General features: G+C 41.7%; 26 protein-coding genes, 1 tRNA gene and 12 pseudogenes (1 of these 39 running past the window's edge). 27 read left to right on the top strand and 12 right to left on the bottom strand.

Going from position 1 to position 57671, the window contains the following annotated elements; genetic code table 11:
- The 5 genes in view from DXA05_RS16930 to DXA05_RS16910 are tightly spaced (at most 57 nt apart) and all read left to right on the top strand, a layout consistent with a single transcriptional unit that may run on beyond the window.
- Window positions 1–1218 carry the 3' portion of a RagB/SusD family nutrient uptake outer membrane protein gene (locus DXA05_RS16930; RefSeq protein ID WP_004314613.1) on the top strand. 51 nt of this gene lie to the left of the window's left edge, so only the last 1218 of its 1269 coding nucleotides appear in the window; the start codon falls outside the window, past its left edge; the stop codon is at window positions 1216–1218.
- Between the two features lie 37 nt (window positions 1219–1255).
- Window positions 1256–2188: a phosphodiester glycosidase family protein gene (locus tag DXA05_RS16925; RefSeq protein WP_229097046.1), complete on the top strand. Its 933-nt coding sequence runs from the start codon at window positions 1256–1258 to the stop codon at window positions 2186–2188.
- Between the two features lie 28 nt (window positions 2189–2216).
- On the top strand, window positions 2217–3644 hold the full coding sequence (locus DXA05_RS16920) for a BACON domain-containing carbohydrate-binding protein (protein WP_004314610.1): 1428 nt from the start codon (window positions 2217–2219) through the stop codon (window positions 3642–3644).
- Window positions 3645–3693: 49 nt separating this feature from the next.
- The gene (locus DXA05_RS16915; RefSeq protein WP_004314609.1) at window positions 3694–4548 is read left to right on the top strand and encodes a phosphodiester glycosidase family protein; all 855 of its coding nucleotides are present in this window, start codon (window positions 3694–3696) and stop codon (window positions 4546–4548) included.
- 57 nt (window positions 4549–4605) lie between these two features.
- Window positions 4606–6009, top strand: a complete 1404-nt coding sequence (locus tag DXA05_RS16910) for an alkaline phosphatase (RefSeq protein WP_009038999.1) — start codon at window positions 4606–4608, stop codon at window positions 6007–6009.
- Window positions 6010–6670: 661 nt separating this feature from the next.
- On the opposite strand, the pseudogene DXA05_RS16900 reads toward DXA05_RS16910, so the two are convergent.
- Window positions 6671–7101 (bottom strand): annotated as a pseudogene (locus DXA05_RS16900) (acyl-CoA thioesterase).
- Window positions 7102–7415: 314 nt separating this feature from the next.
- On the opposite strand from DXA05_RS16900, the pseudogene DXA05_RS16895 reads away from it, so the two are divergent.
- The 17 genes and pseudogenes from DXA05_RS16895 to DXA05_RS16815 all read left to right on the top strand — a co-directional run bounded on the left by DXA05_RS16895 (window position 7416) and on the right by DXA05_RS16815 (window position 37593).
- Window positions 7416–7977 (top strand): annotated as a pseudogene (locus DXA05_RS16895) (L-threonylcarbamoyladenylate synthase).
- Window positions 7978–9771 (top strand): chloride channel protein, encoded by a 1794-nt coding sequence (locus DXA05_RS16890; protein ID WP_004313072.1) that lies wholly within the window; start codon window positions 7978–7980, stop codon window positions 9769–9771. It begins immediately after the preceding pseudogene.
- 66 nt (window positions 9772–9837) lie between these two features.
- Window positions 9838–10835, top strand: a pseudogene (gene fmt, locus DXA05_RS16885) (methionyl-tRNA formyltransferase).
- A gap of 67 nt (window positions 10836–10902) precedes the next feature.
- A pseudogene (gene rpe / locus DXA05_RS16880) lies at window positions 10903–11552 on the top strand (ribulose-phosphate 3-epimerase).
- 76 nt (window positions 11553–11628) lie between these two features.
- Window positions 11629–11871, top strand: coding sequence for a hypothetical protein (locus tag DXA05_RS16875; RefSeq protein WP_008020549.1), 243 nt, complete (start codon window positions 11629–11631; stop codon window positions 11869–11871).
- Between the two features lie 119 nt (window positions 11872–11990).
- A complete protein-coding gene (locus DXA05_RS16870) occupies window positions 11991–14138 on the top strand; it encodes a ComEC/Rec2 family competence protein (protein WP_128859409.1) in 2148 nt (715 codons plus the stop codon).
- A 46-nt stretch (window positions 14139–14184) separates the two neighbouring features.
- Window positions 14185–15222 carry a bifunctional oligoribonuclease/PAP phosphatase NrnA gene (locus tag DXA05_RS16865; RefSeq protein ID WP_120144516.1) on the top strand — a complete coding sequence of 346 codons (1038 nt, stop codon included), beginning with the start codon at window positions 14185–14187 and terminating at the stop codon, window positions 15220–15222.
- Between the two features lie 118 nt (window positions 15223–15340).
- Window positions 15341–16030: a DUF4827 domain-containing protein gene (locus tag DXA05_RS16860; protein ID WP_009039003.1), complete on the top strand. Its 690-nt coding sequence runs from the start codon at window positions 15341–15343 to the stop codon at window positions 16028–16030.
- Window positions 16031–16067: 37 nt separating this feature from the next.
- The gene (glmM, locus tag DXA05_RS16855) at window positions 16068–17456 is read left to right on the top strand and encodes a phosphoglucosamine mutase (RefSeq protein ID WP_008020557.1); all 1389 of its coding nucleotides are present in this window, start codon (window positions 16068–16070) and stop codon (window positions 17454–17456) included.
- Between the two features lie 814 nt (window positions 17457–18270).
- A pseudogene (locus tag DXA05_RS16850) lies at window positions 18271–22229 on the top strand (helix-turn-helix domain-containing protein).
- 469 nt (window positions 22230–22698) lie between these two features.
- Window positions 22699–25836 carry a TonB-dependent receptor gene (locus tag DXA05_RS16845; protein WP_055235515.1) on the top strand — a complete coding sequence of 1046 codons (3138 nt, stop codon included), beginning with the start codon at window positions 22699–22701 and terminating at the stop codon, window positions 25834–25836.
- A gap of 27 nt (window positions 25837–25863) precedes the next feature.
- Entirely contained in the window at window positions 25864–27489 is a 1626-nt protein-coding gene (locus DXA05_RS16840; protein ID WP_087318128.1) for a RagB/SusD family nutrient uptake outer membrane protein, read from the top strand.
- Window positions 27490–27738: 249 nt separating this feature from the next.
- Window positions 27739–30021 (top strand): annotated as a pseudogene (locus DXA05_RS16835) (GH92 family glycosyl hydrolase).
- Window positions 30022–30027: 6 nt separating this feature from the next.
- A pseudogene (locus DXA05_RS16830) lies at window positions 30028–32369 on the top strand (GH92 family glycosyl hydrolase).
- 13 nt (window positions 32370–32382) lie between these two features.
- On the top strand, window positions 32383–33177 hold the full coding sequence (locus tag DXA05_RS16825) for a basic secretory family protein (protein WP_008020566.1): 795 nt from the start codon (window positions 32383–32385) through the stop codon (window positions 33175–33177).
- Window positions 33178–33187: 10 nt separating this feature from the next.
- Window positions 33188–35543, top strand: a pseudogene (locus DXA05_RS16820) (GH92 family glycosyl hydrolase).
- Between the two features lie 103 nt (window positions 35544–35646).
- On the top strand, window positions 35647–37593 hold the full coding sequence (locus DXA05_RS16815; RefSeq protein ID WP_128859408.1) for a glycoside hydrolase family 97 protein: 1947 nt from the start codon (window positions 35647–35649) through the stop codon (window positions 37591–37593).
- Window positions 37594–38000: 407 nt separating this feature from the next.
- Here the strand turns inward: DXA05_RS16815 and DXA05_RS16810 are convergent, their stop codons facing one another.
- From DXA05_RS16810 to DXA05_RS16795, 4 genes and pseudogenes are all read right to left on the bottom strand, one after another.
- Window positions 38001–38795: a LytTR family DNA-binding domain-containing protein gene (locus DXA05_RS16810; RefSeq protein WP_004311025.1), complete on the bottom strand. Its 795-nt coding sequence runs from the start codon at window positions 38793–38795 to the stop codon at window positions 38001–38003.
- A 5-nt stretch (window positions 38796–38800) separates the two neighbouring features.
- The gene (locus tag DXA05_RS16805; protein WP_004311024.1) at window positions 38801–39868 is read right to left on the bottom strand and encodes a histidine kinase; all 1068 of its coding nucleotides are present in this window, start codon (window positions 39866–39868) and stop codon (window positions 38801–38803) included.
- A gap of 70 nt (window positions 39869–39938) precedes the next feature.
- The gene (locus tag DXA05_RS16800) at window positions 39939–40832 is read right to left on the bottom strand and encodes an efflux RND transporter periplasmic adaptor subunit (protein ID WP_128859407.1); all 894 of its coding nucleotides are present in this window, start codon (window positions 40830–40832) and stop codon (window positions 39939–39941) included.
- Between the two features lie 62 nt (window positions 40833–40894).
- Window positions 40895–45218 (bottom strand): annotated as a pseudogene (locus DXA05_RS16795) (CusA/CzcA family heavy metal efflux RND transporter).
- Window positions 45219–45428: 210 nt separating this feature from the next.
- Between DXA05_RS16795 and DXA05_RS16790 the strand changes: the two are divergent.
- A complete protein-coding gene (locus DXA05_RS16790; RefSeq protein WP_128859406.1) occupies window positions 45429–45971 on the top strand; it encodes a glutathione peroxidase in 543 nt (180 codons plus the stop codon).
- On the opposite strand, the gene DXA05_RS16785 is transcribed toward DXA05_RS16790, so the two are convergent.
- From DXA05_RS16785 to DXA05_RS16775, 3 genes are all read right to left on the bottom strand, one after another.
- Complete coding sequence (locus tag DXA05_RS16785) at window positions 45949–46467, bottom strand: NUDIX domain-containing protein (RefSeq protein WP_004323622.1); 519 nt, start codon at window positions 46465–46467, stop codon at window positions 45949–45951. The two genes, DXA05_RS16790 and DXA05_RS16785, sit on opposite strands and share 23 nt — an antisense overlap.
- A 44-nt stretch (window positions 46468–46511) precedes the next feature.
- Window positions 46512–47732, bottom strand: coding sequence for an S-adenosylmethionine:tRNA ribosyltransferase-isomerase (locus DXA05_RS16780; protein ID WP_128859405.1), 1221 nt, complete (start codon window positions 47730–47732; stop codon window positions 46512–46514).
- 57 nt (window positions 47733–47789) lie between these two features.
- Window positions 47790–47864, bottom strand: a tRNA-Pro gene (locus tag DXA05_RS16775).
- Between the two features lie 463 nt (window positions 47865–48327).
- On the opposite strand from DXA05_RS16775, the gene DXA05_RS16770 reads away from it, so the two are divergent.
- On the top strand, window positions 48328–49197 hold the full coding sequence (locus DXA05_RS16770; RefSeq protein ID WP_004314597.1) for a helix-turn-helix domain-containing protein: 870 nt from the start codon (window positions 48328–48330) through the stop codon (window positions 49195–49197).
- Window positions 49198–49309: 112 nt separating this feature from the next.
- On the opposite strand, the pseudogene aroB reads toward DXA05_RS16770, so the two are convergent.
- A pseudogene (aroB, locus tag DXA05_RS16765) lies at window positions 49310–50370 on the bottom strand (3-dehydroquinate synthase).
- Between the two features lie 80 nt (window positions 50371–50450).
- Here aroB and DXA05_RS16760 point away from each other — a divergent pair.
- The 3 genes and pseudogenes from DXA05_RS16760 (at window position 50451) to cls (ending at window position 55431) form a co-directional block, all read left to right on the top strand.
- Window positions 50451–50855, top strand: coding sequence for a hypothetical protein (locus DXA05_RS16760; protein WP_004305412.1), 405 nt, complete (start codon window positions 50451–50453; stop codon window positions 50853–50855).
- 83 nt (window positions 50856–50938) lie between these two features.
- Window positions 50939–53859: pseudogene (locus DXA05_RS16755) on the top strand (TonB-dependent receptor).
- Window positions 53860–53991: 132 nt separating this feature from the next.
- Window positions 53992–55431, top strand: coding sequence for a cardiolipin synthase (gene cls, locus DXA05_RS16750; RefSeq protein ID WP_061447537.1), 1440 nt, complete (start codon window positions 53992–53994; stop codon window positions 55429–55431).
- Between the two features lie 24 nt (window positions 55432–55455).
- On the opposite strand, the gene DXA05_RS16745 is transcribed toward cls, so the two are convergent.
- From DXA05_RS16745 to DXA05_RS16735, 3 genes and pseudogenes are all read right to left on the bottom strand, one after another.
- Window positions 55456–55989 carry an RsmD family RNA methyltransferase gene (locus tag DXA05_RS16745; RefSeq protein ID WP_004314595.1) on the bottom strand — a complete coding sequence of 178 codons (534 nt, stop codon included), beginning with the start codon at window positions 55987–55989 and terminating at the stop codon, window positions 55456–55458.
- On the bottom strand, window positions 55980–56750 hold the full coding sequence (locus DXA05_RS16740) for a DUF3822 family protein (RefSeq protein WP_004323629.1): 771 nt from the start codon (window positions 56748–56750) through the stop codon (window positions 55980–55982). The genes DXA05_RS16745 and DXA05_RS16740 overlap by 10 nt, the downstream gene beginning before the upstream one ends.
- Window positions 56750–57435 (bottom strand): annotated as a pseudogene (locus DXA05_RS16735) (hypothetical protein). The gene DXA05_RS16740 and the pseudogene DXA05_RS16735 overlap by 1 nt, the downstream one beginning before the upstream one ends.
- Between the last annotated feature and the right edge of the window lie 236 nt (window positions 57436–57671).

Genomic DNA, 57671 nt, shown 5'->3' with positions numbered 1-57671 from the left:
TGCAGTGGCATGCTTGATATCGAATCCCACTCCGCCGTATCGCCGGGAAGTGTGACGCCCAAAGACTTATCGGCTTTACGCATGGGAATGTACAATAAGGTACAGAACTCTCCGGCGCGTGAGTCATATATTACATTCGATATATTGGGCGGAGACTTGACTCAAAGTACAGGGAATGCAAGGGACTTGATAAACTCTGTACTTTCCTCACTGAATTCGATCGTAGCCAACAGTTGGAACGGCTATTACAATGCTTTATATCAAGTAAATAATGTTATCTCCATTGTAGAAGACCTTCCCGAATCCGACCTGCGGAATCTGATTATCGGAGAAGCGCATTATTTCAGGGCATATATCTATCATTCACTGGTGACACGCTGGGGTGGTGTGCCTATCCAAAGAGTGAATACGATGGACAAGCCTTTCCGTGATTCGGAAGAAGCAGTGTGGGCATTTATTGAGGAAGAACTCGAAACAGCCCTTGCTTTCTTGGGGACTTCTTCCAGTTGTTACTATGTATCCCGCGATGCCGCCCTTGCACTGAAAGCCCGTGTGATGCTCGAACGTGGCAAAAAGACGGAAGCGGCTGCACTGGCGGAAGGTCTGATAAAGGATGGAAAATACAAACTGGATAGCTTCGACAAGATATTCCGTGGAAAGACCAACACGGAAGTTATCTTTTCCTTCCAATGTCTGGCGGAAGAATCGAATATCACCATTTCCACCTTATTCTATACATATGCTCATCCCAATCACGGCAGCTATGTGTATCGTCCCACGAACGACGTGATGAATATGTATGACGACAAGGATAAACGGAAAGAAGTTTCCATTATCAATGTAGGTGCCGAACCTTGTATCAATAAATATCCGAGCGGACAAACCGGTACCGACCCGGTAGTGATGAGCCGTCTGGCTGAAATGTACCTGATAAGTGCGGAAGCGCAAGGACTCTCCAAAGGTCTGGGACGGCTGAACGACTTGCGGAAAGAACGCGGGCTGGATGCCGTAAATCCGAAGGATGAAGACGAATTTATAGAATATATCCTGGACGAACGCCGGAAGGAACTGCTCGCCGAAGGTTTCAGATATTATGACCTCATACGTACGAATAAGGCAAAGACAATGCTTGGACTGAAAGATTACCAGTTGGTATTGCCTATACCGGGCAAGGAAATGATTTCGAATCCGAACCTGGAGCCGAATCCCGGATATTGATAATGATTGTATTTATACTTATTAAAGAGACAAAATGATGAAAAAACTGATATATGATTCCGCTCTTCTTCTTTTAGGGTGTCTGCTATGGACGGGATGCAATAATGATGAAGACCTGACCGTCTATTCCACCGAGGGCGCGAAAACGGAGTTGGGACAGAAGATAATTGTCGGAAGTGACGGATACGTCGGACAATATTTCTCGGACACTACTTACACGTTGGCTCCGGGTGTAAAGGCTTTGGAGATGGAAATCCTTTCTGCCACAGGTATGGCGGTAAAGATGTTTGTCCTGGAAGTCGATTTGAAAGACACGCATCTGACGATGAAGGCTTCGTCTCCCAAAGACGAAGGCAAGCTCAAGACGAAACAACAAATGACGTTGCAGGCATTGGCACACGACAAACAGGGCAGCCGTGTTCTGGCTGCCGTGAATGGTGATTTCTTTGCTACGGACGGAACACCGCAAGGCATTTACTACCGGAACGGGGTATGCTTGAAGAATACGATGACCGATAATGTATGTACTTTCTTTGCCGTCACGAAGGGTAAGAAGGCGGTGATTGGCTCGTATGACGAATATGATACTTATAAGGATGAGATTCAGGAAGCGGTGGGCGGTCGCGTGCGTTTGATGACGAACGGGAATGTGCTTCCTCAGACATCGACAGCACTGGAACCCCGGACGGCTATCGGCGTGACGGACAATAATGTCGTTTATATTTTGGTTGCCGACGGACGTAACTTTTGGTACTCCAATGGCATGAGGTATGCTGAAATGGGAGCTGTCATGAAAGCGTTGGGAGCGAAGGATGCTATCAATCTGGATGGCGGTGGTTCGTCTACGTTCATTATCCGCTCGAAGGCGGGATTTGAAGAGAACCGTTTTGCTATCCGCAATTGGCCTTATGATAATGGCGGTGTCGAAAGAGCAGTTGCCAACGGACTGTTGGTGGTGACCGATAATTAATAGTTTGAATCTTAATAGTTGAATCATTATGATACGAAATAATAGAATGTATAGTTGCTGGCAAGGTCTATGGGGAATCATCTGTTGTCTGTCCTTGCTGCTGGGTATGGCAAGCTGTCAGGACTTTACGGATGATACGGGACGCACAATGCCCGAACCGGATTTGAAGTTTGCGGACGGAACGCTGAATCTTCCGTTGGAAGAAAAGGAATATACGGTGGATATCGAATCCAATCTGCCTTGGCGTGTGAAGACTTCCGCCACTTGGATTGACTTGCTTTCATCGAACGGGATGGGTACGGGAAGTTTCAGAATATCGGTATCCAAGAATGCGAATGTAGCTCCCCGCGAAGCGGAAATTGCAGGCTGGATTATCGAAGGTGCCGAAACAAAGCTGAAAGTGGTACAGGAAGGAGTGGGCATCGCTTTAAAAAAACGTGCGGTGAAAGTAGGTGCGGAAGGCAGTGCGGAAGAGGTGATACCTTTTTCGACAATGGTTACTTACACATACGAACTATCCGAAGGATGCGACTGGATACACGTTACCGACGGGGCGGCAATTACTCCGGGCGTCATCAATGAATCGGAACTGAAATTGGCGATTGACCCTTATACGGATATAGACGAGGGACGTACCGCCTCATTGTACCTGAAAGGTTCGAATGGGATTACCGACGTACTGACAATAACGCAGGATAAGAAACCTTTGGGAGACATCGATTACCTGAGAATGTTCTACGAAAGTGCGAACGGAGATAACTGGACGAAGAAATGGAACTTTGACGCTCCACTGGAAACTAACCCGACAAACTGGTTCGGATTGAAGTTTGAGAATAAGAGGGTGGTTGAGATTGATATTCAGTCCCCGAATAATATCGAAGGAGATATTATCCCCTTATGCAACTTGTCGGAACTGAGAAGCATAAAGTTCAAACATCAGAAGTTAGCAGGTATTCCCGAGGAAATAGGACAACTGTCCCAATTGACCACTTTATGGATAATAGAATCTGCTGCAAGCGGAAACTTGCCGGAATCTTTGGGAGAATGTGAATTATTGACTAGCTTTAACATCTCAAATCATCCAACTTCCACTCCGGCCGGATTTAACAACACGTTTACTGGTAATCTGGATATGTTGATAAATATCCCCGGTATGGTGACAATAAAGGCATATTGTAATAATTTGAGCGGGCCGCTTCCGGTTATTCCGTTAGACGGAAACAATAAACCGACCACTTGGAAGAGCCTGAAAGAGTTTATGATTTATACCAACGGATTCAGTGGAAGTATCCCTTACGGATATGGAACGGTAATCGAGAAGAGTGGTTCGAGTGGTATATTCAGAGTGAATGATAATCAGTTGAGTGGACAGATACCTGCGGATATCAAGGCATGGTCGCAATATGCAACCCGGAAAGCTGCGTGGATATTGCAAGGGAATAGTCTTACTGAATAAGATAACTTAATTAATTTATTAACTTAACACATTTATCTGTCTGTTTACAATGAGAAAATACTTCGTTATCCTTGTCTTAGCTCTCTGTTCCGTCGGAACATTGAAAGGGCAGACCGCATCAGATTCTTTGGCAATCGTTTCTGCACAATGGGAGATAATACATGCTCAAAAGGGAATTATCCACAAGAGTGCGTCTATACCTCAGCTTTATCAGTGCCCCCAAGTTATCAACCTGATAGAGATTGACCCCGGCAAAGGGATGAAAGCGGGTATTGCCATATCGGACGGTATGAAAAAGACAAGCCGGATAGCTTCCGAACATCATGCGCTTGCGGCAATCAATGGTTCTTATTTTGATATGAAGCATGGGAATTCTGTCTGTTTCCTGAAAACAGACAGGCAAGTGATTGATACGACAACGATAAACGAGTTTAAACTACGTGTCACGGGAGCCGTTTACGAACGGAAAGGAAAGATGAAGCTGATTCCCTGGAACAGACAGATAGAAAAAAAATATAAGCGAAAGGTGGGTACAATATTGGCATCCGGACCGTTATTATTAAAAGACGGTCGGGTATGCGACTGGAGCTTGTGTGGAAAGGACTTTGTCCAGAATAAGCATCCCCGTAGTGCTGTTTGCATGACGAAGGATGGAAAAATACTGCTTGTCACGGTGAACGGACGTTTTCCGGGGCGTGCCGAAGGGGTGAATATCCCCGAACTGGCACACTTGCTTCGGATATTAGGCGGTAAGGATGCGTTGAACCTGGACGGTGGCGGTTCCACAACATTATGGCTGTCGGGGGCACCGGAGAATGGTGTCGTCAATTATCCTTGTGATAATAAACGTTTCGACCATGCCGGAGAACGCGGAGTGCCCAACATCATTTATGTTTATGAATAACCTTATTGTTTATCAGCTATCGCACGACTTGAAGTTGCGAATAAAATGGAAAATGAAATGAAGAAACTTTTAAGATGCTCCCTGTTGGGGCTATTATTATTGTGCAGTGTCGTTGTAAACGGAGCGCAAGTCCCCAAATATATCTTCTTGTTTATCGGTGACGGCATGGGATTCAACCATGTGGAAGCAACCCAAATTTATGCGGAGAAAGTAGGAACAGATACGGGCGAATGTTCACTGTTATTCCCCACTTTCCCTGTGATGACTCAAGTATGCACGCGCTCGGCTTCTCACTTGATTACGTGTTCATCCGCCGCAGCTACCGCTTTGGCTACCGGAGAAAAAACGACGAACTATGTAATCGGAATGGATGCGGAAAAGAATCACGGGTTAAAATCCCTGGCACGCCAACTGAAAGATAAAGGTTATAAAATAGGAATAATCACTTCTGCTTCTATCGACCACGCTACCCCCGGTGGATTTTATGCTTCACAACCCGACCGTTCTATGTATTACGAAATAGGAGTGGATGCCGCCAATTCCGGTTTCGATTTCTTCGGTGGGGCGGGATTGCTCGAACCTCGCAGCAAGCGTAACCTTTCGGCGCCTTGCCTTTATGACCTGTTCAATCAGAAAGGCTATACGATGTTTCGTGGAATGGACGCTTATAACCGTGCTGCTGCAAAGGATAAAATTCTCCTCTTCCCAACCGATACAGTGAGCAAAAGCCTGAAATATGCGATGGACCGTTCCGCCAAAGACTTGAGTTTGCCTGACTTGACAAAAGCCTGCCTTGCTAATTTTCAGGAAACCGCGAAGAAGGGTTTCTTTATGATGGTAGAAGGCGGAAAAATAGATTGGGCGGCCCATGCCCACGACGGTGGCGCTGTTGTGAAAGAAACCATTGACTTCGACCAATGTATCCGCTTGGCTTATGATTTCTACAAAAAGCATCCGAACGAGACATTGATATTAGTGACTGCCGACCACGAAACGGGCGGTCTTGGACTGGGCAACTCCGATATGAACCTGAATATCGACTTGCTTCAATATCAGAAGTGTTCACAAGAAGCCTTGACTGCTGCTATGCGTGAAATGAAAAGCGGAAAGATGATTCCTTCGTGGGAAGACATGAAAGCGTTTCTGAAAAAGAACCTGGGCTTTTGGGAACAAATTAAGATTACTCCGCGTGAAGAACTTGAATTATTGGTTTGCTACGAAGAGTCTTTCTTGAAGAAGAAGTCGAAAGATGTGGTCAGCCTTTACGCGAAAGATGAACCTTTAGCGGTGGCTGCTATTGCCTTGTTGGATAAGAAGGCGTCATTGGGATGGACAACTAAAACGCATACGGGAGCACCCGTGCCATTGTATGCGATAGGCAAGCAGGCTGTTCTTTATTCGGGCAGGAGAGACAATACGGATATGGCTAATGTTTTGCGGAAATTATTCCTTATCAAATAGGGAGAGGTTTATCAATCAAGAATGTGAGTCAGTATTTGAGTTAGAGGAATCCCGTATGAAAATGAACTAAGCCAATACTGAACATAAATATATGGCTGGATACTACATAATGTCGGCTCTATATGGCGATTTTGACGTTGATTTATTAATCGACAACTGGAGTCGGCCACTTAGCTGACTGAAGTCGGCTGCTTAGTCAACTGGAGTCGGCTATATAGCGACTTTAGTCGACTGATACGATGTCGGCTGTTTCAATCCGGTATCCGGTCATATTCTTCTTACGTTCTTCCACATAAGAAAACACCTGAGTTTTTGTTTGAACTAGAGCTTCTTTTCTTAAAAGTGTGAACAGTGTGAAGGATGTGAGGAGTTTAAAATGGGGTTGTGAAATCACAGCAAACATCTGTTATTCTACAGTTTATGAGACTGTGAAAAGCGTGAAAGATAAAAGATGAACTTTTATTATAAAGGGTATCTAAATTTATACTTTTGTCAGCTATCATTTTCTGTACTAGATATTTTATGCCTTATTAATTAAGGTACAAAAATAGGCAATTTCTGTTATATAGCGGACATGAATCAGAATAAAACTTTTTCCGGAGAATTGGTTTTGCTTGTTTTGTTTCTCATTCGTGAGGGGGCTTTTTCAAAAAAAAACTATCTATGCTTTTTGCAAGTCCCGTTCTTCATATTTGCAGATCGCCTCTATCCATTCTTCTGTCAGTGGCATGGATTCATGTCTTTCAAGATCGAAAGTAACCATAACAGACTTGCAGATACATTTTACTTCATTCGTTTCTGTGTCGATAACCCGCTGGATCAGGTGAAAGCTTTTGGTGCCTATCTTAGAAACAGCAGTCTGTACGGCGATATGATCGGATGCGAATATCTGTTTGACGAAATCCGCTTCGATGTGGACAACGACAATCCCGATCTTTTCCCAATCTACTCCGGGGCATACTGAAGCGAAGTATTCAGTCTTTCCTAAGTCGTAAAAGGAGAAGTAACTGTGTTGTTGACGTGACCAAATTTGTCTACATCATTGAATCGCAATTGGATAGGTAATGTGTGATGAAATACGATTTCTTCCATTGTTTTCTCTTAAACGTTTTAAATTCGACACAAAAATGGCACTTTTGCTTTCTTGCTTGAAATTGAGGCAAAGATAGAGATTTCTAATGATTCTGCTTTCGGAGATAAGGAAGATTTTCGTTAATAATCGTTTAAAACGAAGTTTTGGGATGTTTGTTCTGTTAGGGAAACACGCTTGTAATAATGTAATAGTTAAATTGTTGTCTGCCAATAGTTGATTTTAAAGGGTGATTTAAAAACGTCAGGATAGATTTCACTAAATGGAATAAATGTGTTATTTTTGCGTCTTGTTCTTAACGGAAATTAATCAAGAAATGATAGAAGATATTAAAAAAGCCTGTCAGGTGATGAATGAAGGAGGAGTGATCCTTTATCCCACTGATACCGTATGGGGTATAGGCTGTGACGCGACTAATGAGGAGCTGTACGCCGGGTGTATGAGATTAAGAAACGTGCTGATAGCAAAGCTATGTTGGTGTTGGTGGATTCTCCGGTTAAAGTGGATTTTTATGTACAGGATGTACCTGATGTAGCATGGGATTTGATTGAAGTTGCCGACAAGCCGTTGACGATTATTTATTCCGGGGCACGTAATTTAGCACCTAATTTGCTGGCCGAAGATGGTAGTGTAGGGATTCGTGTGACGAATGAAGATTTTTCCAGAAGGCTCTGTCAACAGTTCCGTAAAGCAATTGTTTCTACTTCGGCTAATGTCAGCGGACAGCCGGGGGCTGCTAATTTTAGTGAAATCAGTGATGAAATCAAATCGGCGGTAGATTATATTGTTGGCTTTCGCAGGATGATATGAATAAGCCGAAACCCTCAAGTATTATTAAGTTGGAAAAAGGTGGAGTGATAAAGATAATTCGCGAATAAATGAAAGGAGAAAAACTTAGTTTATTGCAGCGTTGTATCAAATGGCGGGAAGCGAACATAAAGGAAAAGCAATTTATCCTGATATTAAGTTTTCTGGTCGGAATCTTCACTGCGTTTGCTGCGTTAATATTGAAATTCTTTATCCATCAGATACAGAATTTCCTGACTAATAATTTCAATGCAACAGAAGCTAACTACCTGTATTTGGTATATCCGGTAGTCGGTATTTTTCTTGCAGGTTGGTTTGTGCGTAATATTGTAAAGGATGACATCAGTCATGGGGTCACCAAAATTCTATATGCCATCTCCCGTAGGCAGGGACGTATCAAGCGACACAATATCTGGTCGTCTACTATCGCCAGTGCCATAACCATCGGATTTGGTGGATCGGTCGGAGCAGAGGCGCCAATTGTACTGACAGGTTCGGCAATCGGTTCCAATCTCGGGAGCGTGTTTAAGATGGAGCATCGCACGTTGATGCTGCTCGTAGGTTGTGGTGCGGCAGGTGCCATTGCCGGTATTTTTAAAGCTCCGATTGCGGGACTGGTATTTACCTTGGAAGTGCTGATGATTGACTTAACCATGTCTTCTTTGCTTCCCCTGTTGATTTCTGCCGTGACAGCAGCAACTGTTTCGTACATAGTCACCGGTACGGAGGCTATGTTTAAGTTCCACCTCGATCAGGCATTCGAACTGGAGCGTATTCCTTTCGTTATCTTGCTGGGAATTTTTTGCGGACTGATTTCGTTGTACTTCACACGTGCCATGAATTCGGTAGAAGGTGTATTTGGCAAACTCAATAACCCTTACAAGAAACTGGCTTTTGGTGGTGTGATGTTGAGTGTATTGATTTTCCTTTTCCCGCCTCTTTATGGTGAAGGATATGATACGATTAATCTTTTGTTGAATGGAACGTCTGCCGAAGAGTGGGATACGGTCATGAACAACTCTATGTTTTATGGCTATGGCAATTTGTTGCTGGTTTATCTGATGCTGATTATCTTATTGAAAGTGTTTGCTTCCAGTGCAACAAACGGTGGCGGTGGTTGTGGTGGTATCTTTGCTCCTTCGCTTTATTTGGGGTGTATTGCCGGTTTTGTTTTCTCTCATTTTAGCAATGACTTTGCTTTCTCCGCTTATTTGCCGGAGAAGAATTTCGCATTGATGGGAATGGCGGGAGTAATGAGTGGTGTCATGCATGCTCCATTGACAGGGGTGTTCCTGATAGCCGAGCTGACAGGTGGATATGATTTATTTCTTCCGTTGATGATTGTATCTGTAAGTTCATATCTGACAATTATTGCTTTCGAACCTCATAGTATCTATTCGATGCGTTTGGCTAAGAAGGGACAATTGCTGACACATCACAAGGATAAAGCTGTGTTGACGCTGATGAAAATGGAAAACGTGGTGGAGAAAGATTTCGTTGTCGTACACCCGGAAATGGACTTGGGCGAACTGGTGAAAGCAATTGCAGCTTCCCATCGAAATGTCTTTCCGGTGACAGATAAGAAAACGGGTGAATTGTTGGGAATTGTATTGCTCGACGATATTCGCAACATCATGTTCCGGCAAGAACTTTATCATCGTTTCACTGTTAATAAATTGATGATATCTGCTCCTGCCAAAATCTTCGATACGGATGGAATGGAGCAGGTTATGCAAACATTTGACGATACGAAAGCCTGGAATCTTCCGGTTGTAGATGAGGAAGGCCGCTATCAGGGATTTGTCTCTAAATCAAAGATATTTAATTCGTATCGGCAAGTGCTGGTACATTTTTCAGAAGACTAACCGGCAAGGTGCCGGACCCAGGTTTCTATGCAGATAACAGGTTTCTATGTAGATTATAAGACAATTATGAAGAAAGAGGACTTAAGAATAGTATATATGGGGACTCCCGATTTTGCGGTAGAGGCCCTGCGTCAATTGGTAGAAGGCGGTTATAATGTAGTGGGTGTGATTACGATGCCCGATAAACCTGCCGGACGCGGACATAAGATTCAATATTCTCCTGTCAAACAATATGCGCTCGAACAGAATTTACCGTTGCTTCAACCGGAAAAGTTGAAAGATGAAGCTTTTGTGGAAGCGTTGCGTGAATGGAAAGCCGATTTGCAGATTGTAGTTGCTTTTCGTATGTTGCCGGAAGTGGTATGGAATATGCCGCGACTGGGTACATTTAATCTTCATGCTTCTTTACTTCCTCAATACCGTGGAGCTGCTCCTATCAACTGGGCGGTTATCAACGGTGATACGGAAACCGGGATTACGACTTTCTTTTTGAAGCATGAGATAGATACCGGAGAGGTCATCAACAGGTACGTGTGCCTATTGCAGATACGGATAATGTAGAAGTGGTACATGATAAATTGATGATGTTGGGAGGAAAACTGGTTCTTGAAACAGTAGATGCTATACTGAATGGAACGGTCAAACCAATTCCTCAAGAAGAAATGGCAGTTGTCGGTGAACTCCGTCCTGCTCCGAAGATATTTAAAGAAACTTGCCGGATTGACTGGAACCAGCCGGTGAAGAAGATCTACGATTTTATCCGTGGACTATCACCTTACCCCGCTGCCTGGAGTGAACTGATTGCTTCCGAAAAAGAATCTGTAGTAGTAAAAATCTTCGAAGTGGAAAAGATTGTAAAGAAGAATGATAAACGTTGTCGTAACTCACGTGGACGTTTTTGTAAGGTAGGATCCATCGAAACTGATGGGAAGAAGTATATAAAGGTATCTGTACCGGGTGGATTTGTGTCTATTCTTTCTTTACAACTACCCGGTAAGAAACGACTGAAAATCGATGAGTTACTTCGTGGTTATCACCTGGAAGATGGGTGTAAGATGAAGTGATCTGACAATAAGATAGAATAAAAACCGTCCCGAACACGAGACAATTAGAACCTAAAATAAAAGAATTATGAAACCGATTATCGCTCCTTCTATTCTTTCTGCCGATTTTGGATATTTGGCAAAGGATATTGAATGGTAAACCGCAGTGAAGCGGAGTGGGTACATATTGATATTATGGACGGAGTATTTGTTCCGAATATTTCATTTGGCTTTCCGGTACTGAAATATGTAGCGAAGTTAAGTAAGAAGCCGTTGGATGTGCATTTGATGATTGTGAATCCGGAGAAATTCATTCCGGAAGTAAAAGCATTGGGTGCTCATACGATGAATGTGCATTATGAAGCTTGTCCACATCTGCATCGGGTGATTCAACAAATCAGAGAAGCCGGGATGCAGCCTGCTGTAACGATCAATCCGGCTACTCCTGTAGCTCTTCTGCAAGATATTATTCAGGACGTGTATATGGTGCTTATTATGAGCGTGAATCCAGGATTTGGCGGGCAGAAGTTTATCGAACATTCGGTAGAAAAAGTTCGTGAACTGCGTGCCCTGATTGAACGGACAGGTTCGAAAGCCCTGATTGAAGTAGACGGTGGCGTGAACCTGGAAACAGGGGCCCGTCTGGTTGAGGCGGGAGCCGATGCGCTGGTGGCTGGAAATGCTGTCTTTGGTGCACAGGATCCGGAAGGAATGATTCGTCAGTTGCACGAACTGTAGTGGATGAATTATAAATATTGGTAAATTAGCTTAGATATAAAATATAAAAGTTACCTTTGTTGGAAAATAAACAAAAATGGGAACTTGGAGTCAACAGCAGGAGGTTAGAAAAGAAACCAAAGAAAGAGATAAGACTAGAAAAGAAAAATTGGCTGGTTATTTTTTTGATCTTTCGAAGCTTTCATTTGCTGGACTTGTGATTGGTATAATTATACCTCTATACGCCAACTTTTTGGATGAAAATAATTGGTACATAGCTGTAACGGGTATTGTTTTGACAACTTTGTCTGCATTATTAGCTAATAAAATATTAAAATGATATGGAAATGTTAGGTTTTGTTTTTACAGTAGGATGTGTGATTGTTGGAGGTATTTATCTGTGGACATTCACTAAGTCGGGAAAGAAGTGGCTGAAGAATCTGTGAAATAACTGCGACATTGTTTCTTTATAACGTCCATCGATATCCATTTATACGCCTGCTTATCCCCTGGATAGCAGGCATTTTTTGTGGAGATCATTTTTTTGACCGTTCATGGGCCCCCCTTTGTGGTATTCTCTTCTTTGGCTTTTTTGCTGCATTGTCTTTTGCTCTTTATTTTCTGAAGCGCTATTCGCTGCGATGGTGTTTTGGGATAGCTATCTCCGCTCTTTGTTTTACGGGAGGATGGCTTGGGATGACTGGACAATTGCAACAGGCTGTCTGCTCTTTTCCGAAAGAAGAAACAGTGTACCGGGTTTTGATAACGGATGCGCCTCAACCTAAAGAACATACTTACCTCTGTCAGGCATTATTGAAAGAACGTCGTGATACTGCGGGCATATATCCGATAGGACATACTGCGGTTCTTTATCTACAGCAAGATTCGTCTGCCTCCCGTTTGAAGAGTGGAGATGAACTGCTGATTTCTGCCCGCATTTCTCCTCCTCTCAACAATCGAAACTTTGATGAATTTGATTATGCCCGCTTCCTGATGCGGAAAGGCATTAGCGGAACAGGATATGTTGCATCCGGGAAATGGACAATCTTATCTTCAAGCAAACCACCTTTATCTTCTGCTAATCCATCCATCTCTTTACGACAAGACGGAATGAATAACTTTGACCTCAAAAGTACAGCCAGCTCTTGTAGAAGAAACGTGGTTTCACTTTATCAGGAACTGGGATTCAACGGGGATGAACTGGCAGTACTTTCAGCACTAACAATAGGAGATAAGACAGAATTAAGTGATTCGGTTCGTGAAAGTTATTCGGTGGTCGGTGCAAGCCATATTCTTGCTTTATCCGGTTTGCATATCGGACTTTTATATACAATGCTTTTTTTCATTCTGAAACCTATTGCCCGAAGAGGAAATATAGGTAGATGTGTGCGTTCTGTTTTTCTTCTTGTCTTATTGTGGACCTTTGCTTTTTTTACAGGGCTTTCTCCGTCGGTAGTACGTTCGGTCAGTATGTTTTCGATTTTAGCTATGGCGGATATGGTTGGTCGTGAACCTTTATCTTTAAATACATTGGCGGTAGCTGCGTGGTTGATGTTATTCTGCAATCCTGCATGGCTGTTCGATGTTGGTTTTCAGCTCTCTTTCCTTGCTGTTGCTTCTATCTTGCTTATTCAAAAGCCGATCTACCATTTGATTACCGTGAAAAGTAGAATAGGAAAGTATGTTTGGGGACTCATGAGCGTGTCTATTGCCGCACAAATAGGAACAGCTCCGCTTGTTCTGTTTTATTTCTCTCGATTCTCCGTGCATTTTCTATTGACGAATTTAGTTGTTATTCCTTTGATTACGATTATCTTATATGCTGCTGTCGTAATGCTTCTTCTGACTCCTTTCTCCTGGCTTCAGATAGAAGTAGCCGGAGGTGTTAAGAAGCTGTTGGAAGGACTTAATTTCTTTGTCCGATGGGTAGAACAGCTTCCTTACGCTTCTATAGATGGAATTTGGCTTTATCAGTCAGAAGTGCTAGGTATCTATATTGTCATCGCTCTGCTAACCTATTATTTCATGAATCGCCGATACCGGAATCTGCAAATCTGTCTTTTTTTTATCTTGTTGATGGGGACTTATCATGCAACGCTGTATTGGCTGGATCGTCCTCAAACGAGTTTAGTCTTTTACAATATGCGTGGTTGTCCGGCAGTACATTGCATAAAGAGTGACGGGCAATCCTGGATAAACTATATGGATACTCTCTCCAATGAAAAACGTCTGAAACACATGACAGCTAACTATTGGAAGCGTCATCACCTTCTTCCTCCCCAAGAAATAACGGCTGATTGCCGGCACGCTGAACTTAACCGTCAACAGCAGATTATATCCTATCATGGTTGTCGTGTATGTGTCATAAACGATAACCGTTGGCGAAACAAATCTACCGTTTCTCCGTTATATATTCAGTATCTTTACTTATGCAAAGGATATGACGGTCATCTGGAAGAACTCGCCCAAGTCTTTTCTTTCTCTTACGTCATATTGGACGCGTCCCTCTCGGAATACCGCAAACACCTACTTGAAAGCGAATGCAAGAAATCCGGTCTGCGATTTATCTCTTTGTCTGACGAAGGTTCTGTCCACTTTTTGCTCTAAGTACAAAGATTTATCGTACATTTGCACCTTGATAAAGTTTAAGAGTATGTTGACGAAAGTAATTGAACAAGCCAAAATAGACCATTTTTCCAAATGGTTTGAACGAGCTGACAAAATAGTAATTGTATCCCATGTTTCTCCTGACGGCGACGCTATTGGTTCATCATTGGGATTGTATCATTTCCTGGATTCACAGGAAAAAACAGTAAACGTAATTGTGCCGAATGCCTTTCCCGATTTCTTGCGATGGATGCCGGGCAGTAAGGATATTCTTTTGTATGACCGTTACAAAGATTTTGCCGATAAGTTGATAGCCGAAGCTGACGTAATCTGTTGTCTCGACTTCAATGCACTGAAGCGTATTGACGATATGGCAGATGCTGTGGTTGCATCTCCTGCGCGTAAAATCATGATCGATCATCACCTGTATCCCGAAGATTTCTGTAAGATTGTAATGTCCTATCCTAAGATTTCTTCTACTTCCGAATTGATATTCCGGCTGATTTGTCGTATGGGATATTTCAGTGATATCACGAAGGAAGGCGCAGAATGTATCTACACAGGCATGATGACAGATACAGGAGGATTCACTTATAATTCGAATAACCGGGAAATTTATTTTATCATTAGCGAACTACTTTCCAAAGGAATCGATAAGGATGATATTTACCGTAAGGTGTACAATACCTATTCCGAGAGCCGTTTGCGTTTGATGGGCTATGTATTGTCGAACATGACTGTTTATCCGGATTGTAATTCGGCATTAATCACATTGACAAAAGCCGAGCAAAGTAAGTTTAACTATATAAAAGGTGATAGCGAAGGCTTCGTAAACATCCCCCTTTCCATCAAGAATGTTTGTTTCTCCTGCTTCTTGCGGGAAGATACAGAGAAGCCGATGATTAAAATCTCCCTTCGTTCGGTAGGAACCTTTCCATGTAATCAGTTAGCCGCTGAATTTTTCAACGGTGGCGGACATTTGAACGCTTCGGGCGGTGAGTTTTTCGGAACGATGGAAGAGGCAAAAGCGGTCTTTGAGAAAGCGCTTGAGAAGTATAAACCTTTGCTAACAGCGAAAAGCTAAAGATGGAAGGTTAAAAGTGAATATGGAAAGGTTAAAAGATACGAACTTTCAACTTCGCCCTTTCAACTTTTAATGATTTTGAGATACATTTGTGCGGAATATAGCTAAATAACAGATAATGAAGAAACTTGTATTTTTATTTCTCTCTTTGTTAACCGCCGGAAGTCTGTTCCAGGCATGCGACAATTCGAAGACTTATGCAGAAATGCTGGAAGACGAGAAAAATGCGGTGAATAAGTTCATCAAAGATAATGATATTCGTGTCATTTCACTGGAAGAGTTCGAACGAGACACTGTTACGGCTTCAAAAGAAGCTGGGGATGGATATGACGAATATGTTGCTTTTTCCAATGGCGTATATATGCAGATCGTAGATCGTGGCGGGAAAGATGAAGATAAAAGTGAATTTGAGAATGCGGTAGACACTTTTGCTAATAATAATGTCATTTGTACTCGTTATGTAGAAAAGGATATGATGACAGGAGAGGTTACTTGCTTCAATGTACCTTTAGAAGAATGGATGGATGCTCCTGATTATTATAAGTTTCCATTAACATTCCGTTATGTACAAAACGCGTCTACTGTTTATGGGATCGTTTTATCCGGTAGTTTGGAATATGATTTATTATGGGTTAATCAAGGTTATGGAACTGCAATTCCATCCGGATGGTTGATTGCCTTACCTTATTTGCGTAATAATGCACATGTACGCCTGATTGTACCTTCTAAGATGGGGCATACAACTGCACAACAATATGTCAATCCTTATTTCTATGATATCTGGAAATTTGAGAAAGCAAAAAGCTAAAGCACTAACATTAGATAAATCTTTTAGTTAAAAACCTATGACTCTAATCAAATCTATCTCTGGAATCCGCGGAACCATCGGCGGAGGAGCGGGAGAAGGACTGAACCCGCTTGACATTGTAAAATTCACCTCGGCTTATGCTACTTTAATTCGTAAGACCTGCAAAGCGAAGAGCAACAAGATTGTTGTGGGACGCGATGCCCGTATCTCAGGTGAAATGGTAAAAAACGTAGTAGTCGGTACATTAATGGGAATGGGCTGGGATGTAGTAGATATTGATCTTGCTTCTACTCCGACCACAGAACTTGCTGTGACAATGGAAGGTGCCTGTGGCGGTATCATCCTGACGGCTTCTCATAACCCGAAACAGTGGAATGCACTGAAGTTACTGAATGAACATGGTGAATTTCTGAATGCAGCCGAAGGCAACGAAGTACTTCGTATTGCTGAAGCAGAAGAATTTGACTATGCCGACGTAGATCACTTGGGTTCTTACCGCAAAGACCTGACTTATAATCAGAAACATATCGACAGTGTATTGGCTCTCGACTTGGTAGATGTAGAAGCTATCAAAAAAGCTGATTTCCGGGTAGCTATTGACTGTGTAAACTCGGTAGGCGGTATTATTCTTCCCGAACTTCTTGAACGTTTAGGTGTGAAACATGTAGAAAAACTCTACTGTGAACCTACCGGAAACTTCCAGCACAACCCCGAACCGCTTGAAAAGAACCTCGGTGACATCATGAACTTAATGAAAGGTGGAAAGGCCGATGTAGCTTTTGTTGTAGACCCCGATGTTGACCGTCTGGCAATGATCTGCGAGAATGGCGTAATGTACGGTGAAGAATATACATTGGTTACTGTTGCCGACTATGTACTGAAACATACCCCCGGTAACACTGTTTCTAATTTAAGCTCTACCCGTGCTTTGCGTGATGTAACTCGCAAGTATGGAATGGAATACAGCGCTTCTGCCGTAGGCGAAGTAAATGTGGTAACGAAGATGAAAGCAATCAATGCTGTTATCGGTGGTGAGGGAAATGGTGGAGTAATTTATCCTGCCAGTCACTACGGACGTGATGCATTGGTAGGCATCGCATTATTCCTTAGCCATCTGGCTCACGAAGGAAAGAAGGTTAGCGAGCTCCGTGCTACTTATCCTCCTTACTTCATTGCTAAAAACCGTGTAGACTTGACTCCGGAAATCGATGTAGATGCTATCCTTGCAAAAGTAAAGGAAATCTATAAGAACGAAGAAATCAACGATATCGACGGTGTGAAAATTGACTTTGCTGACAAATGGGTACATTTGCGCAAGAGTAATACAGAACCGATCATCCGTGTGTATAGTGAAGCTTCTACTATGGAAGCTGCCGAGGAAATCGGTCAGAAGATAATGGATGTGATTAATGAATTAGCAAAATAATATCCTGCAAAATAGGATTTTATTTATAACATTTGAGTCTCGTATATCATAAAGATAACTGAATAAGTTGTCTCATTGATATACGAGACTTTTTATTAGGATGATATCCACTGAATGATAATAGTTACTCTTCTCCTTGAGTATTAACAATAAAGTTTCTTTTGATTAAGTCTAAACTTCCTTTCGTCTAATAGTAAACTTCTCTTTTGTTATTTACAAACTTAAAATGAAAGCTTCATTTTTATAAATGCAAGCTTTGTTTTTAAAAACGGAACCTTTGTTTTTATAAATGAAGATTGCATTTGTAGATTGGAAGGGATGAAAAGCAACTTTACTGTTAATAAAAAGAAAGTTTGGACTTAATCAAGAGCAACTTTTCTATTAATAGATTACATGAGAAGTAAGCAGTGTTGAGAGAGAAGTAATCAACAAAGCTTACTTCTCTGCGTCGTTAGCATAGATACACCACAAGAATATCAATTGGTATACAACTTTATAGGTCTTATATCAATGATAAACACATGGCTTAAATATGCATATTGATAAACGTACGGCATGAAAATAAAACTGATTGCATTATTTATAATGATGAGATCATTGAAAAATGGAAGAGGCAGACTCTTAGATTGTGTGAACTTAGTAGTGAAGTAATTGTTGAAAAATAGAGGTACTTGATAAAATAGAGTTGCATTTTCCGTATAAAAACGTATCTTTGTGTAAAGAGAATCAAAGACATCGATTATTAATGGCTATTTTTTTCGCACTGCGAAACAAAACATATAAGCGATTGCCTGATATTTAATAGATGATATTAATGATTAACACAATGAAAATGCGCTTGATTTTTCCTTTTGTTCTATTGATTTATTCATTGATCTGTCAGGCAGATGGCGGTAAAGATTCATATATCTTCCGGAAAGTAGATTATCAGCAAGGATTATCTAATAGCGCTGTGCTTTGTCTTTTTCAAGACAATACAGGGTTGATGTGGTTCGGTACTTACGATGGCGTCAATTGTTATGACGGCAGAAGCATGGAAGTTTTCCGTTCCGATTTTTCAGCTCCCAAGGCTTTGAGTAACAACGTAATCCATTCTATTCAGCAGGCGGATAATAATTGTTTGTGGATTTCTACCCATTTGGGGATCAATCGTCTTTCACAGGATTCACGGCAAGTTGTCGGATATTATGACTTTACAGATGATTATTATCTACATTCCAATTCTAAAGGAAACACATGGGTGGTGAGTCATGGTGGAATTTTCTACTATAATACATCTTATAAACGATTTGTACAGATTAAGAATCTGAAAGTACCCGTAGAGGATATGGATAAACGGGCGTTCGTCACGGATGATGGTGTTTTGTGGATTTTCACTCAACAAACAGGGGAGCTGTTACAGGTTTCGCAGGATGCTTTTGATTGTGACACATTATCAATTCATTCAACTGTTTTATCTACTAATTTTCATGCGAAACCTATTGAAGATGTCTTTTATCAGAATGGCGTTCTTTGTTTCATCGATAGTGAGCATGATCTTTATGTTTATGATATTTCCCGACAATCTAAAATTTATATTCGTAACCTTTCTTCATTAGTGCAGAAGAATGGAACTATTGCAGGAATAGCCCTTTTCTATGAAGATATTATTATTGGTTTTCGAACGAATGGGTTAGTCCGTCTCCGTACTTCACAAAAATATAAAGAAGAAGTGGTCGACCGGAATGTGCGTATATATAGTATTTATCGAGATCCTCATCAGAATGTCTTATGGGTTGCTTCGGACGGACAAGGAACGATTATGTATGCTAAGAAATATTCTATTGCCACCAATTTGATGCTCAATCAACTGTCATCTAACTTAAGCAGGCAGGTACGTTCTGTTATGACAGACAATAGTGGTGGGCTATGGTTCGGGACGAAGGGTGATGGACTGTTGCATATACCGGATTATCGTGAGAATGAGGAGCTTCTGCCGTTACAGTTTACTCTCCTGAAGGTAAGCAAAATGTTGTGTCTTATATACGATGGAATAAAGAATTTCCTGTTTATAAATTGGTTCAAAGCCGTTATATGGATGGCTTTTGGATAGGATCTGGAGATCCGGGACTATTTTACTATTCTTTTGAAGACAAAGCTTTGCATTCTGTGGAGAATCTGCCGGCACAACCCACCGAGATACATGGCATTTATGAGGAAAATGATAGTGTACTTTATGTGGTGACAGCCGGTTCCGGTTTTCATAAATTAATACTTGAGAAGCAGGCAGGTACCATTCGTTTCAAGTCGCAGAAAAGTTATCATTTTTTTCACGGTCAGCGAGAAATTACGATGTTCTATCCAATGCTGCCCGAAGGGGATTCTATTTTGTGGCTTGGCAGTCGGGAGAAAGGACTCGTACGGTTTGATAAGCGGACTGAAGAATATAAAGTGATTTCTTTGAAAGAAATGCTTCATAAGTCGGTAGACGATGTGCTTAGCCTGTATCGGACCAAAGAAGGGCTGTTATATGTAGGGACAACATCAGGGTTGGTATGTCTGAATTCTAATGGAAAACAGATGAAAGCTACTTATATCGGACGGGAGCAAGGTTTGCTCAATGATATGATTCATGGTGTACTTGAAGATGAGAACGGACTCTTATGGCTTGGTACGAATCGGGGGCTGATTAAATATAATCCGATAAATGGCTCATCACATGCCTACTTTTACAGTGCAGGTGTTCAAATCGGCGAGTTTAGCGATGATGCTTATTACATGTGCCCATATACACAGGAGCTTTTTTTCGGTGGGATTGACGGGTTGCTTTATTTGGATAAAGAGGTGCAGGCTGCTCCGGAATTTTATCCGGATATTTTGTTACGTAAGTTGACTGTTGGACATACGCAAGTGGTTCAGGGGGATGGAGATTACTATACAGACGATGGTAAGGCATTACAGTTGAAGGGGACGGAGGTTTCATTTGCACTTTCTTTTGTTGTTCCGGATTTTTTATCAGGAGAAGATATAGAATATTCTTACCAGTTGGAAGGATATGATAAGGATTGGACCTCTTTTAGTAGTATTAATGAAGCCTCATATACAGGAGTGCCGGCAGGTGATTATATCTTTAAGGTACGCTATAAGAGGGATGTATTTGATACGGAATATCGGCATTTTTCTATTCCGGTATATATCCTTTCTCCCTGGTATCGATCGGTGGCGGCTTATTTTGTTTATTTGGTCATTTTCTTGTTGTTGTTAGGGTACGTGATATATTTACTACGCAAAAACTACCTTCAGGAACGGATGATGAAAACACTGATGGGGACAGAAAGTTGCCGGAAATCCGAGACTGTATATACAAACCGTAGGATGCTTGAAGATTTTACTCTCATTTATAATTATTGTGACCAATTGCGTGCTGAGAATCTTTCTTATGAGCAATGTCTTGAGAAAGTGTCACTGATACGCGAAACTGTGATGAGCGCACTTCTTAATCCTGACGCTCTGTTTTTGGAAGAACTTAGACAATTCTTTCCGGATCGGTTTATTGTTTCTGCACGTATGAGTATACAGGGAGTTTCTCAAGAGGTGTTGCGTACGTTGGAAGAACAAGGGATTGATCATTCTTCTATATCGTCAATGATTCCGGAACACTTAACATTTCCAGTTTACAAGAATGCATTATACAGTATTCTTTATTGCTGCTATCTCCGGATTACTGAAATGAAAGGTACTCATGGCGTAATAGTAGAAATGTCAGAACAGGATGGTAAGATGCAGCTACATTTTTCTTCTAAAGATGCTACTGCGAAAGCGTTGTATGAATATCTTTCAGATAAAGCTTCTTCAGTGACGGAGAAAGATTCCGATCATGTGTTTGTTGTGCATTTACTTTTAGGTTTTGTACGGTCAGCTTTGGAACGTATTCATGCCGTTCTTCGTTATGATGATGATGAGAGTGGTAGTCGGTTGACGATTATCTTTGAACCGGCGGTCTTGACAGTAGCAGGTGAACAAGGGAAAAAAACTGTGCTTTTGTTGGAAGACAGAGATGAAATGACTTGGTTGATTAGTAATTTCCTGGCTGATGAATACGTGGTTCATCAAGTAAAGAGTGTGCAGCTTGCTTTTGACGAAATTCGTCGGTCGGCTCCGGCTCTATTATTAGTGGATATGACAATGTATGCCAATGCTGAAAGTACTTTTATGGAGTATGTTAGCCGGAATCGTACTCTGCTTTCAAAGACAGCTTTTATTCCATTGTTAACCTGGAAAGTTGGTTCGGCCATTCAGCGGGAACTGATCTTGTGGTCTGATTCTTATATTGTACTTCCTTATGATATATTATTCTTGCGGGAAGTTGTCCATAATGCTATTTATGGAAAGCGGGAAGCGAAGCAGATATATATGGAGGAACTGGGAGATTTGGCGGGACAGATTGTCTGTACAACTACCGAACAAGCTGATTTTATTCGTAAATTGTTAAAGGTGATTGAAGAAAACCTGGACAAGGAAGAACTGGGCTCAACGTTGATCGCTGATCGTATGGCAATGAGTTCCCGTCAGTTCTATCGTAAATTCAAGGAAATTTCCAATACTGCTCCCGGTGATTTAATAAAGAGTTACCGTATGGAAAAGGCAGCCCGCCTGTTACTTGATGAAGAACTTTCTATTCAAGATGTTATTATGGAGGTCGGTATTTCCAGCCGGTCTTATTTTTATAAAGAGTTTACCCGTCGGTTCGGGATGACACCGAAAGATTATCGGGAACAGCGAAAGGTATGCTGATTGTCAGGTTAAATTCTTTCGTATAGGTGATTAGTTGGGAAACATTATTATTTATTTGTTTGGGTTCTTCTTCAAATTCCGTGCTACTTATTTATGTTCAATTACCTTATTCATGGCTATTCCGGAGTACTTTAAGATGCATATAGTTTGGATAATTTATTTGCTATTTCTAATATGCCGATATCCCTTTATCCATCGGCCTTTCAATGAGCTTTACTAGCACGGAATTTGATTAAGAACCTTTGTTTGTCACAACCTTGTGCTCTAAATTCCTTTTGTCGATTTTATTGTATTGATTATTAGTGTGTTAATCTGTGCTCTAATTTACCATTCTGTGCTTTAGATATGTGTCTTTATTTTGCCGTTTTTTTGGCAAGGTAGAGCATTGGACTTTTATTCGAATAGCCTTTATTTGCAACAATCTTTTTAAAGGGAATTAACCTTATTACTAATCAAATTTAAAGGAATTATGAATGAAAAACTAAAGTATCTTACCTTATTTGTAATAGGTATGATGTTGAGTTTGGGCATGAATGCTCAATCTGTAAAATCAATCTCCGGTACGGTAACCGATGATCAGGGAGAGGCGGTTATCAGTGGTACGGTGAAAGTTAAAAACGGTAGTACAGGAACAATCACTGACATTAACGGTAAATACACTCTCTCTGTTCCTTCCAATGCCACCTTGGTGTTTTCGTATATTGGTTATATCACACAAGAATTTAAAGTCTCGGAATTAAAGAGTAATGTTCTGAACGTAGTTCTGCAATCGGATACGAAAGCACTGGACGAAGTAGTCGTTGTAGGTTATGGTACCATGCGCAAATCAGACTTGACGGGTTCCATTTCCACAGCCAAAGGTAAAGACATGCTGAAAGCACAATCATTCAATGCGCTTGACGGATTGAAGGGTAAAGTGGCCGGTGTGAATATCTTCTCTAATACCGGTCAGCCGGGTGGAGAATCACGTGTCATCATTCGTGGTATTTCTACTATCAACGCGTCGGCATCACCGCTGTACGTAGTAGATGGAGTGGTGATGTCAAACTTCGAATTGCTTAATCCGAATGATATCGAATCTATCGAAGTATTGAAAGATGCTTCCTCTGCTGCCATCTATGGTGCCCGTGGTGCGAATGGTGTTATCATGGTGACTACCAAGCGCGGTAATGCAGGAAAAGGAGTCCATGTTTCCTATGATGGTTCATTGTCTATCGGTAAGATGGCTAGAAAAATAGATGTAATGGATGCTAACGAATGGATGTCTACCTTCAAGCAGGGATTGGAAAATGCCAACGAATTTCAAGGCAAGAACTTCACAACTGATCTGTCACAGATATTCACAGACGAACGTTTGTTCAATGCAGACGGTTCTCCGAAATATAATACCAACTGGCAGGATGAAGCATCCCGCACTGCCATCTCTCATAACCATCAGATCAGTATCCAACGTACAGGAGAAGGATCTTCTATCGGAGCATTCATCAATTATACCGATCAACAGGGTATTTTGTTGAATTCTTACTTCAAACGTATCAATGCAAAATTGGCGTATGATGACAAACCGACTGATTGGCTGTCTACTTCCGTTAATTTATTAGTAAATCATACTTGGGGTAATAGAACTTCTGATAACCCTTACGGACAAGGCGCATTGCGTACGATGATCGAACAGTTGCCTTTCTTACCGGTTAAGCTGGATGGTGAATATACGCAGACGAACATTATTAATACAAGCTCTATTCTCAATAATCAGACTGATCCTAATAGCGGAAAACAAGGATTCAGCCCGGAAGGTGTAGGTAATCCCGTTGAGTTGCTCGAACGGATGCAGGCTATGCAATATCGTACGCAGATTTTTGGTAATGCTGCTTTGACTTTCCATCTCATGAAAGGATTGGATTTGAAGACCCAGTTCGGTATCGACTACCACAATAATCGTGATGCTAACTATACGCCGTTCACTCCGCGTCCGATGATTAATCAAAGTTCCGAGGGAGCAGCTTCTGCAAATAACTCCAACTCTTTGTATTGGCAGGAAGAAACCTATTTGACTTATGTGAAAGATATAAACAAACATCACATTAATGCAATGGCGGGTATGTCTTGGCAAGAGTATAATTATACCAAATTCGAAGCTTCCGACAGTAAGTATATTGATGACTTCTACGGATATTATAATTTAGGTTCCGGAACGAACCGTCCTTCTGTAGGCAATGATTACGACAAGTGGGCGATGAACTCTTATTTCTTGCGTCTGGCATATTCTTATGACAACAAGTATATGGCTACCGTAACCGGTCGTTATGATGGCTCTTCCAAATTCGGACAGAACAATAAATATGCATTTTTCCCGTCAGTCGGCTTGGGTTGGATGATTTCTAATGAAGACTTTTTGAAAGATAACTCATTGATCAGCAAGCTGAAATTACATACTTCTTACGGTCTGACAGGTAATTCGGAAATTGGTACATATAAATCATTGGCTACGGTGAGCCAGTCGAATACGATCATTGGTGATGCTCTGCACGTAGTGTCTTATCTGGACAATATGCCTAATCCGGACCTGAAATGGGAAAAGACAGGACAGTGGGACTTAGGATTCGAGTTGGGTTTATTCAATAACAGACTGAATTTCGATATTTCCTATTATTATAAGTATACTTCGGATTTGTTGCTCGACCGTCCGGTTCCTGAATCAACAGGTTACTCTTCCATTATGGATAATATTGGAGCCGTTTCCAATCGTGGTTTAGATATTCTGGTTACAGCATATCCTATTCAGACACATGATTTCCAATGGACTTCCACTCTTAATTTAGGTTTCAACAAAAATCGTGTAGAGAAACTGGATGAAAGTGCATCTGTTGATCCTGTCACCGGTAAGCGTCAGATTACAACCGATGGTTTTGTGGGTTACGATATGTTGATCCGTGAAGGTGAAGAGCTTTCTTCTTTCTATGGTTATAAGCGTGCCGGTATTTACGATGGTATTCCGTCTAACTGGGATCCGGAGACAATGAACATACCTTCCACTATCGGTGAAAAGGTAACTTATAAGAAACGCGAAATTATCGGTAACGGATTACCTGACTGGATGGGCTCATTTATCAATACCTTCAATTATAAAGGATTTGATTTGACTTTAGACTTTCAGTTTACATGGGGGGTAGACGTGATGCAAGAATATTATCACTCTACTGTAGCCCGTTTCCTAACTAACGGTATAGACCGTCTTTATAAGGAAGCATGGCATCCAACTCTCAATCCGTCGGGTAAAGAACAGGCAATTCGTCTGAATAACTTTGGTCAGGGAGCTAATAACCAGGCAGATGATGACTGGGTTTGCAATGGTTCTTATTTGCGTTGTAACATGATTCAGCTCGGATATACCTTCAATCCAACATTGATTAAGAAGATCGGTCTGTCTTCATTGCGTTTGTATGCGAATGTGAATAACGCGTTCCTGATTACTTCTAAGGACTATAACGGATACGATCCGGATAACTCATCTCGTTTAGGTGACAACAAATGGGGGGCTAACCGCCAATTCTTCACCTATCCGCGTCCGAGAACGTTTACGTTCGGTCTTAATGTAGCATTTTAATTCACCGTTATAAAAACCATAAGAATTATGAAACTATTAAAAGTATATATATCTGCATTTTGTATGTGTTCACTTTCTGTGTTGCTGAATTCATGCGACGATTTCCTGAAAGAAGAACCATTGGATATGAAATCATCTGACCAATTCTGGAAGACGAAAGCTGATGCGGAGTCGGGGGTGAACGCATTGTATTTTGGTGGTGTACCTTATTTACACAACACTGATGTAGGCGGTGGCTGGACTCCTAAAGCGACAATGTGGGGTGGTATTGTGTCCGGATTGTACGTTGATAAGCGTAAGGATAGAACATTTACTACGGCATCCGAAGGGTGTAACTTCAATATTGAATCTTTTGATGATATTGCAATGAAATACTGGCATGAGTTTTATAAAGGTATTTCACGTGCCAACTTTGTTATTGCCAATATTCCGACAATGACCGGTGTGCTGGATGAAGCTACTATTAATAATTATGTGGCTCAAGGTAAATTTTTCCGTGCATACGGGTATTTTTGGCTGGTCAAAGAATTTGGTGGCGTTCCTTATATTTCAGAACCTTACACATCTACAGAAGGTATGTACAAAGAACGTCTTTCTGCTGAAGAGGTTTATAAGAAAATTGAAGCCGACTTGCTGGATATTGTCAACGGGGATGCATTGCCGAATAAAACGTTCTATGAAAATGGCTGTTATGTTACCAGAGCAATGGCGCAGACTTTGCTGGCACAAGTTTATCTACAATGGGCTGGTGCACCGTTAAACGGAGGGGCAGACTATTATGGAAAAGCTGCACAGATGGCATTGAAAGTGATCAATGACAGTCCTCACGAACTTATTCATCCGAATGGAACGACTGATGATTTAAACTCAGCATATAATGTAATTAAGACGACGAAAGAATCTGCTGAAATCATTTATGCTAAAGAATACAATTACACCAATTATAGTGTAGGTAACTCTTATGCTTGCCGTTCTATCGGAACAGATGCTTTCCAGTGGGGAGTGTTCCATCCGGGAGGAGACGTGCTGTATAATGCATACCTTCCCTGTGATATGTTGCTTAACAGCTATGCCTCTAATGATATTCGAGGACATGAGAAACAGTTCTTCTTTAAGCAATATACCGATGCTGAAGGAAAGACTTATACTTTGAACAATGCAGGCAACTGGGCATGGTTTGATGAAAATGCTTTGATTAGTGGTCACGACGGTGATTATAATATGCCAGTATTCCGTTTTGCGGAAGTCTTGCTGATTGCGGCCGAAGGTCTGGCACGTACAAATCATGAAGATAATGCTGTCGGTGGAGCTAAATATTATCTCAATCAAGTGCGTAAACGTGCTGGATTGGCAGATGAGACGGCTACAGGAAACGATTTAATACAATCGATTTTGACTGAACGTTTGCATGAGTTACCGTTGGAATTTAAGATTTGGGATGACATTCGTCGTACTCGTTTGTATCCGGAAGCATCTACCGAATCAGGAAAATTGAAATGGACTGCTCTTGCATCGGCTCAAATCCAAAACAAGCCCGATGGAAGCACAAGAGCCGGTGCCATTCCTGAATATGCTTTGTTATGGCCTATCCCGTTAGATGAAATTCAGGCTAATCCTGCGTTGGAAGGACATCAGAACCCGGGATGGAATTAATTAGGTAATAATAAATATTTGTTTCTGATAGAATTGGAGAGAGGGTAAAGGCTAATTATCCTCTCTCTATTGCTTAAACGGTTAGTCTTTCGGTTGTACTCTCGTTGACGCTCGTATCCTTTGGTTGACCACATGCTATTTTTTCTTATTTTGGCGTATCAGAGGACGGATAATTGCAGAAAGATGCTTTAATTTGTAACGTAAATAAAAAAGACTTGATAATTTAATTAATAGCTTAATTCGTAGACCATGAATAAAAAGAAACTACTATCTATCGCAATAGCCCTGCTATTGGGAGCTTCCTCTACCTTTGCGCAAAAGCAACCGGTAGACTATGTGAATCCTTTAATGGGAACTGATTCGAAAATATCACTATCTAATGGGAATACATATCCTGCCATCGCGTTGCCTTGGGGAATGAACTTCTGGATGCCACAAACCGGAAAGATGGGTGACGGTTGGGCTTACACTTATGCATCCGACAAAATCAGAGGTTTCAAGCAAACCCATCAGCCTAGTCCGTGGATCAATGACTACGGTCAGTTCTCAATCATGCCGATGACTAAACAGTTGAAGATCGATCAGGACAGTCGTGCTTCCTGGTTCTCTCATAAGGCAGAGAAAGCCACTCCTTATTATTATAGTGTTTATTTGTCAGAGTATGACATGACAACTGAAATAGCTCCGACGGAACGTTGCGCATATTTCCGTTTCACTTTCCCTGAAACCTCCGATGCCTATGTGGTGGTAGATGCTTTCGACCGCGGTTCGTATGTGAAGGTGATTCCCGAAGAAAATAAAATAGTTGGTTATACGACACGCAATAGTGGCGGTGTTCCTCAAAACTTTAAGAATTACTTTGTGATAGAGTTCGACAAGCCTTTTACTTTCAATAAAGTATGGGCAGACTATCATTTGGTTGAAACACATCTCGAACTGCAATCCAATCACGTGGGTGCTGCTATCGGATTTTCGACGAAAAAGGAGAACAAGTGCATGCAAAAGTGGCATCCTCATTCATCAGCCCCGAACAGGCGGAACTGAACTTGAAGGAAATTGGTAATAAGACTTTTGAACAGACAAAAGAGGCCGGTCGTAAGGCATGGAACAATGTCTTGGGGCGTATCAAGGTTGAAGACAGCGATGAGAACCGTATGCGTACGTTCTACTCTTGTTTGTATCGTTCGGTGTTGTTTCCTCGTATGTTTTACGAAGTAAACGGTAAGGGGGAAACTGTGCATTACAGCCCCTATAATGGTGAAATCCGTCCGGGATATATGTTTACCGACACTGGATTCTGGGATACTTTCCGTTGCTTGTTTCCATTTGTTAATTTGATATATCCTTCAATGGGTGAGAAGATGCAGGCAGGTCTGTTGAATACCTATCTTGAAAGTGGATTCTTTCCTGAATGGGCAAGCCCGGGCCATCGTGGTTGCATGGTTGGGAATAATTCTGCTTCTGTAGTGGCGGATGCTTTCATGAAGAATATAACCAAAGCGGATGCAGAAAAAATGTATGAGGTCTACTGAAAGGGGCCAATAGCGTACATCCGAAAGTTTCTACTACCGGACGCCGTGGATATGAATATTATAACAAACTGGGCTATGTGCCATACGATGTGAAAATTAATGAGAATGCGGCACGCACATTGGAATATGCATACGATGACTGGTGCATTTACCGTATGGGTGAAAAATTAGGTCGTCCGGCAGAAGAACTGGATGTTTATAAGAAAAGGAGTCAGAACTACCGTAATCTGTTCGATCCAGAAACTAAGTTGATGCGGGGAAAGAATTCCGACGGAACTTTCCAGACTCCTTTCAATCCTTTTAAATGGGGAGATGCCTTTACGGAAGGAAATAGTTGGCATTATACATGGTCGGTATTCCACGATGTACAAGGACTGGTTGATCTGATGGGCGGCAAGAAGATGTTTGTCAGTATGCTTGATTCTGTATTCAATCTTCCTCCTGTATTTGATGATAGCTATTATGGAGGAGTGATTCACGAGATTCGTGAAATGGAAATTGCTAACATGGGTAACTATGCACATGGCAACCAACCTATCCAGCACATGATCTACTTGTATAACTATGCCGGCGAACCGTGGAAAGCCAATATTGGTTGCGTGAGACGATGAACCGCCTCTATCTTCCTACTCCGGACGGTTATTGTGGAGATGAAGATAACGGTCAGACTTCGGCTTGGTATGTATTTACTGCATTGGGATTTTATCCGGTATGTCCCGGTAGCAATGAATATGTAATGGGAGCTCCTTACTTCAAGAAAGCAACGATTACACTGGAGAACGGCAAGAAACTGGAAATCTCCGCCCCGAAGAATAACGATGATAATCGTTATATTCGTTCATTGAATTATAATGGCAAGAATTATACAAAGAATTATCTGAACCATTTCGATCTGTTGAAAGGCGGTCGTCTGGTGTTTGATATGGATAACAAACCGAATAAGGGAAGAGGTATCAACGAATCAGACTTCCCGTATTCATTCTCTCGTGACGCAAAGTAAGCTGATATGAATAATTTGAGAAAGAAAGTATTGATGATGACTATGGCGGCAGCAACTTTGTCCGCCATAGCCCAACAGCCGGTAGACTATGTGAATCCGATTATCGGGACCAATGGGATGGGGCACACTTTTCCCGGTGCTTGCACTCCTTTCGGATGGGTACAGTTGAGTCCGGACACAGACACAATTCCGCATAATGTAAATGGAGCTTATCAGAAAAATGCCTACGAGTATTGTGCCGGTTACCAATATAGGGACAAGACCATTGTTGGCTTCAGTCACACTCATCTTAGTGGTACGGGACATTCTGACTTGGGAGACATCTTGTTGATGCCTGCTGTTGGCGATGTGAAGTTAAATCCCGGTCGGGCGGATTATCCGGAAGAGGGATACCGTTCACGTTTTGACCATGCTACAGAAAAAGCTGTTCCCGGATATTATGAAGTGATACTGGACGATTATGGCATTAAGGCCCAACTGACAGCAACACAACGGACGGGTATACATAAATATACCTTCCCGAAAGGAAAAGATGGTCATTTGATTTTGGATCTGGTGCATGGTATTTATAATTATGACGGCAAAGTTCTATGGGCCAATTTGAGAGTCGAAAACGATACTCTGTTGACCGGATATCGTATCACCAATGGATGGGCGCGTACGAATTATACCTATTTTGCTATCTCTTTGTCACAGCCGATTAAAGACTACGGATATAAGGATAAGGAAAAAGTATTGTACAATGGCTTTTGGCGTCGTTTTAAGTTGGAAAAGAACTTCCCCGAAATCACAGGTCGAAAAATCGTGGCTTACTTTAACTTCGATACCGCTAACAATTCGGAACTGGTTGTAAAAGTGGCATTGTCGGCAGTCAGTACGGAAGGGGCCATTAAGAATCTGCATGCCGAGGCTTCCGGAAAGAGTTTCGAACAGTTGGCGGAAGCTGCTCGTACAGATTGGAATAGTGAACTGAAGCATTTCGAGATCGAAGGTACGCCCGATCAGAAAGCAATGTTCTATACTTCTCTTTACCACACCATGATTAATCCGTCTGTGTATATGGATGTAGACGGTTCCTATCGTGGGCTGGATCATAACATACACCGGGCGGAAGGATTCACCAACTATACTATATTTTCCCTTTGGGATACCTATCGTGCGGAACATCCTTTCCTGAATCTGGTGAAACCGGGACGCAATGCGGATATGGTGGAATCCATGATTAAACATGAGCAACAAAGCGTGCACGGAATGTTGCCGATATGGAGTCTGATGGGAAATGAAAACTGGTGTATGAGCGGTTATCATGCTGTGTCTGTACTGGCGGATGCAATAACCAAAGGCGTCTTTTCGAATGTGGATGAGGCATTGGCGGCAATGGTCAGTACATCCACCGTTCCGTATTATGAAGGTATAGCTGATTATATGAAGCTGGGATATATTCCGCTTGACAAAAGTGGTACAGCAGCTTCTTCTACTTTGGAGTATGCATACGACGATTGGACTATCTATCAGACAGCTTTGAAGGCAGGTAACAAGGAAATAGCGGAGACTTACCGAAAGCGTGCCCTCAATTATCGTACTATCTATGATACAAGTATTGGTTTTGCACGTCCCCGTTATAGTGACGGTTCTTTCAAGAAAGAGTTTGATGTATTGCAAACCTATGGTGAAGGTTTTATTGAAGGCAATTCATGGAATTTCTCTTTTCATGTGCACACGATGTATTTGGCATGATCGACTTGATGGGAGGAGAAGGGACGTTCGTACAGAAATTGGATGAACTGTTCTCCATGCATCTGCCGGAGAAGTACTATGAGCATAATGAGGATATTACTGAAGAATGTTTGGTCGGCGGATATGTGCATGGTAATGAACCGAGCCACCATGTTCCTTATCTATATGCGTGGACTTCCCAGCCGTGGAAATCACAGTACTGGCTGCGTGAGATTCTGAATAAGATGTATAAGAATGATATTAACGGATTGGGTGGAAATGATGATTGCGGACAGATGTCAGCATGGTACCTTTTCTCCGTGATGGGTTTCTATCCGGTTTGTCCTGGTACAGACCAGTATGTATTGGGAGCGCCCTACCTACCTTATCTGAAGATGACGCTTCCTAATGGAAAGACATTGGAGATCAAAGCGCCGGGTGTCAGCGATAAGAAACGTTACGTGCAGTCGCTGAAATTGAACGGTAAGGTATACGACAAGATGTACATTACACATGAAGACATTTTGAAAGGAGGCGTGCTTGAATTCAAGATGGGTGCGTCACCTAACAAACGCCGCGGATTATCACCGGAGGATAAACCTTATTCATTAACTAACGGAATCAACAAATAATCAATAAAGGAGTATGAAAAAGATACATTTAATCTATGCAGCCTGCCTGCTGGTAGGTATGGGGGCTTGTGCTGCAAGTGTGCAAAAACAGGTGAAGGATAATTCTGATGTATGGAAAGAGTACAATACAGGTGCTGTATTGTTTGAGGATAAAGCACCGGAAACGCTGGGATCGGACATTTACCACCGGATCATTCCCGATGCTGAATCGTATATCAAGGAACAGGCACGTACTGTATTAGCTACTCTTTACAATTCTCCGGAAGATAGTATTCCTGCAGTGCACAAGATACATTATACATTGGAAGATATCAACGGTATTTCTGCGAAAGGTGGTGGTAATGGTGATGTGACGATTTTCTACAGTACACGTCACATTGAAAAATCTTTTGCAGCGAATGATACGGCGAAGTTGTTTTTTGAAACACGCGGGGTGCTCTTGCATGAATTGACGCACGCATATCAGCTGGAGCCGCAGGGAATCGGCTCTTATGGAACCAATCGTGTGTTCTGGGCATTTATTGAAGGCATGGCAGATGCTGTGCGGGTTGCCAATGGAGGATTTGACGGACCGAATGCCCGTCCGAAAGGTGGAAATTATATGGACGGATACCGTACGGCGGGTTATTTCTTCGTGTGGTTACGTGACAACAAAGATCCTGAATTCCTGCGTAAGTTTAACCGGAGTACATTGGAGGTTATCCCTTGGTCGTTTGATGGAGCTATCAAGCATGTTTTAGGAGACGAATATAATATTGATGAACTGTGGCATGAATATCAAGTTGCGGTAGGTGATATACAAGCATAATAATGTAAATATGGTGAGTGTAATGGGTAAAAGAGGATTGTTTTTAGTATGGCTGTGCCTGGTGAATATTTTGCCGGGCATGGCTCAAACCGAGAAACTGATTGATTATGTGAATCCATTTGTGGGAACAGATGGTTATGGTAATGTGTATCCGGGTGCGCAGATTCCTTTCGGGGGAATTCAGATGAGTCCGGACACGGATAGTAAATACTATGATGCGGCTTCCGGTTATAAATATAATCATTCCACTTTGTTGGGGTTCAGTCTGACTCATTTAAGCGGGACTGGTATACCTGATTTGGGAGACTTCTTGTTTATTCCCGGAACAGGAGAGATGAAACTGGATCCGGGGACACGTGAGGAGCCGGAAAAGGGATACCGTTCACGTTATTCTCATGAAAAGGAATGGGCATCACCTAATTATTATGCGGTGGAACTGTCAGATTATGGAGTAAAGGCTGAAATGACGTCAGGGGTACGTAGTGGTATGTTTCGCTTCACCTATCCTCAATCGGATAAAGCTTTTATAATGATTGATATGAACCATACTTTATGGCAATCTTGTGAATGGGCGAATCTGCGCATGGAAAATGATTCTACCATCACCGGATATAAACTGGTAAAAGGCTGGGGACCGGAACGGCATATCTATTTCACGGCTACTTTCTCTAAAAAGTTGACCGGCTTGCGCTTTATGCAGAATAAGAAGCCGGTGATTTACAATACCTCCCGGTTTCGTAGCAGCTATGAAGCTTGGGGAAAGAATCTGATGGCTTGCATCTCTTTTGATACAAAAGCCGGAGAGGAGGTGATTGTAAAAACTGCTATTTCATCGGTCAGCACAAACGGGGCAAAAAACAATATGGCGGAACTTGCCGGACTCGCTTTCGATGATCTGAAAGCTAAAGGAGAAGCACTATGGGAAAAAGAACTTGGAAAATATACCCTTACTGCTGACCGTAAAACGAAAAGAACATTCTATACGTCGGCTTATCATGCGGCTTTGCATCCGTTCATCTTTCAGGATGCAGACGGGCAGTTTCGAGGATTAGATAAAAATATAGAAAAAGCCGAAGGATTTACCAACTATACGGTATTCTCTCTTTGGGATACCTACCGGGCTTTGCATCCCTGGTTCAATCTGGTGCAGCAGGAAGTGAATGCCGATATTGCCAATTCCATGTTGGCTCATTATGATAAAAGTGTGGAGAAAATGCTGCCTGTCTGGTCGTTTTATGGAAATGAGACTTGGTGTATGATTGGTTATCATGCAGTTTCCGTATTGGCTGACATGATTGTGAAGGGAGTAAAAGGGTTCGATTACGAACGTGCGTATGAGGCTATGAAGACCACGGCGATGAATCCGAATTATGACTGTTTGCCGGAATATCGTATGATGGGATATGTGCCTTTCGATAAAGAGGCGGAATCAGTATCTAAAACATTGGAATATGCGTATGATGATTATTGCATGGCACAGGCTGCCAAGGCTTTGGGTAAAGAGGATGATTATCGTTATTTCTTGAATCGTGCACTCTCTTATCAGACTTTGATTGATCCGGAAACGAAGTATATGCGTGGCAAGGACAGTCAGGGAACTGGCGTACACCGTTTACTCCGGTAGCTTATCAGGGCCCGGATCTGTAAATGGATGGGGGGATATTACGGAAGGATTTACTGTACAATATACCTGGTATGTACCACAAGATGTACAAGGATATATGAACGAAGCTGGCGAAGATTGGTTCCGCAACCGGTTGGACGAACTGTTCACGGTAGAGTTGCCGGATGACATTCCGGGAGCACATGATATTCAAGGCCGTATCGGAGCCTATTGGCATGGGAATGAACCTTGCCATCATGTAGCGTATCTTTATAATTACTTGAAAGAACCTTGGAAATGTCAGAAGTGGGTCCGTACGATTGTTGAACGTTTCTATGGCGATACTCCAGATGCATTAAGTGGCAATGACGATTGTGGGCAGATGTCGGCTTGGTATATGTTCAATTGCATTGGCTTTTACCCGGTGGCTCCTTCAAGCAATATGTATAACATCGGTTCTCCTTGCGTTGAGGCAATAACAGTTCGGATGAGTAACGGAAAAGTTATTGAAATGGTAGCAGATAATTGGTCGCCGAAGAATGTGTATGTAAAGGAATTGTATGTGAATGGCAAGAAGCATGACAAATCTTATTTGAAATATGAGGATATACGTGATGGCGTGAAACTACGTTTTGTCATGAGCAGTAAACCGAATTATAAGCGTGCGGTATCGGATGAAGCGGTAGCTCCTTCTTTGTCGTTGCCCGGAAAGACAATGAAATATCAGGTAAATTTAATGAAAACGGGTATATCAAACCAGTGAAAATGACTTTTGAAGGAGTATTACCCAGTCCGTTTGATAGTACGAAGTGATGTTTTTATTACATTTGCCATTGTAAAACGATTATTAATTAAATATCTAAACCATGAGAAGATATTTCCTGTTAGTTGTGTGTTTGTGCTTGGCATCACTACTTCGTGCACAGAATAAGTTAGAGTTAATTTCTCCCAATGGAGAGCTGAAAGTGTCCTTGAATCTCTCGGATAAAATCTATTATAGTATAGATTATAACGGAGATGTATTGTTGAAAGACAATACCCTTCAGTTGACATTGAGGAATCAGGTGTTGGGAGAAAATCCCAAACTGCGCCGTCAGAAACGTACGAGTGTCGACGAGCAATTAACTCCTATTGTTCCTTTGAAATATGCGAAAGTCAATAATCGTTATAATCAATTGCTACTGACCTTTAAAGATTATTCAGTAGAATTCCGTGCTTTTGACGATGGAGTTGCTTACCGGTTTATTACCTCACAAAAAGGTGATGTTGAAGTAATGAACGAAGAGTTTGCTATCAACTTCCCGTCGGATTATCTTCTTCACTTGCAACAACCGGGAGGCTTCCATACAGCTTATGAGGAACCTTACACACATGTTCAAAGTAATGCGTGGAAGCCTGAAGAACGGATAGCTGTTTTGCCGGTATTGATTGACACACAAAAAGACTATAAAATATTAATCAGCGAGTCGGATCTGGCTGATTATCCATGTATGTTTCTCAAAGGAACGGGTACGAACGGAGCAATCTCTGTTTTTCCTAAAGCTCCGCTTGCGTTTGCCGAAAACAGTGATCGTAGCGTGAAGATTACTCAAGAAGCTGATTACATTGCTAAAACAAAAGGTACGAGAAATTATCCTTGGCGTTACTTTGTGATAAGTAAAAATGACAAGCAGTTGATTGAGAATACAATGACTTATAAACTGGCTGAAAAGAATCAACTTCAGGATATTTCATGGATTAAGCCGGGACAGGTGAGCTGGGAATGGTGGAATGACGCTTCTCCTTACGGACCGGATGTGAATTTTGTTTCCGGTTATAACTTGGATACTTATAAGTATTACATTGATTTTGCTTCTAAATTTGGTATTCCATATATCATTATGGATGAAGGCTGGGCTAAAAGTACACGTGATCCTTATACGCCTAATCCCAAAGTAGACTTGCACGAGTTGATTCGTTATGGCAAAGAAAAAAATGTAGGGATTGTGCTTTGGTTGACATGGTTGACGGTAGAAAACAATTTTGATCTCTTCAAGACTTTCAATGAATGGGGAGTAAAAGGACTTAAGATTGATTTCATGGACAGAAGCGATCAGTGGATGGTCAACTTTTACGAACGGGTAGCCCGAGAAGCAGCCAAACATCATTTGTTTGTCGATTTTCATGGCTCTTTCAAACCTGCCGGACTGGAATATAAATATCCGAATGTATTGTCTTACGAAGGAGTGCGTGGAATGGAACAAATGGGCGGTTGTTATCCGGATAATAGTCTGTATTTACCATTTATGCGTAATGCTGTCGGTCCGATGGATTATACTCCCGGAGCGATGATTAGTATGCAGCCTAATGTGTATCGCTCGGAACGTCCCAATGCTGCAAGTATCGGAACACGCGCTTATCAGTTGGCACTCTTTGTGGTTTTTGAAAGTGGTCTGCAGATGTTGGCGGATAATCCTACTCTTTATTATCGTAATGAAGATTGTACCCGTTTCATTACACAAGTTCCCGTAACGTGGGACGAGACTGTGGCACTGGAAGCTAAAGCGGGTGAATATGTCATTGTAGCAAAACGGAAAGGCGATAAGTGGTTTATAGGAGGAATGACTAACAATGGTAAAAAGGAACGTGAGTTTACCATAAAGTTAGATTTCTTGAATAAAGATCGCTCTTATCAAATGACATCTTTTGAGGATGGTATCAACGCAGGACGTCAGGCGATGGATTATCGTTGCAAGTCATCCCAGGTGAAAGCCGGGGAGCAGCTAACTATAAAGATGGTTAGAAATGGCGGCTTTGCAGCTGTCATTGAATGATGGCACATATTCTAACTTTCCATACGTAAAAATGGAAATCCTCTTTCAATCTATCACCATCCTTCTGAAACGCATTGTTCATCGAGCTTTCAGGGTGGTGATAGATTGTTCTCCACCTATCACCTAATCATTCATCTATCACCGTTTGAAATGAACATGCCTGCATATAAATATAAGCTTGTATGTAAATAGAAGTTTCAACAGGGGATACCTTTGGTTTCAAGGCGGGAAACTTTAGTTTCCATTAGGGGAAACTGCAGTTTCAGAGGCTTGAAACTAAAGTTTCCTCGGTGAGAAACAAAGTGTTTTACTACATGAAACTGTTTGTTTCAAGCGTTGAAACCAATCGTTTCACGGCACGAAACACTTTGTTTTGCTATTTGTTCTAAGAAGGCAATGTCTCGGAATCAACGTTTTCTCTTAGAGAACCACTCTTTAAACTCTGCTACTCGGGCTTTGCTGACAAGTATTTTTTCTTTGATTCCTGAATAATACAAGTTGATGGACAGGCGGCTGTTGAACCATAAGTCAATATCTTTAATAGCTTCTCGCGAAATAAGATATTGGCGGTTAGCCCGAAAGAAAAGAGAAGGATTGAGACACTCCGTAAGTTCATCTAATGTTTGAGAAAAACAGTATTCGGTTTCATCGGTTAAGACTACCTTGACCTGACAGTCCTTAATATAAAACAATTGTATCATATCTACAGAGACAGGCAATAGTTTGTCTCCTTTGGTAGGAATAAGGAAATGACTTTTATAGTTTTCCTGCTTTTGGAGTGAATGTATCAGTTTCAGTAGCTCATTCTCCTGTTGTGGAAAGGGGAACTGGTGTTTGTCAGCAGCATCTTGTAAACCTTGGAGCTTATCGAAAGCGTGTTCTATGTCTTCCTTACCGATGGGTTTTAATAAGTAGTCGATGCTGTTTACTTTAAATGCACGTAACGCATATTCATCATAGGCAGTTGTAAAGATAATCGGACAAGTAATATTGATATGATTGAATATCTCGAAGGCGGAACCATCTGCCAGGTGAATATCCATGAATACCAGTTCCGGCATCGGATGAGAACTGAACCATTCGATAGTGGAACTGATACTATCCAGTATGGTCACGATTTCTCCATTCGGTTTTATTTCATTAAGCAGTGAAGTCAGGTTTCGTACTGCTGCTTTTTCGTCTTCTATAATGACAATCTTCATGGTGATTATTGTTCTAGTTGTGATTTTTCAATCAAAGGAATACAAACTGTAAACTCTCTGTCCTCCGTTATTTGTATATCCCGTTTAAACAAGAGCCTGTATCGCTTGGCAAGGTTGGCAAGTCCGATACCGGTTCCGGAAGTTGCAGTCCATTTGGGCTGAATGTCGTTGCTGATAGACAAATTGCCGTTATCGTCCGTCGTGATATGAATGGTCAACGGCTTCCGGTCGCTGATTTCGTTGTGCTTTACTGCATTCTCAATCAACACTTGCACCGCCATTGGAGGGAGGAGATATTCTTCGTATGCATTGCTTATCTGTATGTCGAATTGTAGATTGTTCTCAAAACGCATCTTTAATAGAAAAATATAAGCGGAAACAAATTCTATTTCTTCCCGGAGACTGACACATTGTGACTCATTACTTTGCAAAGTATACCTTAGTACCCGGGAGAGTTCCTGAATGTAATCCTGCGCTTTATCCTGATTTTCGCGTACCAGCGAACGCAGGGTATTCAGCGAGTTGAACAGCATGTGTGGGTTCAGCTGATTCTTCAGTACTTCATACTGATTGCGGAGATTCTCTGCCTGAAGCTGTTCGTTTTCAATAAGTACCAGTTGCTGCTTGAATATAAGATGAATGATGCAGCAACTACTGGTGACGAGACATGCCACAATGAAATCCCGCAATGGATGCAAATAATGATGTACCATGGCATCGATGGCCGGAATATCAAACGTTCTGTGAAGGAAAACAAAAAACTGTCCTGACAAGTTACTCAATATCCATGTCACGATAAAGGAAAGCAAAATCTTTGTCCCTGTAATTTTAATGGAAGCCTGATTGAAATGAAACAAACGGGTATTGATGGCAAAAAGTAACAATAGCGACAGAAAGGTAAACAGTATTTCGTTTGCCACATCTATAAACTTCATCCCCGGGAATAAGGAATGACTTTCGAAACGGTCGAAAAGAGATACTGATTCAGGAAAATGAATCAGTACAGCAACCGCTAAGGAGATGATGACTGTGGAAAGTATATATTTATCTTTTTTTATTGCTTTGGCTATCATACAACAAAGATAGTGGTAAATTATGAGTTACCGGTTATAAAATGTCAATGCTGTTGTCACAGTTGGTCAATTATTGTTTCTGAATGTGTGCCGTGACATACATACCAGGGCGGAATTGTACATTTTCCTCCTTGATGGAAGCATACACTTCGAGCGAACGATTGGTTTCGTCTACTTTTTGTCCGATGGAAATCACGATACCGTGAAAGGTTTGTGTCCCCATTCCGTTTACCCGAAACTGTACCGGGCTGCCGACTTGTATGTCTGCAAGATCTTTCTCGTAAGTAGTCAGGCAAAGCATCGGGCTGCTTTTATCGATAAGTTCGCAAAGTGCTTCTCCCGGATTGATATATTTGCCGATATTCATCGCTACATTAGCGGCATAACCACTAATGGGGGCTTTGACTTCCAGTAGCGGTTGTATTCCGTTCTTAAGTAATGCCTCCGTTTGAACGCCTAAAAGAGAAAGTTGTGCAGCAGCGGCGTCCTGGCGACTCTTCATGGAGAGAAAGTCCGCTTTACTTTGCTGGAATTTCTTTTGAGAAGCTGCTTGTTCGGCAGACAGATTTTTTTGCCGTTCGTATTCAGCTAAGAGATATTCGGTCTGTGCGTGACTGTCCAGATAAGTTTGTTGCAGGGTGATGAACTCCGGATTCTCTAACGTGGCGATTACACTGTTTGCAGTCACCCATTGCCCTGGAAGCAGAGAAGCTTTTTTTACAATGCCTCCCATGGTTAAAGCAATGGTTGCCTGACGTTGAGGAGGAAGAACGATTCGTCCGTTGAACGAAACCTGATTAGGCTTTGAGGTAGCTGAAGTGATGGCATCCACTTCGGGTTGTGCGATGGTATCTGCTATCGTTTCGGCAACGGGAATTGCGGCGGATTCGTTATTTGTAGTTTGCTGGTTTCCTTTGCAAGCCGTTAGAACTAGTAAAAGGATGGGATAAACTATTTTTTTCATATCTTATGTTTTATAATAATTATTCAGGGTGATGTATCTCATTCAATGTCTCGATTTTCCACCTACTTGAAAAGTTCATATTCCAGTGCAGCAATATTGTATTGGTAGACTGTTTCAATATAGCCTCTGCGTATCTCTCTGGCGGTGGTAATCGACTGTATATATTCGGCAATGCCTGTTTCGCTCTGCTGCAATTGCAGGTTGGCTGCCTTTGTCAGTTCATCCGCTTCTTTCAAGGCAGAAGAGGTATAATATCGTAAACTCTCATTATATCTGCGAAGGGATGCTTCCAGTTCGAGTGTCTTATTTCTTAACTCCCGGATGTTGGCATCTGCCTGTATTTGCGCTGAAGTAGCAGTTAGCCGTGCCTGCTTCACTTTGCTCTTTTGTGGTAGGAAGTAGATGGGGAAAGAAACCCCGATCATCCAGGCATTCAGATTTTTAAGTGGGAGAATGTCCTGACGTGTATACCCCACACTGATTTCAGGAAAGAAATGGCTCTGCTCTACACGGAGCATTGCTTTCGCTTCATCTGCCTGGCTTTGAAAGTAGGCAGTATGTGCTCCCGACAGGTTTCCATCCGAAATGCCGGTATAGAATAAGGATAAAGTGGAATCCACCGGAACAATGGGATCGTTGGAGTAGCAACTCCATTGGAAACGTGCCAATGCCATTTTCTCTTCTTCTTTTGCTTGGAACCAGCGGTTATGCAGATCGGCAGCTATGGTGGTCATCATATTTTTCTCTAGCAAGGTGATCTCTCCTTGTTGGTATCGTAATTCTCCGATGCGCTGCAGTTCTTCTGCCATTTTATCCTGATCCCGATACATTGAACAGAGATTAGTGGCATATTGGTAGTAGACCCACGCCCTTTTCACTTCTGCTGTGATTTCTTTCTCTACCATCTGCCGATAATAGGTGTTCGTTTTTACCTGACGGTTGACTAACGCATTCTTGTAGAATGGCGTTAGAAGGGAGCCCAGACTTTGCTCGAAAGCCAGTTCCTTGTCTTTTTTGTTTTCTCCGTTAAGTTGACCCCAGGAATAGCTGAACGAGGTAGGCGTTGCTTCTATCACTTCTCCGCGAGTGGCTTTGGCTTGTTGAATAGCATTATTGGCTATTTTCAGGCGAGGATGATTTTGTTTGGCTATTTCTATCGCCTGTTCGAGACTGACTGTTTGTGTCTGTTGAGCGGAAACGAACGCGGGAAGAAACAAGAACAGGAGACACAATCCCCCGAAAGGCCAGCGCAGTTTGATTCCCGGACGTCTCCAGGTAGCAAATGAATTTACAATTTTGTAAAACACCGGAATGATGAGTAAAGTCAGTACGGTAGAAATAATCAAGCCACCGATGACCACCGTTGCCAACGGACGTTGTACTTCTGCGCCGGCTGAAGTGGCTATTGCCATCGGGACGAATCCCAGAGATGCAACCAGTCCTGTCAGGAATACAGGACGGAGCAAGTGTGGAGTCCCTCTTTTGATAATCTGGTTTGTAGTCATGGAATAGGTATTTTGTTTACGAAGTTCGTTGAAGTGATTTACCATCAGGATACCATTCAATACTGCTACCCCGAACAAAGCAATGAATCCTACTCCGGCCGATATGCTAAACGGGAGCCCGCGTAGCCAAAGTGCGGCGATACCACCGATGAGCGATAGGGGGACGGTTGAGAATACCATCAGGGTATAGGTGATGTTCTTGAATGCGAAGAACAGAATCAACAGAATAAGCATTAATGCCACTGGGATGACCACCAGTAAGGTATTGATGGCATTTTGCAAGTTTTCGAACTGGCCGCCGTATTCGAAGTAATATCCCGGCTTCAGTTTGATGTTCTTGTTCAATGTCTCTTGAATATTGGCGACAACTTGCTGGATGTCTGCGTCACGCACATTGACACCGATGACGATGCGCCGTTTGGTTGCATCCCGGTTGATTTGCAGTGGCCCACTGACAAGGTCGATGCTTGCTACCTCTCCAACAGGGATTTGAATTCCTTCCGAAGTGCGTACAAACAACTTATCAAGATTCAAGTCGGCCACTTTCTCCTGGTCAAGCCGGACCACGAGATCGAATCTCCGTTCGTTTTCAAAGATTACACCTGTTGACTCTCCGGCATAGGCAGTTCGGATAATGGTGTTAAGCTCTTGTATGTTGATGCCGTAACGGGCTATTTTGCCACGGTTGTATTTCACTACCAATTGAGGTAATCCCATCGTCTGCTCAACGATGACATCTGCTGCTCCCGGCACTTTTTCTACAAAAGTAGCTGCTTCTTTGGCTCTTTCATATAATTCGTGCGTGTCTTCTCCATATAATTTGATGGCAATATCTGCTTTCGCTCCCGTCATCAGCTCGTTGAAGCGAAGCTGTATCGGTTGCGAGAAGTTGAATTCGGCACGTTCGGAGAGCGGAGCAAGTGCGTCTTTCATTTTATCCACCATTTCTGCACGGCTTCCGGCACTTGTCCATTCTTTGAATGGTTTCATGATAATCATCACATCGGCATCTTCCACCGCCATCGGGTCAGTGGGAACTTCCGCCGTTCCTATTTTGGCTACAACATGTTTGATTTCAGGGAATTTATCCATTAATGCTTTCTCTGCCAAGCGGGATACTTCGATACTTTCGGTCAGCGAACTTCCTGCGGGTAGTGTCATTTGCATGGCAAAATCTCCTTCGTCCAAAGTAGGAATGAATTCTGCTCCCAGGCGGGTAAAAAGAAAAAGTGAACCGATCAGCGCAGAGAAGCTACGATGACGGTACGCCATTTGTAACGAAGACAGGCGCGCAGGGTGTGCTGGTAGGTCTTGTTCAGTTTCTCGAAGAAGCGGTCGGCAAGGGTGGGTTTCACAACAATGGTATGCTTCAGAAAGAGGGAGGCCATCATAGGAACATAAGTCAGTGAGAGTATTAAGGCTCCGATAATGCAGAACACAAGTGTTTTGGCCATGGGGGTGAAGTATTTCCCTTCAATCCCGTTCAATGTAAGGATGGGGAAGAAGACGATAAGGATAATTAACACTGCAAAGGTGGCGGAACGTGCAACGCCGGAAGCTCCTTTTTCCACTTCTTTGTCCATCTCTTTGCGGGTCAGTGTGCGGCCTCGGAATTGTTTTCCGTAAATGTGGGCGAGGATACCTTCCAAGATAACGATAGAGCCATCTACTACAATACCAAAGTCAATGGCACCGAGACTCATTAGATTGGCGGTGACATTGAATACACGCATCATGATAAAAGCGAAGAGCATTGCCAGCGGGATGACGGATGCGACAATCAGTCCGGCACGGAGGTTGCCGAGGAAGAGGATGAGTACAAGGAAGACGATAACCGCTCCTTCAATCAGGTTGTTGACAACCGTAGAGATGTTTCGGTTTACCAGTTCCGAACGGTTCAAGTAAGGTTCTATACTGACTCCTTCGGGTAATAGCTGCTGTATTTTTTCTACCCGTTTTTCGAGTTCTTGAGTCACTACATTTGCGTTGGCACCTTTCAGCATCATGCAATTCCGCCGACACACTCGCCCTCACCATCCTTTGTCATGGCACCGAAACGCTTTGGAGAACCGAAGCGGACAACTCCTACATCACTGATATGTACCGGAATCCCATTTCGGTTGGTCACTACAATCTGTTCAATATCCTTGATGCGGGTAATCATACCTTCCGACCGGATATAGTAGGCATTCTTTATCTTCTCAATGTAGCTTCCGCCGGTATTTTGGTTGTTGCTGCTAAGTGCTTCGAACACCTCGCCGATAGTGATATTCAAAGAGAACAGGGCGTCCGGATCAACGGCTACTTCATATTGTTTCAGGTAACCGCCGAAACTATTGATTTCTACTATACCGGGTATACCGGACAACTGACGTTTCACCATCCAATCTTGAATGGTGCGGAGTTCCATTGCGTCATATTTCTTCTCATATCCGGGAGCTACCTTCAATATATACTGGTAAATCTCTCCCAGACCGGTGGTGATGGGCATCATCTCCGGTGTTCCGAGTTCGGAGGGAATCTCGCTTGTTACGCTTTGTATTTGTTCATTTATCAACTGCCGTGCATCGAGTGTGGGGACACTTTCTTTAAAAACGACCGTTACGACCGATAGCCCGAAGCGGCTGACAGAACGGATATCTTCGACATTCATAATATTGCTCATCGCTATTTCGATAGGCATAGTGATGAGTTGTTCCACCTCTTGTGGCGCGAGTGTAGGGGATACGGTCACTATTTGTACCTGATTATTGGTAATGTCGGGCACGGCATCAATAGGTAGTGTCAGCATCGCATAGATACCTCCGATAAACAGGAAGAGAGTAGTGAGTCCTACAAATAGTTTCTTCTTGATTGAAAAACGTACAATAGCTGTAAACATGACTTTCGTTGTATTATTATTTCACAGTACAAAATTACTGCCTATCTTCATCCGTTATCACTAAGAATAAATGAAGCGGAAAGATTGTGGGGTGAAGTGACGGATTGGGGAATTGAAAGATGTAAAATCATTGTTCTTGTTTCACTGCTGAACAAACATTTCTTTCAGTTTACTCGTTTAATATAAAAACAAACTAAATGTATATTCAACATGAAAACATTCGTCTTGATGATGGTAAGCCTGTTGTTTGCAATTTCTTCGGAAGCGCAAAACAAGTCTTTTTATGATTTTACAGTGAAAACTATTGATGGTAAGGACTTTCCTCTTTCTTCACTGAAAGGTAAGAAAGTGCTGGTAGTCAACGTGGCATCTAAGTGTGGGCTGACGCCCCAGTATGCTCAACTGGAGAAACTATATGAGAAATATAAAGAAAAAGACTTTGTTATTATCGGTTTTCCGGCGAATAACTTTATGGGACAAGAGCCGGGTAGTAATGAGGAAATAGCTAAGTTCTGTTCTTTGAACTATGATGTTACTTTTCCGATGATGGCTAAGATTTCCGTTAAAGGAAAAGATATGGCTCCTCTTTACCAATGGTTGACGGAGAAAAAACAGAATGGAAAAGAAAGTGCACCGGTTCAGTGGAACTTTCAGAAGTTTATGATTGATGAGAACGGACATTGGGCGGGAGTTGTGTCTCCGAAAGAAAGTCCGTTCTCTGAAAAGATTATTACTTGGATAGAGAAGGAATAAGAGATACTTTTTTCAGCTCTTCTTCGAAGTTGGGAGTGAAGATTCCTTTACCCAGATTTTCTTTTATTTCTTCTATCTTCCAAAATCGTCCACCGTCCAGTTCGTCGCTGGGATGGATTTCTTCCTCATAAACGGTTTTGTGGACAAAAACAAGCTCTTTTTCACGGCTGGATTCAAAAACATAACTGGTGAGAAGCTCGGGAGTGAAGTCTGTGATGCCTAATTCTTCACGGACTTCTCTCTTTAGGGCGATTTCTACGCTTTCGCCCAAATCAATATGTCCGCCCACAGCCGTATCCCATTTCCCCGGTTGAATGTCTTTCCATTCGGGGCGTTTCTGTAAGTAGATGTCTCCTTGGGCATTGAATACGTGAAGGTGAACCACCGGATGAAGCAGTTTGCTACCGCTGTGACATTCTCCGCGAGTGGCGGCTCCGGTGATATTTCCCTGTTCGTCTACGATAGGGAACATTTCCTGGTTATTATCGCTTGGCATAGTGTCTTTTATATTGCGTAAAATCTTTCGGAGAGGAGGATTTCTTATGGTATTAATAAAGAAGAATCTCCATAACTTAGGAATCGGAAATCATGCGCCAGTGCATAATCATAAATTGTGTGCCAATTCCCTTTTACAAAAGCTGAAACCAAAAGCAGCAAGGTACTTTGCGGCTGATGGAAATTAGTAACCATCGCTTTTACTATTTTATAATTGTATCCCGGTGCTATGATAATCTGTGTACTGGTGTGAAGGGTTTCCAAACCATTCCTGTCGAGATATCCTAATATCTTTTGCAACGCAACAACGGGAGGAATCTGGTCGTACTTTTCATAAGGCTGCCATTGTTTGACACGTAGTTCTTCTTCCGTAGCATACGGATTTTCAGCCAATGTAACTCCAATGTGATACAGGCTTTCCAGAGTCCGTACAGAAGTAGTTCCTACTGCAATAGCACAACCGTCATGGTCAATCAGTTTTTTGATGGTACTCCGATTGACCGATATATATTCCGTGTGCATCTCGTGACCTTCGATTTCTTCACTTTTTACAGGTTTGAATGTGCCTGCTCCTACGTGTAGAGTTAATTCTTCAAGATCGATGCCTTTCTCTTGAAGTGCATCCAATACTCGTGGAGTGAAATGTAATCCCGCCGTAGGCGCAGCTACCGAACCTTTAATCTTAGAATAAACAGTCTGATAAGTTTCCTTGTCACTTTCTTCCGTATCCCGGTTCAAGTAAGGAGGAATAGGAAGCTCTCCGAATACTTCAAGGATATCGGCAAACGTCACTTCTGGATTATCCCATGCAAAATCTACCCAATGGCTGGTTCCTTTACATTCTCCTCGGGTAGCGGTCAAGGTAATAGGGAATCCTTTGACGGTCATTTCGCGTTTCAACTGTCCGTCTTTCCATTTCTTCAGATTGCCGATCATGCAAAGCCAGGCGGCATGTGCTGTCTGTTGGAAATTCAAGACATAATCGTTTGGCTGGATCGGTTCAAGACAAAACACTTCGATCAGTGCTCCCGTCTCTTTTCGAAAATGGAGGCGCGCCTGAATGACTTTTGTATTATTGAATATCATCAGACTGCCTTGCAGCAGATATTCCGGCAAAGAAGTGAAAACATCTTCACTGATTTCTCCACGACGGTATATTAAGAGTTTGGACTGGTCGCGGGTAGGCAACGGGAATTTAGCAATACGTTCATCCGGAAGAGGATAACTGTATTCACTGATATGGATATGTCTAGGATCTTCTTTCATTGTTTTCTAAAATAAAAAGAGGTTAGAACCCATTCGGTTTCTAACCTCTTTAACCAGTCGGGGTGACTGGATTCGAACCAGCGACCACACGCCCCCCAGACGCGTACTCTAACCGGGCTGAGCTACACCCCGAATTGCGGATGCAAAAGTACAGATTAATTTTTAATTAGCAAATAATCCGTTGATTTTTCTAGTATGAATTGTGCCGATTTATAGCTATTATTCTGATTATTAGTCTTTCTTGTGGTCATGCAAATCTTTATCTCAATGAGTTAGTAGTTCTTTTGATTGCCTCTTATGTGATATAAAAGTACATTTCTTTAATTTTGCTTGAATTAGAAAACAATCTACTTATTTTTCATTTGAAAGCATTAATCCTTTTCTTGTCCTAAAAACACTATAAAAACCAGGTCAGTCTATAATAAAACGAAATAGGAAAATGATAAATGAACTAACAATCAGAGAGTTTGTTTATAAATTAATGTAAATAAAAGGTGTTTGACTTCCTTAGTATGATACTATATTTCCATTTTTGGTGCGTGGTAAATTAGGAAGTTATACATTTGTAAAAAGACTTAGTTTAGAAAGGTGTTAAATGTTAGACATTAAAAATAGAGAGACATTAGAGATATACGTCCTGGGTGACGATTTTAAATTTTATCAAAATCTGAAGTATCTTCCTTTGACTTCTTATCCTTCTAATAATCAATCAGCTTTGATTATATATTGTTTAGGTGGAAAGGCCAAAATTACAGTGCATGAAGATGTACATTGGATACAACCGGAGGAATTGATTATATTATTACCCGGACAATTTGTCTCATTTAGTGAGCCAAGTGAAGATTTCTCGACCGTTACGATGGTTATATCTACTTCACTGTTTAGTGATGCGTTAAGTGGTGTGCCCAGATTTTCTCCGCATTTCTTTTTCTATATGCGGACTCATTACTGGTATCCGCAGACGGAACGCGATATTCCCCGGATGTATAATTATCTGGGTATGATAAAAGATAAAGTTACCTCTCAAGATATATATAGGCGTGAGCTGATTATTCATTTGTTGAGGTATCTGTATCTGGAACTGTTCAATGCTTATCAAAAGGAATCGACCTTGATGACTGCCCGCAGGGATACCCGTAAAGAAGAGTTGGCTAATAAATTCTTTGGGCTTATCATGAAGCATTTTAAGGAGAATAAGGATGTGGCTTTTTATGCGGATAAACTGTGTATTACTTCCAAATACCTGACTATGGTAATTAAGGAGACAAGCGGGAAGTCTGCTAAAGACTGGATTGTTGAATACATCATATTAGAAATCAAGGCTTTGTTGAAAAACACAAGCCTGAACATTCAGGAAATAGCGATTAAAACGAACTTTGCGAATCAATCGTCGCTTGGACGTTTTTTTAGAAAGCATACAGGAATGTCGCTTTCACAATATCGAATGAGTAACTTAGAACAATAGTGCGGACAATTGCCTCACAATAGGCAATAATATCTATAGGGATTGGGAAGAGAAAGGGAATGAAGTCTATTTCATTCCCTTTTACTATGTGGTATATCTGATGTAGGATGGATTAAATTCCCATACATTCGCGATAGAAGTCGAGCATTTCGAAGATAGTGTCCTTATCGGCAGTCTGATTGATGCAAATGTCTCCAATATCTTTTAGTAAGGTGAAATTGATAGTACCTGAAGTATTCTTTTTATCATGCGTCATAAATGCATACAGTTGGTCATATTTCTTGCAGTCGAAAGTAAATACACCATAATTATCCTTGATAAACTGGATCGTTTGCCGCATTTTCTCTTTCGGGAAACCTACTTTGAGATGAGAAAGATACAGTTCGCACACAATTCCCCAAGCTACTGCATATCCATGTAATACAGGACGGTTTTCTGCCAGTGCCATACTTTCGAACGCATGTCCTACGGTGTGTCCCAGATTTAATGCTTTGCGGATTCCATGTTCGAAGGGATCCTGTTCTACAATATCTTCTTTCACTTGTACCGATTGACCTACCAATTGTTTGAGAGCTGCATAATCAATACTAGAGGAATCGAAATTGAGCAATTCTGCCCAATGTGCCGTATTGCTAATCAAACCGTGCTTCAACATTTCAGCATATCCGGAGAAGAAATTGTGTGTGTCCAATGTGCGTAGGAATTCAGTTTCAATCAATACACTGTTTGCCGGAGCGAAAGCACCGATTTCATTTTTCAGTCCGTTGAAGTTGATTCCTGTTTTACCCCCCACTGATGCGTCCACCATAGCGAGCAGAGTGGTTGGTATATTGATATAGGAAATGCCCCGTTTGAATGTAGCTGCGGCAAAACCTCCGAGATCTGTCACCATCCCTCCTCCAAGATTGATAAGTAAAGAGTGGCGGGTAGCCCCTTGAGTACTTAATGCCATCCAGACGGAAGCGAGTGTTTCCAGAGTTTTATGCACATCTTCTGCTCCGATACAGATTTCTACAGCATCTTTTAACAGATCCGATTCCTTTAGAGAAGGGAGACAAAGACGCTGGGTATGCTCGTCTGTGAGGACGAATAATTTGTCATGCGGACATAGCTCAATGGCACGACCGAGGCTCGTTTCCAGCTTTCGCAGAGAATAACTTCTTGTTTACTCATGATTCTTTTGCTTTTTTACTCTGCAAATGTATATAAAATATCTTTTTTTACTTACTTTTGTCTCATTAAAACGTTTAATCATGAAAGCATTATTACCTGTATATTGTCGTCCTTTAGGATATGTTGTCTTGTTGGTAGCTCTGTTCATCCCTTTTATTTTGGTGATGCAGGGAGTAGTAACTGATACTAACTTGCTGTTTTATAAAGAATGTACAAAGTTGTTGATGATGGCAGGATGCTTGTTAATAATCTTTGCATTGAGTAAGAATGAAAGCCGTGAAACGGAGCAAATCCGGAATTCGGCTGTTCGTAATGCTATCTTTTTGACATTCTTGTTCGTCTTTGGTGGTATGTTGTGGCGTGTTATGCAAGGAGATGTGATAAACGTCGATACTTCCTCTTTCCTTACTTTTCTGGTTTTTAATGTGCTTTGTCTGGAGTTTGGTCTGAAAAAAGCGCTTGTTGATCGATTCTTTAAAAGATAATTTTCTTTTCAATTAAACCTTTTACGATTCGATTTGTCAAAAAGACATTGTTATTGCTACTAATATAATCGTAAATAAGGTAAATGAAAAGATTTTCAGCAGGGTTGGTGCTGATGTTGCTATGCACCTTCTCAATTTTTGCACAGAATAAGGTTATTACCGTTTCGGGACGTGTGGTGGAATCCGATACTAAAGAGCCCGCAGCGCAGGCTACAGTTCAATTGCTATCATTACCTGATAGTGCTTATGCCGCCGGTATAGCCAGTAGTAACCAAGGATGGTTTACTCTCCCCAAAGTAAAAGCCGGAAAATATGTGTTGAAAGTTTCCTATATTGGATTCCGAACCAAGCTCGTACCGGTACAATTATCTGCTAACGCCACTGATAAAAAATTGGGAACCATTACATTGGACCCTGATGCTGTCATGCTGAAGGAAGCGGTGATTACTGCCGAAGCTCCGCAGGTGGTCGTGAAAGAAGATACGCTGGAATATAACTCAACAGCTTACCGTACTCCCGAAGGGGCGATGCTCGAAGAGTTGGTGAAGAAACTTCCGGGAGCAGAAATAGACGATGACGGTAACGTCAAAATCAATGGTAAAGAAGTAAAGAAGATTATGGTGGATGGTAAAGAGTTCTTTGGCGGTGATGTGAAAACCGGATTGAAGAACTTACCGGTCAACATGATCGACAAACTGAAAACATACGATAAAAAATCGGACTTGGCACGTGTTACCGGAATAGATGACGGAGAAGAAGAAACTGTTCTTGACCTGAAAGTGAAGAAAGGTATGAATCAAGGTTGGTTTGGTAATGCAAGTGTTGCCGGTGGTACAGAAGATCGTTACGGAAGCAACTTGATGTTGAATCGTTTTGTCGATAATAGCCAATTCTCTTTAATCGGTTCTGCTAATAATGTGAACGATCAGGGATTCTCCGGTGGAGGTGGCGGACCTCGTTTCCGGAACAGCAATGGTTTGACTGCTACCAAGATGTTAGGGGCTAACTTTGCTACCCAGACTGAAAAATTGGAACTGGGAGGTAGTGCCCGTTATAATTTCAGTGATCGGGATGCAACATCTACAAACTACTCGGAACGTTTCCTGCAAAATGGAAATTCTTATTCAAATTCGAACAGTAAAGGCCGCAATAAGAATACGAACTTTAATGCAGACTTTCGGTTGGAGTGGAAACCGGACACATTGACAAATATCATTTTCCGTCCGAACGTTTCTTATGGAAAGTCTAATAGTTATTCTATTTCCGAATCGGGTACTTTTAATGGAGATCCATTTAATTTGGTGTCTAATCCTAATGAGTTTTTGAATAAGATTTTCTGGGGAAGTACGGATGATCCTTTAGAAGCTATTCGTGTCAACGCCAGTAATAGTGAATCAAAATCTGAAGGGCAGAATCTCTCTGCAAATGCTTCTTTGCAAGTGAATCGTAGATTGAATAATCAGGGACGAAACATCACTTTCCGTGGTACATTTAGTTATGGAGATAATGACAGCGAACAGTTTAGTGAATCATTGACGCGTTATTTTGATGATAATGCAAAAAAAGAAGATGATGAGCGTAAACAATATACTACTTCTCCAACCAAGAATTATGATTATACTGCCGAACTGACTTATAGCGAACCGATTGCGAGAGCTACCTTCTTACAGTTCCGCTATAAATTTCAATATAAATATAGTGAAAGTGACAGAAGTACATACAGCTTGATTCCTGATGCCGATAAAGGACAGGATTGGTTTTGGAATTTTGGTGATGGCCTGCCTGTAGGATATGAAGAGAATAAAGATAGAGATTTGAGTAAGTATGCTCAATATAAATATTATAACCATGATATTAATGCAGGACTAAATATTATCCGCGAGAAATATAGATTGAACTTTGGAGTATCTTTGCAACCGCAGAACACCAGATTGGATTATAAGAAGGCCGAAGTAGATACTGTGGTAAAAAGAAATGTGTTCAATTTTGCTCCTAACGTTGATTTTCGTTACAGATTTTCTAAAGTCAGCCAGTTGCGCTTTACCTATCGGGACGTGCAAGCCAGCCGAGTATGGAAAATTTGCTTGATGTAACTGATGACTCTAATCCGTTGAATATCCGTAAGGGTAATCCGGGATTGAAACCTTCTTTCTCTCATTCTATGCGTTTGTTTTATAATACTTATAATGCAGATAAACAGCGTGGCATGATGGCTCATGCAAACTTGAATATGACTCAAAATAGCATTACTAATGCCACTACTTATAATCAGAGTACTGGTGGAGTGACTGTTAAACCGGAGAATATCAACGGAAACTGGAATGCGATGGGAATGTTTGGATTCAATACAGCATTGAGAGACAAGCGGTTTACCATAAATTCTTTTTCCCGTGCTAATTATACCAATGCGGTTTCTTATCTTTTTAATGACGATACTAAAATAAATGACAAGAACACTAGTACGACACTGACTTTCGGAGAGAATTTGAATGGAACTTTCCGTAACGACTGGTTTGAATTTACCTTGAATGGTTCAATCAACTATAACTTTGAGCGAAATCAACTGCGTCCGGAAAACAATCAAGAACCCTATACATTTGGTTATGGTGCAAGTACTAATATCTCTTTACCTTGGAGTATGACGTTGTCTACCAATATCACTAATAACGCTCGTCGTGGTTATCGTGATGCCAGTATGAATAAGAATGAACTTATTTGGAATGCACAGATTGCCCAAAACTTCCTGAAAGGCAATGCCGCAACCATCAGTTTTGAAGTATATGATATTCTGCGGCAGCAATCTAATATCAGCCGTTCGTTAACAGCCGATATGCGTTCTGTTTCTGAATATAACGGAATTAATAGCTACTGCATGCTTCGTTTCTCTTATCGTCTGAATGTTTTTGGAAATAAAGAAGCTCGCGGCAATATGCGTCATGGCGGTTTTGATGGTGGTGGACCTCGTGGCCCGCGTGGTGGCTTTGGAGGTGGCAGACCACACTAAAGCAGAGTAATAGGTTTAAATAAAAACAGGAAGTCCCGGCACAACGATTCAATGTTGTTGCCGGGACTTCTTTGTTAATCCGAGAATTTACTCTATATTTGTTGTTTAGTATCCGTATGAAAGGAGATTCCTATGATTGATTGGAACTATATGCTTAGCCAGATAGCAACAGTGGCTTTTGATATTCTTTATTTTGGAGCCATTATCGGTACGATTGTCATCATCATTCTTGACAACCGGAATCCGGTTAAAACCATGGCATGGATACTCATATTACTTTTCCTTCCTATTGTCGGACTTGTCTTTTATTTTTTCTTTGGGCGGAGTCAACGTCGCGAACGTATCATTGGGCAAAAAAGCTACGACCGCTTATTGAAGAAACCAATGGCCGAATATCTCGCACAGGATTGTTCGGACGTTCCTTATGAATACTCCCGTCTTATTCAGCTTTTCCAGCAAACGAATCAAGCGTTTCCATTTGAGGGGAACCGTGTGGCAGTCTATACCGAAGGATATACCAAACTTCAATCATTGTTGCGTGAACTGCAAAAAGCGAAGCAGCATATCCACATGGAATATTACATCTTTGAAGATGACGCTATCGGGCGTATGGTCAGGGATGTGCTGATAGAAAAAGCTTCTCACGGGGTTGAAGTACGGGTTATCTATGATGATGTAGGTTGCTGGCATGTGCCTAACCGTTTTTTTGAAGAAATGCGCAATGCCGGTATTGAAGTCAGGAGCTTTTTGAAAGTACGTTTTCCCTTATTTACCAGTAGGGTGAATTACCGCAACCATAGAAAGATTGTCGTTATTGACGGACGCGTGGGCTTCGTTGGGGGAATGAACCTGGCAGAACGTTATATGCGTGGCTTTTCTTGGGGGATTTGGCGAGATACGCATATCATGTTGGAAGGCAAGGCAGTGCATGGTTTACAAACGGCTTTTTTGCTTGATTGGTATTTTGTAGACCGTACGTTGATAACCGCTTCCCGTTATTTTCCGAAGATTGACTCTTGCGGAAGTTCTTTAGTGCAAATTGTCACGAGTGAGCCTATCGGGCCATGGAAAGAAATCATGCAGGGATTGACTGTTGCCATTACCAGTGCAAAAAAATATTTCTATATGCAAACACCTTATTTTTTGCCTACAGAACCAATATTAGCAGCTATGCAAACAGCAGCATTGTCTGGGGTGGATATACGCTTGATGTTACCGGAACGTGCAGATAACTGGATAACTCATCTTGGATCGCGTTCTTATTTGGCAGATGTGATGCAGGCAGGTGTTAAGGTCTATTTTTATAAGAAAGGTTTTCTACATTCTAAGCTGATGGTTTCAGATGATATGCTTTCCACTGTAGGCTCTACCAATGTTGACTTCCGTAGCTTTGAGCATAACTTTGAGGTGAATGCTTTTATGTATGACGTAGAAACTGCCCTTGAAATGAAAGAAATATTTCTTCAGGACCAGCGCGAAAGTACACAGATCTTTTTGAAGAATTGGGGCAGACGTTCGTGGAGACAAAAAGCTGTGGAGTCTATCGTGCGTTTATTGGCTCCGCTACTTTAATAAGGATGAAATTGTATTTGGATCTTATCTGAATAGTGAGAAGTTCACACTTCCATACACCCTTCTCTCAAGGAAATGTGGATTTTCTTCGAAATTATTATCTTTTCCATGCTCCAGTACCAATAATCCTCCTTCTTTGAGAAGATTATTCTGAAAGATTAATTCGGGTATTGTTTCCAACTCTTTTAAAGCGTAGGGAGGATCGGCAAAGATGAAGTCGAACTGTTCGCGGCCATTTTTGATAAACTTGAATACATCTCCGCGTATCGGCAGACATTTGTCTGTCTGCACCTCTTTCATAATTTTGCAGATGAATGAGTGATGTGCAGGATCTTTCTCAATGCTGATAACACGGTCGCATCCGCGGGATACCAATTCGATACTGATGCTTCCCGTTCCGGCAAACAAATCAAGAGCTGTTATTCCTTCTTCAAAATCGATATAGTTATTGAGTACATTAAACAGATTTTCTTTGGCGAAATCTGTCGTAGGGCGTGCTTTAAATGTCCGAGGCACGTCAAATCTTCTTCGTTTGTAAATACCGCTGATTACTCGCATGTTAATAAGGCTTGCATGTCAATATTAGTTGCAGGATTCATGATGAATACCTGTAGGATAAACTTTTTCAATTCACTCATTAAAACGTCTTTCTCCGGAAGTATTCCGGTTAGGTGTAACTCATCCCGTTCCTGATTAAACTCCAGTTGTTTCCAGGCGTACAATAAATAGTAAATACGGTCTTCTGTGTGCGTACATTCAAAGGAATTGGCCAGAAGCAGATGTCCTCGTTCAAAGCAATAGATGTCAATGCCGTCTTTGCGTACAGAAGCATACATCTTCTTACTGTTTCCCAATCTGCTTTTAACAGAAAAATAATCGATGAATGGAGTAGATTGAGAATAGAAACGAGCTTCGGGATATTGTTCATTCAAAAAGGTCTGTGCGCTTTTGTCTATGCCGAAGATGACAGCTACATTATTCTTTCTTAGAATATTATAGAGCACCGTTTCGTTTTCTCTTTTCTGATGATTATGATAAAACAGAAGTTCCGCCTGTCCCTCCTCAAATAAGTCTAATGGCGCAATTGTAAAACGCTTGCTTGCCATCATTATATTTACCCGTTTGTAAGGATGATTTAGGAAGTCCGATTCGTGAAAGACCGCCTTTAGATTGGCTGTAAGGGATAGAGATGTGTCTATCTCTTTCTCTATTATTGAAAGCGAATCGTCATGAATCGGGTTATAGATAGAAAAAGAAAATCCATCCGTACTAAGACGGATGGATAAAGTATATTGTTTTGATTTAGTAAAATCAATCATTATTCCCAGTTACCAGCACCATTGTTTGGAGTATCGATAGAACCTACCATCAAGCCGCTATATTTGCCTAGTTTAGAATCCAGGTCTTTTAGGTTGATGATTTCTTGTTTGTCAAGTCCGCTCAAATAAGTTTCGTATGGAGCTTTCACTTCGAACAAATATACTGGAGCACCAGACTTGGCAGTGTCATTTTTCACGTTCATTTCGAATTGAGCACCATTTCCGTGAGGATATATTTCATTGAGTCGGCATTGAATCCTTTTGGATAGATAGTATCCAATACAGCTACCCACATAGTGTCACGTTTGAAGTTTTCAAGTCCCCATTTCTTAACTTCATCGTATCTGCCGGTTTTCTTTGCTTTTTCGATGATAGCCATGGCTTTCTTTTCAGTCAGTCCGTCTTCCAATTGCTTGTCAGTTAACATTCCCATCTTCATAACGAACGGCAATTTTTGATTTTTAACGAAATCAATCAGTGTGTCTAATTTGGGTGCATACATTCCGCGGTGCAGCGAACGGTATTCCTGCTGTGCCTTACGGATGTCGATCAAACGGGCAATGACTGCTTTTTCTCTTTCTTTTTTTGCGTTTTCAAAATTGATAGGACCCATAATGCTGGTGTAACAGATGTAAATCAGTGCAGCAGCACAAAGCACCAATACAATATTAAATACTGTTTTCATGATAAATTATGTTTTTAGTTGTTATATTCGCATCGCAAAAATAGAATAAATAAATTTAAATACGATAGTTCCTCGAACTTTTTTCTCGTACAAAAATGATAAATAACTATTTAGAAAGGCAAATTAAGAAATTTCTTATCAGCCAACTTTAGAGCAGGAAATTGCTGTAAAATCTCTTTCAGAGTTTCTGCTGTCCACACTGGCAGATGTTTCTGCTGTCCACACTGGCAGATGAA

Source organism: Bacteroides sp. AM54-2NS (assembly GCF_003602935.1).
GTDB classification, from domain to species: Bacteria; Bacteroidota; Bacteroidia; order Bacteroidales; family Bacteroidaceae; genus Bacteroides; species Bacteroides xylanisolvens.
Note: the sequence above shows the minus strand (reverse complement) of the source record. Positions and strands in the feature narration are given on the sequence as shown.

Excerpts from the sequence above, each read along its gene's own strand:
- glmM (WP_008020557.1), top strand. The coding sequence starts at position 16,068 with ATGACTCTAATCAAATCTATCTCTGGAATCCGCGGAACCATCGGCGGA.
- DXA05_RS16780 (WP_128859405.1), bottom strand. The coding sequence starts at position 47,732 with ATGAAAGAAGATCCTAGACATATCCATATCAGTGAATACAGTTATCCT.
- DXA05_RS16825 (WP_008020566.1), top strand. The coding sequence starts at position 32,383 with ATGAAAAAGATACATTTAATCTATGCAGCCTGCCTGCTGGTAGGTATG.
- DXA05_RS16865 (WP_120144516.1), top strand. The coding sequence starts at position 14,185 with ATGTTGACGAAAGTAATTGAACAAGCCAAAATAGACCATTTTTCCAAA.
- cls (WP_061447537.1), top strand. The coding sequence starts at position 53,992 with ATGATTGATTGGAACTATATGCTTAGCCAGATAGCAACAGTGGCTTTT.
- DXA05_RS16920 (WP_004314610.1), top strand. The coding sequence starts at position 2,217 with ATGATACGAAATAATAGAATGTATAGTTGCTGGCAAGGTCTATGGGGA.
- DXA05_RS16790 (WP_128859406.1), top strand. The coding sequence starts at position 45,429 with ATGAAAACATTCGTCTTGATGATGGTAAGCCTGTTGTTTGCAATTTCT.
- DXA05_RS16805 (WP_004311024.1), bottom strand. The coding sequence starts at position 39,868 with ATGATAGCCAAAGCAATAAAAAAAGATAAATATATACTTTCCACAGTC.
- DXA05_RS16770 (WP_004314597.1), top strand. The coding sequence starts at position 48,328 with ATGTTAGACATTAAAAATAGAGAGACATTAGAGATATACGTCCTGGGT.
- DXA05_RS16800 (WP_128859407.1), bottom strand. The coding sequence starts at position 40,832 with ATGAAAAAAATAGTTTATCCCATCCTTTTACTAGTTCTAACGGCTTGC.
- DXA05_RS16860 (WP_009039003.1), top strand. The coding sequence starts at position 15,341 with ATGAAGAAACTTGTATTTTTATTTCTCTCTTTGTTAACCGCCGGAAGT.
- DXA05_RS16845 (WP_055235515.1), top strand. The coding sequence starts at position 22,699 with ATGAATGAAAAACTAAAGTATCTTACCTTATTTGTAATAGGTATGATG.
- DXA05_RS16815 (WP_128859408.1), top strand. The coding sequence starts at position 35,647 with ATGAGAAGATATTTCCTGTTAGTTGTGTGTTTGTGCTTGGCATCACTA.
- DXA05_RS16875 (WP_008020549.1), top strand. The coding sequence starts at position 11,629 with ATGGGAACTTGGAGTCAACAGCAGGAGGTTAGAAAAGAAACCAAAGAA.
- DXA05_RS16840 (WP_087318128.1), top strand. The coding sequence starts at position 25,864 with ATGAAACTATTAAAAGTATATATATCTGCATTTTGTATGTGTTCACTT.
- DXA05_RS16740 (WP_004323629.1), bottom strand. The coding sequence starts at position 56,750 with ATGATTGATTTTACTAAATCAAAACAATATACTTTATCCATCCGTCTT.
- DXA05_RS16890 (WP_004313072.1), top strand. The coding sequence starts at position 7,978 with ATGAAAGGAGAAAAACTTAGTTTATTGCAGCGTTGTATCAAATGGCGG.
- DXA05_RS16910 (WP_009038999.1), top strand. The coding sequence starts at position 4,606 with ATGAAGAAACTTTTAAGATGCTCCCTGTTGGGGCTATTATTATTGTGC.
- DXA05_RS16810 (WP_004311025.1), bottom strand. The coding sequence starts at position 38,795 with ATGAAGATTGTCATTATAGAAGACGAAAAAGCAGCAGTACGAAACCTG.
- DXA05_RS16925 (WP_229097046.1), top strand. The coding sequence starts at position 1,256 with ATGAAAAAACTGATATATGATTCCGCTCTTCTTCTTTTAGGGTGTCTG.
- DXA05_RS16915 (WP_004314609.1), top strand. The coding sequence starts at position 3,694 with ATGAGAAAATACTTCGTTATCCTTGTCTTAGCTCTCTGTTCCGTCGGA.
- DXA05_RS16760 (WP_004305412.1), top strand. The coding sequence starts at position 50,451 with ATGAAAGCATTATTACCTGTATATTGTCGTCCTTTAGGATATGTTGTC.
- DXA05_RS16785 (WP_004323622.1), bottom strand. The coding sequence starts at position 46,467 with ATGCCAAGCGATAATAACCAGGAAATGTTCCCTATCGTAGACGAACAG.
- DXA05_RS16745 (WP_004314595.1), bottom strand. The coding sequence starts at position 55,989 with ATGCGAGTAATCAGCGGTATTTACAAACGAAGAAGATTTGACGTGCCT.